We start from the raw sequence: 55,747 nt of genomic DNA, 5'->3' as shown, positions 1-55,747 counted from the left end.
GCCGATCGCGAACGGCACGGCCGTCACCGCGAGCACCGCGTACCACTCACGCGACGGCACCCGCCGGGCGTACGTGACCGCGATCGCGACGGCTCCGGCGGCGCATGTCGTGAGGCAGACGACCACCAGCGGATCCGCGCCGGCACGCGAGAGCGCCGTCGCGAGCACCGTCAGTGCGTAGGCGAACGCCACCCCCACGTGCACGAAGCGCGCCGCGCGCGGCACCGTGAGCGCGAGCACACCGAGGGTCGCGACGACGGCAGCCCCCGCCCACACCGTGAGGTCGGCGTCGCGCCACGACAGCACCGCCGCGAGAGCGACGGCCGCGTGCGCGCCGACCACGACCGGCATGCGGACGGCGGTCGAGGCATCCCGCATCCGCGTCGACACGACCGCGCCCGCGACGACCGCGGCGACGAGAGCGATCGCGATGCGCGCCCACACCTCGAGGCTCGGCAGCGTGAGCACCACGAGGAACGCCAGCACCCCGTACCACGCGCCCAGGAACCCGAGCCAGCGCGTGCCGACCGCGACAGGCCGGGGCGGCGCGACCGACTCGCCGGCGGCGTCGGCCTCCGGCGTTTGGGGCGCGTCGGATGCGTTCGGGGCGCGCGGCGTGCGCCCCGAACGGTCGGCGTGCGCCCCGACCGCGGAAACTGCGGCGATGGATGCGGCGGCCCCGGCTCCGTCCGCAGCGGCGAGGCCGCGAGGGGCCGTGAGGGCGGCGAACGACGCGAGCGACAGGGCCAGCGCGGCCAGCCCCACGGTGAGCCCGAGCGCGGTCGAGGCCGGAAGGACGGTGCCGCCCGTCGGGCCGGCGACGGTGCCCAGCAGCATCAGGAACGCGGCCACCGTCGGGATCACGGCGACGGCCGCGACGACCATGACCGCTCCGGTGAACAGGGCGCCGCGTGCGACCAGGCGGTGCAACGGCGAGAGGGCGCCCACGACGACGAGGCCGAGCCCGGCGGCGAGGGGGAACGCCGCAAGCCAGTCGCCGCCGCTCGCCCCGCCGAGTGGCAGCACCGCCACGGCGGCGACGATCGCCGCACCGGCGACGCCGCTCCACAGCGTCCCGGCGAGGTGGCGGGCCGATGCCGCGGCCAGAACGGCGATCGCCACCAGGGTCCCGCCGGCGAAGAACGCGGGGGAGACGCCGGCGGCAGCATCCGTTCCCCATACCGTCACCAGCGCCGCGGCCGCGAAGCCGAACTGCAGCACGCTCAGCGTCACGGCTTCCGCGGTGAGCGGACGGCTGCGCTCGGAGCGCGCGGCGAACGCGACGAGAGCGCCGGCGGCGGCGGCCGAGGCGAGGCAGCCGGCGGTCGTCGCGAGTGCCGACGACGAGGCGAGGGCGAGCATGAGGGGCACGAAGGCGAGGGCGACGAGGCCGCTCCCGACCCACGCGCGGATGCCGGCGCGCGGGCCGAGCACCGCGAGCGCGCCGCCCGCGACGAGTGTGGTGAGGGCGGTGAACACCCATCCGTCCACGCCCGGGGGCAGCAGTGCGAGCACCGTCGTCGCGGTGAGGGCGAGGAAGACGACGCCGAGGGCGCCGATCGCCTCCGCCGAGAAGCGCAGGCCGCGGCGCGCGAGCAACGCGGCCCCGCCGAGGAACGCCGCGGCGATGCCGCCCACGATGGCGGCGCGCGGCAGCGGGTCGGCGAGGTCGGGGTTGAAGAACGTGAAGACGACCGCCGCGACCGCGACCAGGCCCGCGCCGGCGACCGCGAGCACGGACTGCACGGTCGCGGACGGCCCGGCCTCGGGGGCGACCTCGCCGCCGGTGGGTGCGGCGGTCGCAGGCCCGGGGGCGACCTCGACGCCGGACGCCGGTGCGGTCGCCCCGGCCGCGCCCGCCGCTCCCGCCGAGGGGCCGGCCGTGCCGGGCGCCGCAGCTGCACCCTGCGGCGGCGCGATCGGCACCCGTTCGAGGAGCGCCTGGCGTACGCGGAGCGCGTCCACCGCGTCCTGCGACGCCGCCCACAGGTCGCGGCCGATCGCGCCGCGGAAGTCCGCGCCGCACGCCGGGCAGCGCCGCTCGGCGACGATGCCCGAGCCGCACACCGGACAGCGCACGACGTCGAGCAGCTCGGCGATCGCGGTGGAACTCCAGGCGGGTGGCGCCGGCGCACCCGCGGCCGTGCTCATGCCTCGCCCTCGGCCGCCGCGATGGCGGCCGGATGGTCGTCGGGCACCCACTCCAGGATGTCGCCGGGCTGGCATTCCAGCACGCGGCAGATCGCGTCGAGGGTCGTGAACCGCACGGCCTTCGCGCGGCCGTTCTTCAGCACCGAGACGTTCGCCGGCGTGATGTCGATCGCGGCGGCGAAGTCGGTGACCGACATCTTCTTCCTCGCCAGCTGCACGTCGAGGTTGATGATGATCGGCATCACACCACCTCCGAGAGGTCGTGCTCGAGCTGCGAGGCCTTGCGCAGGAGCCCGCGCAGCACCACGATCAGCAGCGACAGGCCGGCGCCGACGACGACCCCGAGCAGCAGGAGCAGCGTGATCGACGGCGTCAGGAACCCCGTCAGGCTCAGCGCGACGAGGGCGACGAACACCAGGAACGTCGCGAACGCGACGGCGGCGAGGCTGACGTCGACGTCGGGGAACGCGGTGTCGCTGAAGATGCTGTCTTCGCCCACCAGCGACAGCAGTCTCCACACGCACACCAGCACCACCTGCACGCATACGAGGAACAGGATGCCGACGATCATGCCCGGGATCTCGAAGTACGCGATCTCGGAGTAGCGCACCGCCGACTGCGCGGCGACGGCCGGGACCACGAACACCTGGCAGCACAGCAGCAGCGCGAGCAGAGCCGCGAGAAGGACCTTCAGTACGACGATCGTGGTGCGTTGCATGTGACCCTGCCTATCGATAAACAGTATGTAGCTATCGAAAAACAATAGCCGCAGCATCCATCCCCCGCGCAAGCGGCTGTTGCTGGGGATCCGCTGGCAACTCCGCGACCCTCGCCGCCGTCACTACCGGGCATGACGGCGAGCACCTCGTTCGACGCCGATGAGGTGCGCAGGATGATGGATGCCTCGGCCACCCCGGTCGCGATCGGCGGCGGCCGGCTCGCCTTCGCGAACGGGTCCGTCCATCTCAGCGATCGCGCGCTGCGCTGAAAGGCCCTCGGACGCCGCAGCAATTGTCTGCGGCGTCCGAGGGTTTCTGCGTCTCGGGGGGTCGACACGCATCGGAAGTCGGTGTCCCCAGACCCCAGCTTCCCCAGCCGGACGTGGCGCGAGTCTCCCCAGATCCCCGCGCGCTGCGTCCACCGACAACACTAGCTCGTCCCCCAAACGGGCGACAAACGCAGGCTGTCCGCTCCGCTCCTACTCCGCGTCGCCGAGCGGAACGAAGGTCTCGCGACGCGGCGCGGGCTCGTCGCCGTTCGCGGCGAGGGAGTCCCCGCTCGGGATGTCGTCGGCCGACACCAAACGCGGGACGCGAGCCGGCCGGTAGATCCAGGAGCGCTTCCGCTGGTCGAACTTCTGCGTGTCGAGGATCAGCTCGTCCTCGGCGACGCACCGGGCGCACTCGTGATTGGCCACCGTGCGCCGGTACTGAGGCGACCACCCGCACGTGTGGTCGGGCAGCTGAGCGCGGCGCATGCTCCTGAGGCTAGCGCCGCGCCCGCGCCTCGGCGGGCAGGAAACCCGGAGGCGGCTTCAGAAAGTGGCGAAGGGCCGGTCATCTGCGACGAGGTCTTCGGCAACCTGTGACGACGCGCCGTGCGCTTTGGTCTACCGGTTGATTTGCGAATAGGGTGGGGTCCGGACCGAGCCCGTTCTGGATGTTCGTCGTCGCGAGGCATCCCCAGTGCCGAAGCCTGTCCCCAGCAGGCGTGCGATGACTCCCAATGCACGGGTGAATCCGAAAAGCCCCCGGCCGCCGCAGCTTATATCTGCAGCGCCCGGGGGCACCTGCGTTCTCGGGGGGCTCGAACGCATCGGAAGTCAGTGGCCCCAGACCCCAGCTTCCCCAGCTGGACGCAACGGTGGCTCTCCCCAGATCGCCGCGCATCGCGTCCACGGACACCTTAGCTTGTCCCCCAAACGGTGGACAACCGCGCGACGCCATATTTCGGCGATATATCGCAGAGGTCTCACGCAGCGGGAGCTCACCGGAACGCCGGATGGCACAAAAAAGAACCCCGTCGACTTCGATCAGAATCTGTCTGGAGTCGTCCGGATACGTACCAGGGCGAAACATGGGTCACGCGTGCTCCTGCAGCACGCCGAAGACGTGGATGGCGAGGGTCGAGTCGAATGGCAGCACCTTGACCGCGAAGGACGGAAACGACGGGATCGGCCGCGCCGCTTCCAGCAGGATGAGATCGTCTCCGATGGCCGAGGAGGCTGGGTGCAGCCCTGGTTCACCCTCCATGGATTTCGTTATGTGCACATCAGTGGGCTGGCGATTGGTGAACTGATCGACATAGAGGCGGTCGTGCTTTCGTCGGTGGAGGCGGACCCAGCCGCGTTCCGCAGCTCGGATCCGCGACTGGACGCTTTGTACCGCAACGCGACCTGGAGTATGACGGGCAACTTCCTCGATACGCCGACCGACTGCCCGACGCGGGAACGCGGCGGGTTCACCGGCGACGCCCAGGTGTTCGCGCCAACGGCCACTGCATTGGCGGACGTGACCGGATTCTTCACACGCTATCTGCGATCGTTGCGCATCGATCAGTTCGACGACGGCCGCGTTCCGATGATCATCCCGAAAGAGTTCTCCCCGTTCTCCGGACCACCGAAGGGTATGACCGCGAAGGCTGCTGGTTCTGTCGGTTGGGGTGATGCCGCCGTCCTCCTGCCTTGGGAGCTCTACGAGGCGACCGGTAATGGCGCGATCCTCGATGAACAATTCGATTCGATGATCGCGTGGGTGGACTATCTGCGACGCGGCGGCGCCCGTAAGGGCTTCATCTGGGGGGAGTGGATCCGCGCTGGCGAGAGCTCGATCGCGGGCGCGGTGAGAGACAACTCCGTCAATCGGAAGAACATCGGCCTCGCCTATCTCGCTCACTCCGCTGCAGTTCTTGCGCGTAGCGCCGAAGTTCTCGGGCGCGTGGGGGAAGCCGAGCAGTACACGCGTGTTGCGCAAGACGCCGTTTCGCTGTGGCGACGCGTGGCGGTGCGGCGAGGCGGCAGTCGCATCGGGTCCGACCGTCAGGACGATTACGTCCGAGCGCTTTCGTTCGACCTGCTCGCTCCCGGCGAGCGTGCGCGGGCCGCTGATCGGCTCGCCCAACTTATCGAACACTCCGGCCACATCGGAACCGGCTTTCTCAGTACTAGCCTCATCTTGCCGGTACTGACGGCTATCGGCCGGCGCGATCTCGCCTACCAGCTGCTCCTCAACGAAAGCCCGCCCGGCTGGCTGGCTCAGGTGGGGAAGGGTGCGACGACCATCTGGGAGAACTGGGAAGAGCCCGACCGCAAGGGGCGCCGGGTCGGCTCGTCCAACCACTACGCCTTTGGCTCGGTCGCCTCTTGGCTGATTTCGAGCGTCGTTGGCCTCACCAGCAGCTCACCCGGTCGTCGTGAACTACAGTTCCGTCCGATCCTGGGGGGCGGACTGACGCAGGCAACCGGCAGCCTGATGACTGACTTTGGTGCCGTCACCGCCTCCTGGCGGCTCGACGGCAATCGGCTCGTCGCCTCTCTCAAGATTCCCGTCGGCGTGTGTGTGGTGGTGCCCATCGCGGACGAAGTTCGGCGGCTCCAGCACGGGGCCCATGAGATCCAGCTTCCGTTGCAACCCGCGTCACCCCTCATCGCCGGACAAGCGCCTGAGCTCGCAGTCGCGGAGTTATAACGACGGGATCAAACAGGACAATAGTCGGCGAAGACGGGGCCTGAGATGACGTCGTGACCTCGAGATGATGGCGATCATGCTGGCGCGCCGACCACGGTGCCCCGCGCGTCGGCGGCAGCGTCGCCTGTGCAGGATTGATCGAGGGGAAGAACCCCTCAGGAGGGAAGGCTTTGTGCGGCGGCGCGGCGCGGCCAGGCCGACGTCCACAGCGGGACGGTCGCGGGGTCCATACCGTTTCGTTTCGGATGCCGCATCCGAACTGACCGCGTGCGCCAATCGTCTAGGCTGTCCCGTCTGCCGGGGCGAACACCTCCAGCGTTCCGGCGTACGCACGATTGGACTTGATTCTCTCCGTGAGCTGCCATGAGCCGTCCGTGCCCCGCCGCCAGGAGTCTCGATACTCGCCGAGCGTGTAGAACCGCGTCTCGGGGTCCCCAACGGCGTTCAAATGCACATCGCGAACGTAGGCCCGGCTCTGTGCATAATCACCCTCGATGTCTACAACGACGTTGCCGAGGAGGTGCTGGGTGGCGCCGCAGTTGTCCAGATATACGCGGATGGTTTCGACGATCGCATCACTCCCACGCACGCGCCCGGTGCCGAACTCGGCCTCGGCGTCGGTCGCCAGTGAGGCTGACAATGTTGCCCAGTCTCGCTCATCCATCGCGCGTGCGATCTCGCAAAGTGCGCGATAGATCGAGCGTTCGTCCCACAGTGATTTGAGCAGTTGGGTTTCCTCCATTGGAACTCCATTCCTTGATTGGGGCACAGCTTTCCTGGCTGAGTGGTCAAGAGACACACCGCGTTCCGCTGAGCGGGAGGGAGGCGTGGGTGGTGCAGGGGAGCGCGCCGCCTCGCGGGCCGAGTCCGAGCGCGCGGTGAGCGCAAGTCCCCGCGGCGTCGTCATGATTTTCGGCGGTTCCGCGGGCGGACCGCCTAGGCTGCTGTTCAGTGAGCCGTCGATCGGGGACAGCATTGGGGAGCGGAGTGCGATGAGTATCAACGGTGATCGAGTCCTCACCGCCGACCAATCCGTCAGAGATTGGCTGCTCGATCCCCGAGCAAAAGCGACCCTTGCCACGGCTCTTGCTGAGGTGCGCCTATCGCTCGACGCGCTGAGACCGCTGTCCGGCTTTACGATCCGTTCGGTGGCGGCATTCGTTGGCGGTCCGCTGGTTCCTGTCGAACGGCTTGTTGAACGGGCTGGCGCGTGGATCGTCTCAGACGATTGGGGCGCAAGCGATCACTGGGCTATGGCTGCGGGCCGGGTGTATCACGAACCCGCCAGTCTCGGGTAGCGCCCGGGCGGCAACGCCGACGCCCTGGGCCTATTCCACGCTCAGCGCGGGCTGTTGGTGGGCCTCGCCAAACGCATCTAGAGCAGCCGAGTAGCAAGCGCGGCCCAGGTCGTTTCTGGCCCGCGTTCGTCCGGGGCGAGCGCTTGAATGCAGACGTGGTCTGCTCCCGCGTCCAAATGCTCCTGCACGCGTGCTTCGATCCGTTCGACGGAGCCCCACGCGACCAGGCCGTCCACCAGGCGGTCGCTGCCACCATCCTCCAAGTCTGTCGTGGCGAAGCCGGACAGTCGCCAGCTGTTTGTATAGTTCGGCATGCTGAGGTATGGCCTGAGGTGGCTTCGCGCGATTGCCCTGGCGATGTCCGGATCCTCGTCGAGAACTACGGGAAGCTCGACGGCGAGCAGCGACTCATCTCCAAGGATCTGGCGCATCCTTCGAGCGTGTCCGGCGGTGACGTGGTAGGGGTGGGCGCCAGCGCTGCGCTCCCCGGACAGCCGGGTCATCTTCGGCCCAAGGGCGGCAAGTACGAGCGCCTCACGCGGGGTGGCTTGCGGGGCGGCTTCGAGCTCATCCAGGTAGGCCCGCATCGCATCGAGGGGCTTCCCATAAGTCTGCCCAGTCCGCTCTATCACTGACCCGTGGCTAACTCCGAGGCCCAGAAGCACGCGACCGGGGTGCGATCGCTCGGCGGTGGCGAACCAGCCGGCCGTCTCGCTTGCGCTGTGCATCCAGATGTTCAGCACTCCGGTCGCCACCGTCACGCGCGTCGTGGAAGCCAGTACGGCGTCGAGGTCGGCGAAGAGGGGTCCGCCCGCGCCACCGGGCAGCCAGAGCGCAGGGTAGCCGAGCTCTTCGAGCAAGGTCGCGGTGTTCCGCACCGCAGCCTGCCCGCCATCTGCATCAGGTGGCCCCCACAGCGCACTACGCAGCTGTGGCGCCCAGACGCCCACCCGCCCAAGCTGCCGAGCGACAGTGTTCATAAACGCCCCCTAAGAATGCGGGTGATTTTTGATCATATAGACTACTTTGTAATCCGAGCCTCTCACGCCATGCGCCGATCGGTGTTGAAGTTCCTCGCATGCTCTAACAGCCACATCTCAGGAGGATTCATGCCGTTGACGGGGATCTACGAGCCTTCCAAGTACGAGTTCTCGCGCGAGCAGGCGGAAGCGTATGAGTCATCCGGGGGCGCTCAGGCGAACACGTTGCTTGATAAGCCCATCGTCGTGCTGACGTCGGTGGGTGCCCGCACGGGGCGCCTTCGCAAGACGCCCCTTATGCGCGTGGAGAGCGATGGACGCTATGCCGTGGTCGCATCGGCGGGCGGGGCCCCGAGTGAGCCGGCCTGGGGCAACAACCTGCGAAATCACCCTCACGTCGAGTTGCAAGATGGCGCAGTCAAACGCGACTATCTCGCCCGTGAGCTCGCGGGCGACGAACGTGAAACATGGTGGCGAATCGCCGTTGATGCGTGGCCCGACTATGAAAGCTACCGCACGAACACCGATCGACTCATCGCCGTATTCCTTCTCGAGCCGACGAACCCATGATCGGTGTCCCGGGGAGCAGTGCGCAGCCGAACCAGCCGCGTGATGAGTTTCTCGATGAGGGCATGCGTCTCACGCGTGCCGTACGGAATCTATTGGACCACGTCGTCTGTGCAGCACCGAGCACTCGCACGGCTGAACTTGCGGACCGAGTCGAGGACATCACCAGAGAACTGGGTGCATTGCACGCCGGCTCCTTCTTTTCGTGGACCAGCAAGCTGGCTCCCGAGCGCCTGGAGCAGATCAAGGCGTATGTAGCGGGCTCAACCGGCCGAGCGATTGGTTCGCTGTGGCCAGCCTTCAACCCGCTCGCACCGTATATCCTGCTCGAGGTCGAAGGCAACGTCGCCTCCGGCCGGGTGCGCCTGGGGCCGGCGTTCGCCGGGAACCCGGGACGAGTTCACGGTGGCACAATCGCGACGATCCTTGACCATGCGATGAGCGGACTGCTGTCCCACCTGGGGCGCCCATCGGTGACGGCGTCCCTAGCGGTGGATTACGCTTCGGGAGCGCCCACCGGTCAGGAATTATCAGTGCTTGCGAACGTGGAGCGAATCGAAGGTCGCAAGACGTATCTCCGCGCTGCCCTCACCTCAGGCGATCGCGTCCACGCTCGTGGGCAGGGCCTGTACGTCATGCGTGCGCGATGACCGGGTCCGAGCGCAGACTGCTGAGGGCATGGCGGGGGTGAGGGCGGATCTATGATGCGCATTGAGGCAATCCGCACACTTGTAGCGGTCTACGACAACATGAGCGTCGTCGGAGCGGCGAGAGAGCGGGGCTACAGCGCCTCGGCAGTCTCGCGCCAGATGGCCGAGCTGCAACGCCAGCTAGGTGTCGTGCTCTTCAAAGCGGACGGCCGCGGGATAAGCCCGACGCGGCACGCTAGTGGGCTCGTCGCCCAGGCTCGCGAGGTGCTCGCTCCTCTCGATCGGCTCGAACAGTACGCGAAGCGATTGCGAGATGTTACTCAGCTTGCCGACGATGCCGAGAGGGTGGGTGACCCTTAGCCAACGCCTATTGGGATGATGGCATCCGAGCCTCGGGAGGCTTCATGTCGGCAAGGTTGCCCGTCCAATGGCGATCGTTCTCTGCCCACCTGCTGCCCACGGTCGGCGCGGATCGGGTGCGATCGACAGCAATGCTGACGGATCGCTTTCGCGCTTGAAACCGCGGAATTCTGCGGCTGGCGATCGGCGAGGAGTGAGAAGGAGGTTGCTCGGCAAGTTTCAAATCCCTCCCCCTCTGCAAAGCGGTCGCCTACGCGTTCTCAGGCGGGAGCGCGCTTAATTGTCTAACTCCTAGAAGCTTCGACATAACCGGCCTACGCTAGTCCGATGGGAAGCGTCGAGGCATATGAATCGAAGTCGGGCCGCAGGTATCGGGTGCGATACCGGCGGCCCGACAACAAGCAGACTGACAAGCGGGGGTTTCGCACCAAACGCGAGGCGGAGAACTTCCTCGCCTCGGTCGAGACGTCGAAGCTCCGTGGCGAGTGGGTAGACCCGAGTCGCTCGCGCGTGCGCTTCTCGGAGATTGCGGAGGCGTGGTACGCGAGCAAGATCCGCGTCAAGCCGACCACTCGATCGGGCTATCGAAACTCGCTGGACAAGCATGTGTTGCCTGAATGGGGCGATGTGAGAATCGTCGATATCGATCACGCGCACGTGCAATCGTGGGTGGCTCGACTGTCGACGACGCTGTCGGCGTCCTCGACGCGGCAGATCTACCTCGTTGTGTCGGGTGCTCTCGCATACGCGGTTCGCGACGGGCGACTCGCCCGCAACGTCGCTGCGGACATCGAACTTCCAAGACTCTCGAAGGCGGAGCGTCACTATTTGAGCCATCTGCAGGTGCATGAGCTCGCGGATGGCGTAGGGGAGTGGGGCACGCTGGTCAGGTTCCTTGCCTATAGCGGGCTGCGCTGGGGTGAGGCTTCAGCGCTGAGGCCGGCGGACGTGGATCTGGCAAACCGAGTTGTGCATGTTCGTCGCGCGGTCGCTGACGTGCGTGGCTCCCTAGTCTTCGGTACCCCGAAGACCCATGAGCAGCGCATCGTTCCTTATCCGTCTCTGCTCGACGAGGGAATCGCCGCTCATCTCGCGAGCGGACGCCGACATGATCTCGTCTTCTCCACCCGCGAGGGCGCGGTGCTTCGCGGAGGGAACTTCCGTCGTCGCGTGTTCGCGCCCGCCGTCGCCAGGCTTCAGCTCGCATCGCCTGAGGGCTTCCCTCAGATCACTCCACACGACCTTCGCCACACTGCCGCGAGCCTCGCGATCTCTGCCGGCGCGAACGTGAAGATCCTGCAACGGATGCTGGGTCACGCGTCCGCCGCGATGACACTCGACGTGTACGCAGACCTGTTTCCGGAGGATCTGACGTCCGTCTCAATCGCCCTCGACCGAGCGGCGCGTGATTCGTTCGTGGGCAAATCGTGGGCACAAGCTCCGGACGGCGGTCCGAACCAGCCGCAGTGACGACGAGATCTCGTCGACACTGCGTCGCAATTCTGAGCCTGCAAGGGCCCTAGATCCGCGTAACTCCGCGGGAAAGACGAAACCCCCGCGATGTAGAAGCTACGCGGGGGTTTCAGTGGCTCCGACCGGCATCGATCCGGTGACCTTTCGATTTTCAGTCGAACGCTCTACCAACTGAGCTACAGAGCCTCACGGCATCTCTCATACAAGACCTGCCGCGTCCTAGACGAAAGGCCCTCTTCGAAAAAAGGGCCCGTCGCTCGGAGCGACCCTGACGGGACTTGAACCCGCGACCTCCGCCGTGACAGGGCGGCACGCTAACCAACTGCGCTACAGGGCCATGCTTATTGAATTGTGGAGTGACCCCAACGGGATTCGAACCCGTGCTACCGCCGTGAAAGGGCGGCGTCCTAGGCCGCTAAACGATGGGGCCGGGTGAACCTTTGGGGCTCACTGCCGAGGACCAAGCATACGTAACTCATCGCGAAAACGCGAATCGAGGGCGCGTCGTCCTTGTGCAACGCCATGACGAGGCGCACACTGACCGGGTGACCGCTACCCGGAGCGGCCGTGACTGTGCGCCACTGGGGGTTGCACATGTTACTGATGTTGCTAATGTGAAACGAGTTGACGCCGCGAGGGAGGGAATCCGGTGCAGCCCGAAAACCTCACTGATCAGGTGTCCGACGACGCCTCCGCTGAGTGCGGCTGCGGCCCGTCACCTCGCGAGCAGCGGCGCCTCTGGCCTTCGATGAACCGGCGCACCGCCCTCGGCCTCGGCATCCTCGGCGTCGCCGCGCTCGGCGCAGCGGGTGGCACGCTCGGCCCTCTGGTCGCTCCCGCGTTCGCCGCGGACTACCCTTCGTGGGACGACGTCGTCGCCGCGAAGAACAGCGAGGCCGCCAAAGGCGCCGAGATCACCAAGATCCAGAATCTCATCGCCGGGCTCGAGGCCGACGTCGCTGCGAAGCAGCAGGTCGCACAGCAGCTGGCCGACGAGTTCTACGTCGCGCAGCAGGCGTACTTCGACGCCGCCCTCCGCGCCGACCAGCTGCAGCAGCAGGCCGACGAGCAGGCGTCCGCCGCGACAGACGCTGCGAACAAGGCCGGCCGTGTCGCCGCGCAGCTCTACCGCAACGGCGGCGACGACACCTCGATGGAGCTGTTCTTCGCGGGTTCCGCCGCGGGCGCCGACGACCTGCTGGCGCGCCTGGGCACGATGGACAAGCTCGTCCAGCGCAACCAGGACGTCTATGCGCAGGCCGTCACGGCGCGCGACTCCGCGCAGAGCCTGAGCGACCAGGCCGCCGTCCAGCGCGCCGAGCGCGACCGGCTGCAGAAGGTCGCCGAAGACAAGATGATCGCCGCGCAGAAGGCCGCCGAAGAGGCGCAGGCCGCCCTCGACGCGCAGAACGCCAAGCGCGGCGAGCTCGAAGCGCAGCTCGCCGCACTGCAGGACGCCACGGCGAAGACGGTCGCCGACTACCAGGAGGGCGAGCGCGTCCGCGCTGAGCAGGAGCGTCTGCGCCGCGAGGAGGAAGCGCGCCGCGCGAAGGAAGAGGCCGACCGCCTCGCCCAGCAGAACCAGGGCGGCGGCGGCGGTGGTGGCGGTGGCGGCGGCGGTGGCGGCGGCGGCGGTTCCGTCGTCGGTTCCGGCTGGGCGCGTCCCTCATCGGGCTGGCGCAGTTCCGGGTACGGCCCCCGTACCGTGCAGTGCGGCAACAGCTACTGCTCCAGCGGCTTCCACTACGGCGTCGACCTCGCGGCCGGCTGCAGCGCGGGCATCTACGCGGCCTCGGCGGGGCGTGTCGTCTACGCCGGCTGGAACGGCGGTTACGGCAACTACATCAAGATCGACCACGGCGGCGGCATCGGCACCGGCTATGGTCACATCCGCTCGGGCGGCATCTTCGTCGGCGTGGGCCAGTGGGTCAGCGCCGGGCAGCTGATCGCGAGCGAGGGCAACACCGGCAACTCGTTCGGCTGCCACGTCCACTTCGAGACCTACGTCAACGGCGGCACGACGAACCCGATCCCCTTCATGGCGGCGCGAGGCATCTCCGTCTGACGCCGGGAACACCCCCTGAAACGACGAGAACCGGATGCCGAAGCATCCGGTTCTCGTGTGAAAAGCTCAGGTCAGAGCGTGTTCGGCGCGACGCCCTCGCCCTGGGTCGCGGTCTGGCCTTCGTGCTGGGCGAAGCGCGCGAACGCCTCGTCGACCAGGCGCTCGGCCTCCGCCGCGTCGGCCCACTCGTCGACCTTGACCCACTTGTTGGGCTCGAGGTCCTTGTAGTGCTCGAAGAAGTGCGCGATCTCCTTCTGGAGGAACTCGGGGATGTCGGCGACGTCCTGGATGTGCGCCCAGCGCGGGTCCTTGGCGAGCACCGCGACGACCTTGTCGTCGCCGCCGGCCTCGTCGCTCATCTTGAGCACGCCGACGGGGCGGACGCTCGCGAGGATGCCGGGCGCGAGGTCGACGTCGAGGATCACGAGCACGTCGAGCGGGTCGCCGTCCTCGCCGAGGGTGTTCTCGAAGAACCCGTAGTTGGTCGGGTAGCCCATCGGCGTGTAGAGGATGCGGTCGAGGAACACGCGGCCGGTGCCGTGGTCGACCTCGTACTTCACGCGGCTGCCGCGCGGGATCTCGATGACGGCGTCGTACGCGCCCATAGTGGTGCTCCTTCGAAGACTGTGGATTGCCGCGACCAGCCTAGTTCTCGCGTCACCGCCGTCCACAACTCAGTCTGCCCGGGGGTGACGCTCCAGCAGACGCCCCGAATTCCGCGGGTGGCCGGCGCGGACGCCGGTGCCCGGACTGAATCCTCAACGGGCCGTGCCGGATACCTTGTAGGGGTGAACGACCGCAGACCCGGACTCGACCCCGCCGTCGCCGAGGTGCGGCTGGCCGTGCGCCGGGCGCTGACCGGTCTCGAACCCGGCGCGACCGTGCTCGTCGCGCTGTCGGGCGGTGCCGATTCCCTCGCGCTGGCCGCGGCGACGGCCTTCGAGGCGCCGAAGCTCGGCCTGCGCGCCGCCGCGCTCACCGTCGACCACGGGCTGCAGGCGGGGTCGGCGGATGCCGCGGCCGCAGCCGCTGCTGCCGCCGAGGCGCTCGGGCTCGAGGCGAGCGTCGTGCGCGTGGAGGTCGGCGCGGCGGGCGGTCCCGAGGCAGCCGCGCGCGAGGCGCGCTACCGCGCCCTCGCCGACGGGGCCCGGGCGACGGGCGCCGCCGCGATCCTCACCGGGCACACGCTCGACGACCAGGCCGAGACCGTCCTGCTCGGCCTCGCCCGCGGCGCAGGTGCGACCAGCCTGCAGGGCATGGCCGAGGCATCCGATGTCCACGGGGTCGCTCTGCTGCGTCCGCTGCTCGCGGTGCAGCGCGCCACGACCCGCGGCGCCTGTGCGGCCGAGGGTCTCGCACCCTGGGACGACCCGCACAACGCCGATCCGCGCTTCGCGCGCGTCCGCGTGCGCGAGACGGTGCTGCCGGTGCTCGAGGCCGAGCTCGGGCCGGGCATCGCCGAGGCGCTCGCGCGCACCGCCGCGCAGCTGCGCGAAGACGCCGAGGCATTCGACGAGATGATCGACGAGACGATCGAAGACATCGTCGAGCACGCCGAGGCCGGCATCTCGGTGTCGGCGGCCGCGCTCGCGGCCAACCCGGCGGCGTTGCGCCACCGCATCATCCGGCACGTGGTGGCGAGCGAGTTCCACGAGAGCCTCACGCGCACGCAGACCCTCGAGGTGGCTCGCCTGGTCACGGACTGGTCGGGCCAGGGGCCGATCGATCTTCCGGGATGCCGCGCCTCCCGCGTCGGCGGACGGATCGAGTTCTCAGCCCGGGTCTGAATAGACTCGTCGCATGCGCGCGGCCGACGTTTCCAGCGACATCACCGAAGTCCTCGTCACCGAGGAGGAGATCCGAGCCAAGCTCGACGAGATCGCGGCGCGGGTCGCCGACGACTACGCCGACCAGGACCTCCTGCTCGTGGGGGTGCTCAAGGGCGCGGTCATGGTCATGGCCGACTTCTCGCGGGCACTCAAGAAGCACGTGACGATGGACTGGATGGCCGTCTCGTCGTACGGCGCCGGCACGAAGTCCAGCGGTGTCGTGCAGATCCGCAAGGACCTCGACACCGACATCCTCGGCAAGCACGTGCTCATCGTCGAGGACATCATCGACTCGGGCCTGACCCTCAGCTGGCTGCTCGAGAACTTCGCGGCCCGCGGCGCGGCATCCGTCGAGGTCTTCGCGCTGCTGCGCAAGCCCGAGGCCGCGAAGGTCGAGGTGCACTGCAAGTACGTCGGCTTCGACATCCCGACCGAGTTCGTCGTCGGCTACGGCCTCGACTACGCCGAGAAGTACCGCAACCTCCGCGACGTCGCGGTGCTCGCGCCCCACGTCTACTCCTGAGCGCGGTCAGCCGGCGAGCATCTCCACGAGCGCCGGCGGCGCCGCGTACGTCGACACGAAGTCGACGATGAGCCGGCGGCATCCGTCCAGCTCCACGGTGATCGGCGCCGTGCCCTCCTGGCCCGCGTCGAGCACGACGAGCGAGCCGGGGAGGTCGTCGCAAGGCTCCGCCGGCGGCTGAGCGGATGCTGCGGCCTCAAGCACGGCGAGGGTCTCGGCCGCGTCGAGCTCGCGGCCGCCGGTGAACCAGGCCGCGCCCTCGACCTCGACGGTCGCCCACGTCGTCGCACCGGGCGCCGGGGTCGTCGTCGGGTCGGCCGTCGCGTCGGTGGAGTACGCGCACAGCCGGAGCGTGTCGACCTCGCCGGGCGCGGGCGTGCGCGGGGGAGCCCACGGGATGGTCGCGATCCCCGTCGACGCGGGCGCGGGCGCGGGGTGCTCGATCGTCCCCTCCCACACCTCGAGATCCCCCGGCGAGGCGATCTGCAGCGGCCGGGCCGCCCACGTCGGCGCGCAGCCGGCATCCAGCGCAGCCCTCGGCTGGCTGAGCGTGCGCTGCTCCTCCTCGGTCTGCGCGACGGCGAGCGGGGCCAGCGCGTCGCGGATGAGGTCGAGCTTCGGCTGGCTGCAGCCGTCGACCGGATAGCGGACACGGATGCCTCGGCCTGCAGCATCCGTCAACCAGATCTGCGGGGCGATCATCGCGATCGCCGCGCACGGCCCCAGGGAGCGCGCGTCGTCGGGTTCGGCCTGGGCACGCAGGAGCGACGTGAGATCGCCTTCGAGCCGCTCGCGGAGCACGACGGACCAGATGCCGTCGTCGTCCTCGACGCTCTGGAAGGGCACGCAGCGGACGGCGGCGACGGGCTCGAAACCGTCGGGCATCACGCCGGCTCCGCCGGGGTCGCCGCCGAGGGGATCCATGCCCGCGCACGAGATCTCGGCGACGATCTCGGCGGGCGCCGGCGCCTGCGGAGCGGACGCGCAGCCGGTCAGGGCGACGGCCGCTGCGGCGAGGACGATGAGCGAGGGGCGGATGCGGGGCACGGGGTCCTCCTCGTCGTGGGCTCGTGCGGCGCTTCGCCCCCAAGCTATCGGGCTCGCTGTGATTACGCCCGGGGCGAATGCACAGACGGCGCCTAGGAATCGCGCGATACCCTGATTCAACCGTCGACGGGGGTTTTCCCGTCCGCGGCGGCACGTCGACGAAAGGGGTCGGGCTCGCGCCCGCGCCATGGACTTCAAGAAGATCACCCGCAACCCGCTCTTCTACGTCCTGCTGATCGGGGTCTTCCTCATCGTGGGGTTCTCGCTCATCTCGAGCCTGGGCGGCGCGAAGCAGATCTCCACGCAGGAGGGTCTCGAGCTGCTCTCGGGCGACACCGTCACCGAGGTCGTCAACACCGACGGCGACCAGCGGGTCGACATGAAGCTCTCGAAGGAGTACGAGGGCGCCAGCGACGTGCAGTTCTACTACGTGTCGGCGCGCGCTGACGAGGTCGTCACCGCGATCAACGACGCGAACCCGAAGGACGGCTTCAACGACGCCGTCCCGCGTGCCACCTGGTTCGACGGCTTCATCTCGCTGCTGCTCCCCATCCTGCTGCTCGGTCTCCTCTTCTGGTTCCTGCTCTCGAGCGCGCAAGGCGGCGGCAGCAAGGTCATGCAGTTCGGCAAGTCGCGCGCGAAGCTCGTGACGAAGGAGATGCCGCAGGTCACCTTCCAGGACGTCGCGGGCTCCGACGAGGCGATCGAAGAGCTCGAAGAGATCAAGGACTTCCTGAAGGACCCGTCGAAGTTCCAGGCGGTCGGCGCCCGCATTCCCAAGGGCGTGCTGCTGTACGGCCCTCCCGGAACGGGCAAGACGCTCCTCGCCCGCGCCGTCGCCGGTGAGGCGGGCGTGCCGTTCTACTCGATCTCGGGTTCGGACTTCGTCGAGATGTTCGTCGGCGTCGGCGCGAGCCGCGTGCGCGACCTCTTCAACAACGCCAAGGACAACGCCCCGGCGATCATCTTCATCGATGAGATCGACGCCGTCGGCCGCCACCGCGGCGCCGGCATGGGCGGCGGCCACGACGAGCGCGAGCAGACGCTCAACCAGATGCTCGTCGAGATGGACGGCTTCGACCCCAAGGCGAACGTCATCGTGATCGCGGCGACCAACCGCCCCGACATCCTCGACCCCGCGCTGCTGCGTCCGGGCCGCTTCGACCGCCAGATCGGCGTGGACGCGCCCGACCTCAAGGGCCGCCAGAAGATCCTCGAGGTGCACGGCCGCGGCAAGCCGCTCGCCGACGGCGTCGACCTCGAGGTCGTCGCCCGCAAGACGCCCGGCTTCACCGGCGCCGACCTCGCCAACGTGCTGAACGAGGCCGCACTCCTCACCGCCCGCTCGAACGCGCAGCTGATCGACAACCGTGCGCTCGACGAGGCCATCGACCGCGTGATCGCCGGCCCGCAGCGCCGCACGCGCGTGATGAAGGACAAGGAGAAGCTCATCACGGCGTACCACGAGGGCGGCCACGCCCTCGCAGCCGCGGCGATGAACCACACCGACCCCGTCACGAAGGTCACGATCCTCCCGCGCGGCAAGGCCCTCGGCTACACGATGGTGCTGCCGCTCGACGACAAGTACTCCGTCACGCGCAACGAGCTGCAGGACCAGCTCACGTACGCCATGGGCGGCCGCGTCGCGGAAGAGATCGTGTTCCACGACCCGACCACCGGTGCCTCGAACGACATCGAGAAGGCGACCAACATCGCCCGCAAGATGGTCACCGAGTACGGCATGACCGGCGACATCGGCCCGGTCAAGCTCGGCCAGTCGTCGGGCGAGGTCTTCATGGGCCGCGACATGGGCCACGGCCGCGAGTTCTCGGAGCGCGTCGCCGAGCGGGTCGACGTCCAGGTGCGCGACCTCATCGAGCAGGCGCACAACGAGGCGTACCAGGTCATCAACGACAACCGCGACGTGCTCGACAAGCTCGCGCTGGCGCTCCTCGAGAAGGAGACGCTCGACCACAACGAACTCGCCGAGATCTTCACCGACGTGAAGCGTCTGCCCCCGCGCCCGCAGTGGCTGTCGAGCGAGCAGCGTCCCGTCTCGGAGCTGCCGCCCGTCGAGGTACCGCAGCGCCGCGACGATGCCGGTCTCGCCGCGAGCGTCGAGGCCGACGAGCTGCCGGCCGCCGAGAAGGCGGCGAAGCGCCGTCCCACCGGACAGGCGCGCCCGGCGACCGCGTAGGCTCGGCCTATGGCCGTCGATCGTGAGCGCGTCGCCGCGCTCGTGCGCGAACTGCTCGAGGCGATCGGCGAAGACCCCGAGCGCCCCGGGCTGAAGCAGACGCCGGGTCGAGTCGCGGACGCGTATGCCGAGTTCTTCGCGGGAGTGGGGATGGATGCTGCGGCCCCGCTCGCGCACACCATCTCGGTCTCGCGGGGCCCGGCACCCGACACACTGCCGTCGGGCGCGGTGATCCTGCGCGACATCATCTTCCGTTCGGTGTGCGAGCACCACCTGCTGCCGTTCCGGGGACACGCGCACCTCGCCTATCTCCCCGGCGAGCAGGTCGTGGGGCTCGGCGCGCTGCCCAAGGTCGTCGACATCCTGTCGTCGCGCCCTCAGGTGCAGGAGCGTCTGGGGGAGCAGATCGCGGACGTGATCGCCGGCTCCCTCGACGCCCGCGGAGTGCTCGTGGTGCTCGACGCGTCTCACGAGTGCGTGACGATGCGCGGCGGTCGTCAACCGGACGCGTCCACCGTGACCATCGCGGCACGGGGTGAGCTGGCCGAGCCCGCCGCGCGCGCCGAGCTGGTCGCCCTGATCGGAGCCGGCCGCTCATGACCCTCATCATGGGCGTCGTCAACGTGACGCCCGATTCCTTCAGCGACGGCGGACGATACGTGGATGCCGACGCAGCCGTGGCCCACGGACTGCTGCTGCGCGCGCAGGGCGCCGACATCCTCGACGTCGGCGGCGAGTCGACCCGGCCGGGTGCCGAGCGGGTCAGTCCCGAGATCGAGCAGGCGCGGGTGCTGCCGGTGGTGCAGGCCCTGGCGGACGCCGGCGTCGTGGTCAGCATCGACACGATGAACGCCACGACCGCGGCCCTGGCCGTGGCTGCCGGAGCGCGGATCGTGAACGACGTGTCGGGCGGCATGGCCGATCCCGAGATGCTGGCGGCCGTCGGATCGACCGACGCGGACGTGGTGCTGCAGCACTGGCGCGGACACTCCGCCGACATGTACGCCGGGGCGGTGTACGACGACGTCGTCGCCGAGGTGGCCGGCGAACTCGCCGCGCGGGTCGAGGCGGCCGCCGCCGCCGGCATCGACCCCGCGCGCGTGATCGTCGACCCGGGCATCGGCTTCGGCAAGCGCGGCGCGCAGAACTGGCAGACGCTGCGCGGGCTCGACCGCTTCGTCGCGGCGGGGCGGCGCGTGCTGGTCGGCACGAGCCGCAAGCGGTTCCTCACCGACGCGCTCCCGGGCGACGCCGTCGATGTCTCCGAGGCGCGGCGCGACCTCGCCACCGCGGTCACCAGCGTGCTCGCGGCGCAGGCCGGGGTGTGGGCGGTGCGCGTGCACGATGTCGTCGCCACGCGGGATGCTCTGGTGGTGGCCGAGCGCTGGGCAGGGCCGCGCGACCGAACCGGCCAGGAGGACTGATGGACTTCACCGACGAGATCACGCTCACCGGCGTGCGCGCCTACGGGTACCACGGCGTCTTCGAGGACGAACGCCGCGAGGGCCAGGAGTTCGTGGTCGACGCGACCCTGTACGTCAGCACCGCCGAGGCGGCCGAGACCGACGACGTCGCCGACACCGTGCACTACGGCGAGGTCGCCGAGCGGATCGTCGCTCTCGTCGGCGGCGAGCCGCTCAACCTCATCGAAGGCGTCGCGGCGCGCATCGCCGACGACCTCCTCTCGTACGACCTCGTGCGCATGGTCGCGGTCACGGTGCACAAGCCGCAGGCGCCGATCACGGTGCCGTTCTCGGACGTGTCGGTGACGATCCGGCGCGCCCGTCCGGCCGAGCCCGCGGGGACGGTGGGCCCATGAACCGGCGTCTCGCACAGGGCTTCGACGGGGACGCGGAGCGCCACCCGGGGCCGGCGGTCGAGGCCGTCGTCGCGCTCGGCGCCAACCTCGGCGATCGCGCCGAGACGATGGCGGCGGCGATCACCGACCTCGCACGGGTGCCGCTCGTCGACGCGGTGCGCGTCTCGGAGCCGATCGAGTCGATCGCGCTGAAGCCGGAGGGACCGGATGCCTCGGCTCCGGCATACCTGAACGCCGTGGCGATCCTCACCACGCGCCTGGCGCCGTCGGTGCTGCTGGGCTACCTCCATGCGATCGAGCAGCGGCACGGCCGGGTGCGGTCGGCCGAGCGCTCCGCTCGGGAGGGCGGCTGGGAGGACCGCACGCTCGACCTCGACCTGATCGCCTACGGCGACGTCGTCAGCGACGACCCGCGGCTGCTGCTCCCGCACCCGCGGGCGGCAGAGCGCGACTTCGTGCTGGGGCCGTGGCTCGCCGTCGACCCCGATGCCGTGCTCCCCGGCGTCGGCCGGGTCGACGAAGCGCTCGGCCGGCTGCGGACGGAGGACCGATGAAGCGCACCGGCGCCGGCGTGCTGATCATCGCCGCGGTCCTCGGGGTCGCGGCGGGCTTCCTCGTGGATCAGGTGCTGACCTCGTCGGGCAGTCCCACGTTCACCCCCGCGGTGACGCTGCCGATCCTCCTGGTGCTGCTCGGAGCGGTCGTCGTCGGCCTCGCGGTCCCCATCCGCCGGGCCACGCACGGCACGTCGAAGGCCAAGGTCGACCCGTTCCGCGCGGTGCGCGTCGCGATGCTCGCGAAAGCGTCGAGCATCGTGGGCGCGGCCATCGGCGGACTGGGCGCGGGGCTCTGGATCTTCCTCGCGACCCGACCGGTCACGCCCTCGCTAGGCTCGTTGGGAACGGTCATCGCGACGACCGTGTGCGGCGCCCTCCTGGTCGCCGCGGGTCTGGTCGCGGAGCACCTGTGCACGATCCGGAAGGACGACGATGACGAACAGCCCGGAGGCGACGACCCCGGACTCGAACCCCGCCTCCGCGGTCACTGACGCGGGCGCTGCGGGCGCCCCGGCGGCGCCGGAGTTCGAGCGGCTGGTCGAGCCGCGGTCCGAGAACCGGCTCGCCCTCGAGGGCGGGGTGTGGCACCAGATCTCGCCGAAGTACGTGACGGTGCAGTTGATCTCCACCGGTTCGTTCCTCGTCGCGGTGGTCGCCGCCACGCTCGTGCTCACGCTGCTGATGCACCAGCTGTGGGCGTGGATCCCTGGCGGGATCATGACGGTGATCCTCGCGTGGACGCTGGCCATCCTGCCGCGCCAGGCGCGCGCGATCGGGTACCAGCTGCGCGACGACGATCTCGTCTTCCGCCGCGGCATCCTGTGGCAGCGCTTCGTCGCCGTGCCGTACGGCCGCATGCAGCTCATCGACATCACGCACGGGCCGCTCGACCGTGGCTTCGGCATCGCGCAGCTGAAGTTCGTGACCGCCGCCGCGGCGACCGGCGTCGTGATCCCGGGGCTCGCCCAGTCCACGGCCGAGACGCTCCGCGACCACCTCGTCGAGGTGGCCGAGAGCCGGCGCACGGGGCTATGAGCTCGATCCCTCCGTCCGAGCCGGCACCCACGGGGCCCGAGGTGCCGCCGCCGGCGGTTCCGGCAGGGCCCGGTGCGCCCCCGCCCCAGTTGGTGCGCTCGCCGCTCAGCGACGGCGAATGGCATCGCCTGCACCCGCTCACACCGCTGCTGCGCGGCGGCCTGTTCCTGATCGTGGTCATCGGCATCGTGTTCGCGAACCTGCGCGACCGCCTGCTGTACATCTTCCTGCCGTGGCTCGCCCCGGGCGTCGGCGACGAGGTCGTCGAGTGGGAGCAGGTCGGCGGCGACCCGGTCGACTTCGTCATCGCGAACAACCTCTATCTGCTCGCGGCAGGAGCCGTGCTCGCGGCACTGATCGTGATCGTCGCGGTGTTCTACACGTCGTGGCGCTTCCACACGTTCCGCATCACCGATGACGACGTCGAGGTGCGCAGCGGCATCCTGTTCCGCACGCAGCGCCGGGCGCCCCTCGACCGCGTGCAGGGCGTCAACCTCACCCGGCCGATGATCGCGCGCCTGCTGGGCATGGCCAAGCTCGAGGTCGTCGGCGCGGGCACCGACGCCAACGTCAAGCTGGAGTACCTCTCGACCGCGAACGCCGAGGCCGTCCGCGCCGACATCCTCCGCCTCGCCTCCGGGCGCCGGCTCGCGATGGCGTCCGGTCCCGCGGGGGCCGCGGCCGGTGGAGCCGCGGCCGTGCCGCGGCAGCCCGGCAGGGTGGCGGCGCTCAGCCAGACCGTGGGCCGCGAGATCACCGGACTCATCGAGGGACCCGAGGCGCCCGTCGCCGAGCTCGAATCGGTCGTGCACATCCCGCTCGGCCGGCTCGTAGCATCCCATGTCCTCAGCACCTCGACGCTGGGTCTGCTGTTCGCGATCGTCGCGATCGTGATCGGCGTGAGCCAGGGCGTGACGTGGCTGCTGTTCGGCTTCGTGCCCGCGATCATCGGTTTCGGCGCGTACTGGGTGCGCTCGATCGTCCGTTCGCTGCGCTACTCGATCGCGCCGACCCCCGACGGCGTGCGCATCACGTTCGGGCTGTTCACGACGATCACCGAGATCGTCCCGCCGGGCCGCGTGCACGCCGTCGAGGTGACGCAGGGGATCTTCTGGCGCCCCGCCGGCTGGTGGACGATCCGCATCAACCGCCTCACCGGTCGCAGCGCCACCGACACCACGACCGACCAGTTCACGACGGTGCTGCCGGTCGGCACCGCTGCCGACGTCGAGCGGGTGCTGCGGCTGCTGCAGCCGTCGCTGCCCGACGACGAGCGGGCGCTCATCGTGCAGCAGGGCATGCTCGGGCCGAGCGAGGGCGACACCTTCACGAACACGCCGAAGCGTGCGCGGTGGATCCGGCCGTTCTCGTACCGCCGCAACGGCTTCCGCCTCACCGACGACGCGCTGCTGATGCGACGCGGCGTCGTGTGGCGCAAGCTCGTGATCCTGCCGCTCGCGCGTCTGCAGAGCTTCGCGCTCCACCAGGGCCCGCTCGACCGTGCCTCGCGCGTCACCAACGTGCGCGCGCACGTCGTCACCGGTCCGGTCTCACCGTTCCTCGCGGCCGTCGATCGCGACACCGCGCTCGCCCTGTTCGACGACGTCGCCCGCGGCTCGGTGCGCGCGGCGCTGGCCGACCGCACGCACCGCTGGGCGGAGGAGGAGACGGATGCTGCGGCCCCCGTCGCCGCCGCGCCCGAAGGGTACGGGCCCGCTGCGGCGCCGCCCGCGGCGCCCGAGCCGCACGCGACCGCTGCGGCGACACCGGCGCAGCCCGTGGCCGGCGCAGAGCCTCACGCGACAGCCGGGCCGACGCGCCCGGAGGCTCCGGGCGACGCGCCGGCGGCGCCTGGGGGAGGCGTGGGGACGGTTCCCCCTCCGCCGGCAGGCTACACCGTCGTCCGTCACCCGGGGGAGGGCCGCGGATGAGCCGCGACGGCCGTCTCGGCGTCGGGATCATCGGCGCCGGACGCGTGGGACCGGTGTTGGGCGCGGCTCTGGGCGGAGCAGGGCACGCGCTCGTGGGCGTCACGCAGGGTTCGGACCCCGAGCGGGTCGAGGCGATCCTGCCGGGCGTCCCGGTCCTCGACGCGACCGAGGTGGTGCGGCGCAGCGAGCTCGTGATCGTCGCGGTGCCGCACGACCAGCTCGAGGGACTCGTGGCGGGCCTGGCAGAGGTGGGGGCGTGGCAGCCGGGGCAGCTCGTGCTGCACACGGATCCGGCGTGGGGCACCGGCATCCTGTCGGCAGCCGTCGCGAAGGGCGCGATCCCCCTCGCCGTGCACCCTGCGATCGAGTTCAGCGGCACCTCGATGGATCTGCGGGCACTCTCGAGCGCGTACGCCGCGGTCACCGCGCCCGGGCCGGTGCTGCCGATCGCGCAGGCGCTCGCCGTCGAGCTCGGCTGCGAGCCCGTGGTCGTCGACGAGTCGGCGCGGCCCGCGTACGCCGAGGCGATCGCGACCGCCCGCGACTTCTCGCGGTCGATCGTGCGGCAGGCGACCGCCCTGCTGGCGCAGGCGGGCGTGCCGCACCCGGGTTCGTTCCTGTCGGCCCTCGCGCACACGACGATCGACCACGCGCTGGCGGAGGCGGGCTCCGGTCCCGCGGCCGAGCCCCCCGCTACGATCCAAGGATGATCAGCACCGTCGACGAGCTGCGGGCTCGGCTCGCCGAGGTCCGCACCGCCGCGCCGGGCGCGCGTATCGCGCTCATCTCCACCATCGGCGCGCTCCACGACGGGCACATCGACCTCGTCCACCGCGCCCGCGAGGTCGCTGACATCGTCGTCGTGTCGGTGTTCGTCAACCCGCTCCGGTTCGCCTCGCCCGCCGAGTTCGCGGCGTACCCTCGCACGCCCGACGACGACGAGCGCCTGCTCGAGTCGCTCGGCGTGGAGGTCGTGTTCGCTCCCGCGGCGAGCGAGCTCCTCCCCGACGGCTCCGCGACGACGAAGGTCACCGCGGGCGATCTCGGCCTCCGCTACGAGGGTCGCGCGCGCCCGTTCTACTTCGACGGGCTCCTCACGGTCGAGGCGAAGCTCTTCCACCTGGTCGGGCCCGACGTCGCGGTCTACGGCGATCGCGACCGGCAGCGGGTGTTCCTCGTGCGCCGCATGATCCGCGACCTGTTCTTCGACATCGAGGTCGCGACCGTCGAGACCGTGCGCGGCGACGACGGTCTGCCCGTGTCGACGCGGGTCGGCCTGCTCGAGGACCGCGACCTCGCGGCCGCAGCCCTTCTCCCGGCGGCGCTCGATGCCGCCGCGGCGAACGCGGACCGCGGCGTCGACGCCTGCATCGCCGCCGCGCAGTCGGCGCTCATGGGCGAGCCGCGCATCCGGCTCGAATACTTGAGCATCGTCGACCCGGCGACGTTCCTGCCCGTCGACGAGGGCAGCAGCGGTCCCGCCCTGGCACTCATCGCCGCCTCGGTGGCGGGCCATCGTTTCATCGACAACGCCGAGATCTACCTAGGCTGACCCCGGGAGCCGTCGCGTCTCCTCGTGGGCGACTCGATTCAGGGCGAGCGATCGTCGGAACGCGGCCTCGCCTCGAGCGAGTGTCTGCGCATCGCGACACCCGCGCCGACCGTCGCCACCAGGACGACGGCCGAGAAGACGAGCAGCACCGTCGTCTCGCTCACGAACGGGAGACTGAGCCCCACGACGAGCACCGGCGCGACGAGGCCGCCGTACGCGATGAGGAAGAGCAGCGCGAGCGTCTCGCCCCGGCGTTCGGGTGCCGCGAGCGCACTCGCCGCGGCGATCGCCGAGCGGAACATGATGCCGGCGCCGGACCCGGCGATGATCCCGCCTGCGATGAAGAGCGCGAGGGCGGGGATCAGCCCGCCCGCGGCGATCGACACGAGTCCCACCGCGAAACATGCGATCGCCACGAGGAGCTGCGCCTGCTGCGGGACGTGCACCAGGAGCACCTGCGCGAGCGCCGCGGCTCCGAACACGGCGAAGACGGTCGCGCCGTCGACGAGGTGGTCGGAGACGTGGAACGTGTCGTGCAGGAACGTCGGGGCGAGCGACGTGAACAAGGCGAACAGTGCGAACGACGCCGCCGCGCCGGTGCCCGCTGCCGCGAAGGCCGCGCCCGACCCGACCGGGAAGGCGAGCCGCTGCGGTCGGTACGCCGGGTGCGGCGCCGCTGTGTCGACCGTCTCGGGCACATGGCGCAGCGCCAGCCCCGCCGCGACGAAGAGCACCAGGAACACGATGTGCGGCAGCTCCAGGGGGTCGGGTGCGAACTCGGCGAAGAGTCCGCCCACGAGCGGCCCGAGTGCCAACCCGCCGAGGTTGGCGGCCCCGGCCACCGACGCCGCCACGACCGCTGTCTCCGCAGGCCGCGCCTTCGCGCGCAGTTCCGCGAGGTGGGCCGTCGCCGCGGCGCTGAGGATGCCCACACTGACCCCGTCGACGAATCTCGCGACGATGAGGCCCGGCACCGCGTTCCAGAAGATGAAGATCACCGCGGCGAGCGCCGACACCAGGATCGCGATCACGGCCATTCGCCGTCGCCCTGCCCAGTCGCTGATGTGACCGATCAGGAAGAGGCTGAAGACGACCCCGACCGCGAACGCGGTGAAGATGAACGTCACGACCGGGACCGGGAAGTCGTCCGCCGCCTGGTAGAGCGGATACAACGGCGTCGGAACCGTGGCGTACGCGGTGACGGTCGTGAACGCGGCCGCGACGACCCAGAACCCTGCGAGATCCGACATCGTGAGACGAGATTGCGACATCGCGTCGTCCGATCGTGTCGAGGTGCGCGTTCCCAGGGCCGTCTCCGACCATACTCGCGCCCTTGAGCACGTCGGTAGACTTGGGGGTCCGCGTTCTGCGGAGAACCCCCACCGAGGAGCCCACCCCGTGACCGACGCGACTGCGCCCGACGAGCCGACCGAAGAAGAAGTCTTCGAGCAGAAGGCCGTGCGGCTGGCCAAGCGCGAGCGTCTGATCGCGGAGCGGACGGATGCTGCGGGCGGGGCGTACCCCGTCAGCCTGCCGATCACCGACACGATCCCGGCGCTCCGCGAGCGTTTCGCAGACCTCGAGGCGGGTGCCGAGACCGGCATCACGGCAGCGGTCGCGGGCCGCGTCGTCTTCAGCCGCAACACCGGAAAGCTCTGCTTCGCGTCGCTGCAGGCGGGCGACGGCAGCCGCATCCAGGCGATGGTCTCGCTCGCGGCAGTCGGCGACGAGTCGCTGCAGGCCTGGAAGGAGCTCGTCGACCTCGGGGACCACGTCTTCGTCTCCGGCGAGGTCATCTCGAGCCGTCGCGGCGAGCTGTCGATCATGGTCTCCGACTGGCGCATCGCGTCGAAGGCCGTGCTGCCGCTGCCGAACCTGCACTCCGAGCTCAGCGAAGAGAGCCGCGTCCGCAGCCGCTTCCTCGACCTCATCGTGCGCGACCGCGCGCGCGAGACAGTCCTCGCCCGTGCCAAGGTCAACGCGAGCCTGCGCCAGACCTTCGCGTCGCACGCCTTCGTCGAGGTCGAGACCCCGATGCTGCAGGTGCAGCACGGCGGCGCGTCCGCGCGCCCCTTCATCACGCACTCCAACGCTTTCGACACCGACCTGTACCTGCGCATCGCGCCGGAGCTGTTCCTCAAGCGGGCCGTCGTCGGCGGCATCGACCGCGTCTTCGAGATCAACCGCAACTTCCGCAACGAGGGCGCCGACTCGACGCACAGCCCCGAGTTCGCGATGCTCGAGGCCTACCAGGCGTACAGCGACTACAACGGGATCGCCGACCTCACGCAGGAGCTGATCCAGAACGCGGCCATCGCGATCTCGGGCTCGACCACGGTGACCTGGGCGGATGGCACCGACTACGACCTCGGCGGCCAGTGGGACCGCCTGTCGATGTACGACTCGCTGTCGGAGGCCGCCGGCCGCACGATCACGCCCGAGACGCCGTTCGAAGACCTGGTGGCGCTCGCCGAGGCCGAGGGTGTCGAGCTGCCGCCGCACGCGATCCACGGCAAGCTCGTCGAAGAGCTGTGGGAGCACTTCGTGAAGCCCGGGCTGACCCGCCCGACCTTCGTGATGGACTTCCCGGTCGACACCAGCCCGCTGGTGCGCGAGCACCGCTCGATCGCCGGCGTCGTGGAGAAGTGGGACCTGTACGTCCGCGGCTTCGAGCTCGCGACGGGCTACTCCGAGCTCGTCGACCCGGTCATCCAGCGCGAGCGCTTCGTCGAGCAGGCGAAGCTCGCCGCGCGCGGCGACCTCGAGGCGATGCGCATCGACGAGGAGTTCCTGCGTGCGCTCGAGCACGGCATGCCGCCGACCGGTGGCATGGGAATGGGCATCGATCGTCTGCTCATGGCCGTGACCGGGCTCGGCATCCGCGAGACGATCCTCTTCCCGCTCGTCAAGTAGCCCGTCGGCGGCATCGCCGCGCACCCCGGATCACCCCGCGCTCGTGCGCTGGAACGCCCAATCGGGCAGATGTCCCGCGTTCACGAACGACAGCACGATCTGCGACAGGCCGTGCTCGGGCTCGATCTCGCACGCGCGCTCCGCATAGGCCGCCGCGTGTGTGGAGCGACCGAGCGCCCACGACAGCCACGCGCACATCGCGAGCGGACCCGGCTGCACGTCGCGCGGCGCTGCCGCGGCCGCGTGCCGCGCGAGCTCGAGGGCGGTCTCGAGGCGTGACACCTCCGGCCGGTCGCCCTCGCCCCACATGCGCATCGCGAGATGCGCCGGGTACTCCTCGCCCGACTCCCATCGCAGCTGCGCGTCGAACGCCTCGTCGCCCTGGGCGAGGTTGCCGCTCCACTGCACGAGCGCGACATCCCTGAGGGACGGGCGCGTAAGGCACCACGCGAGGGCGGCGACGTCGTAGGTGTCCGTGGCGTCGAGCGGTCGTGCCAGCGCGTCTTCGAAGAACCCCGGCAGGTCGTCGAACCGGCACACGGCGGCGAGGGCCTGCGGGTCGACCCGCGCCGCCTCGTCGGCGACGGATGCCTCGTCCTCCGCCACGCCCGACACCGGCGCGGGAACGGGGCCGAGGTCGCTCACCGGTCCGCCCCGCCCCGCTCCGCCGGCCGGCACGACCACGCGCTCGCGAGCGGCGCCCGTGACCGGCTCGTCGCACGCGGCGCGCGCCGATCGCGCGGTGCGCGCGGCGGTGCCGCTGTCGGCCGGCGGCCCGCACAGCACCGCGACCGCCGTGTCGAGCGCGCTCATCGCCTTCGCGACCCGCTCCCGCTGCTCGGCCGAGCACTCCGGCAGGCCGGAGCCGGTCGCCTGATCACCGTCAGGCTCCGGGACGTCTGCGGGTCCCATCCATTCCAGGTCGCCGAGCGGGCGCCCGCCGGCCGGACACTCGGCGTCGAGGAACGACCCCCACGCGTCGGCGGCGACGCACAGCAGGTCGGTGACCCGCAGGCCACACGCGTCGGCGCGGCGCTCGAGCGCGGCGAGGAGGTCGCGATGCGGCATCCGTGCGTGTTCTGAGAAGCTGGCGTCGGTGTACGCGATCGCGGCGACGGCGTCGGCCTCGGGGAGCCGGCACACCATGCCGGTGACCGTCGCGGCGACACTGTCGACGGCGTCGCCAGCATCATCGGGGAGATCGAACCGCATCGCGCCGAGGCTGCGGGCACCGTGGAACGGGATGACGACGAGGCTCTGCTTCGGGTGGTAGCCGAGCATGCGGGGGACGAAGGACAGGAACTGCGCGGCATCCGCGGCTTTCACGACGGTGGGGGTCATGGAGGCGACTCTGGCGAAAGCATGGCGCATCCCGGGCGGGCGGGTCCCGCCGCCGTGGAGTTCTCCCGAAAACCTGGATCCGGCGGGGGCTGTGGAGGAGGCCGTGAGGTCACTGTGGACAACTCACCGATTAGCGGCGCGTTCAAGCGCTGGGGAGGAGGCGATACCCGCACCGCGTATCCTTGAACGCATGGATTACTGGGTCGCGGCGCTCTGGACGCTCCTGCCGACCGTCCTCGTGTCGCTGATCTTCTTCTTCGTGCTGCGCAGCATCATCCGGGCGGACCGCACCGAACGTCGCGTGTACGCGAAGATGGAGGCCGAAGAGCGCGCCAAGCGCGGGCTGCCTCCGGTGGCGCCCGGCACCGCCTCCACCGACGCCTGATCGCCCGCGACTGCGCGCGCTGACGGTGCGCGGGACCTCCCGCGCCACCCGCCGGCGTCGCCCCGATGCGGGCGGCGTCCGCCGCCCCCGATACAGTGGGCAGACCGCTCGATCGGCGTGCGATCAGGCGGATGGACCCCACGCTGGGAGAGGCTCCGCTCGATGATCACCATCACGTTCGACGCGACGTGGTGGGTGGTGCTCGTCTTCATCGTCGACATCGTGATCCGTATCACGGCGATCATCGTGGTGCCGCGCAACCGCCGCCCGACTGCCGCGATGGCGTGGCTGCTGGCGATCTACTTCATCCCGATCATCGGCGTGTTCCTGTTCCTGCTGATCGGGAACCCGCGGCTTCCGCGCAAGCGCCGTCGCAAGCAGGAGCGCATCAACGACTACATCCATGACACGAGCGCGTCGCTCGACTTCGGCACGCTTCGCCCGCACGCGCCCCACTGGTTCACGTCGCTCGTGACGCTCAACCGCAACCTCGGCGCGATGCCGCTGGCCGGCGATAACGCCGCGCACCTGATCCCCGACTACCAGGAGAGCCTCGACGCGATGGCGGACGCCATCCGCGAAGCGGAGCGCTTCGTGCACGTCGAGTTCTACATCCTGCAATCGGATGCCGCGACCGACAACTTCTTCCGTGCGCTCGAAGAAGCGGCGGCGCGAGGCGTGACTGTGCGGGTGCTGCTCGACCACTGGGCGAACCGGGGCAAGCCGTTCTACAAGCGCACCCTCAAGCGCCTCACCGCGATGGGCGCCCAGTGGCATCTGATGCTCCCGGTGCAGCCACTGCGCGGCAAGTACCAGCGCCCCGATCTGCGCAACCACCGCAAGCTCCTCGTGGTCGACGGGCGCGTCGCGTTCACCGGCTCGCAGAACGTCACCGCCCCGACGTACAACTTGCGCAAGAACATCAAGCGCGGCCTCAACTGGGTCGACCTCATGGCCCGCATCGAAGGCCCGGTCGTGGCATCCGTCAATGCCGTCTTCTTGAGCGATTGGTACAGCGAGACCGACGAGGTGCTCACCGAGCAGATCGACCTCTTCGACGTGCGCAGCGGGCCGGGCGATCTCGACTGCCAGATCGTGCCGTCGGGGCCGGGGTTCGAGTTCCAGAACAATCTCAAGCTGTTCGCGGGGCTGCTGTACGCGGCTCAGCGCAAGATCATCGTGGTGAGTCCGTACTTCGTGCCCGACGAGGCGATGCTGCTCGCGATCACGACGGCGTGCCAGCGCGGCATCCACGTCGAGCTCTTCGTGTCTGAGGAGGGCGACCAGGCGATGGTCTACCATGCGCAGCGCAGCTACTACGAGGCGCTGCTGCGCGCCGGCGTGAAGATCTGGATGTACAAGAAGCCCTACATCCTGCATACGAAGAGCCTCACCATCGACGACGAGGTCGCGATCGTGGGTTCCAGCAACATGGACATGCGCAGCTTCGGTCTGAACATGGAGATATCGATGCTCGTGCGCGGCGAGGAGTTCGTACGCCAGATGCGCGACGTCGAAGACATGTACCGGTCGCTTTCGCGCGAGCTCACGCTCGAGGAGTGGGAGAAGCAGCCGCTCAGATCGACGGTGCTCGACAACCTCGCGCGTCTCACGTCGGCCCTGCAGTAGGGCGTTCTCCCGGCGGATCGTGACCTTCATGTGATCGGACTGCTGAGATTCCGGGGCGTTTTGCGACACCATATGGGTGACGGATGCCGCGGGGGATGGCGTCCGCGCAACTCCAGGAGGCCTCGCATGCCCGTTCGCTCCCGTTCACTGTTCGCCGGACTCGGCCTGGCGCTCCTCACCGCCGGTCTGCTGACCGCGTGCGCCACGCCCGCCGGCTCGACCGGCACCACTCCGACGCCTGCCTCGACCGGCACGGACGACAGCAGCAAGGAGCAGGACGTCGACGCGGCCTGGCTCGACGGCGGCCGCATGATCGGCGTCGTCACGCAGGGCAGCTCCACCTGCGTCCCCGTCGCCGACGAGGCGACCTACGTCGACGGCGTGATGAAGGTCACGCTCGTCGAGCCCGAGGGCGACAAGGCTTGCACTCGAGACTTCGTTCCGCGGGTCACCCTCGTGGGTGTGCCCGAGGGCGTCGACCCGGCGAAGGGCGTCGAGATCGAGGTGACCGGCGACGGCTGGCACGGCGACACCGACCTCGACGGCGTCGAGGGCCTGACGGCCGGCGGCGAGACCGACTACCTGCCGAGCGCCGGCTGGACCGACGTCGACGGCCAGTTCGTGATCCTCTCGTGGGGTTCGTCCTCGTGCGCGCCCGCGGTCGAGAACACCGAGGCGACGAGCGCGACCGAGGTCACCGTGACCTTCGTCACCCCGCCCGCCGACCAGGTCTGCACGATGGACATGGCCCCGCGCGGCGTCGTGACCGCGGTGAACGGCCTCGAGGACGAGGACGCCGGCACCTTCGCGATCCTGACGGGCGCCGAGTTCGACAACGTCCGCATCCCCGTCTACCCCAACTGACCCTGTAGGTGACGGATGCTGCGGCCCGCAGCATCCGTCACCCTTTGTCTTGTCCGTTCACCTGTCACAAAGTGCCGCCTCAGGGTGCACTTCGTGACAGGTGAACTTCTGTCACAGACGCCCCTCACTGTTCACCTGTCTCAAAGTGCCGCTCGATTCGGCAACTTGCGACAGGTGAGCAGGAGTGCAGATCCGCGCGGCCCGCACCGGCGCCGGCGCCGGCACGATCCCTTGACCGCACCTACGCGATTGCTCACCTGCCGCATAGTGTCGACCGGCGCCGACACTATGCGGCAGGTGAGCGGTGACTGTGGCCGCAGCAACCACGACGGACGCAGCTTCCTCCACGGCTGCGGGGAATGCGGGATTCTCCACAGACCAAGCAAGAACCGCGAGACGCGCACGGCGGACGGGCCACGCTCATCGTGTGATGCGACCGCTCCCCGAAGAACTCGGACCCCGCTTCTCCGTCCGACAGGCGAAGGACGTCGGAGTGCCGTATGGGCGACTGCGTCGCACCGACCTGGCCAAGACGTTCCATGGGGTACGGGTGGCGAACGATGCGACCCTTCCGAGGGAACTCGAGACGGATCGCTGCGGCCTGGCGCTCGGGCCTGCCGAGCGGGCCCACCTCGCGCTGGCACTCGCTTATGCGCCGCGCATGTCCGACGGCGAGTTCTTCAGCCACATCACCGCGGCGGTCATTCTCGGAATCCCCCTTCCATATCTGCTGGTCGCGAGATCGCTGCTGCATCTGTCGGTGTTCAGACCGCGACGGCTTCCCCGCAGTGTCGGGATTCGCGGTCATGAGGCCAAGCCGTCGCTCGTGAGTCCCATTCGCGATGAGCGCACGGGTCTGCTCATCGCCAATCCCGCGGCCGTCTGGGCAAGTCTGGGGCGACAGCTGACAGACCCCTATGATCTCGTCGCGGCCGGAGATGCGGTCGTGCGCACGTGGCGCGTTGATTCACCGCTCGCGACGCTAGCGGATCTCGAGGCGGCCGTCGCGGCGGGTCGCAGGGTCGGAGTGGCGGCGGCCCGGCTTGCGCTGCCGCGCGTGCGCAGCGACTCCGCGTCGCGCACCGAGTCCTGGCTGCGCCTCACGCTGATCGATCACGGTCTGCCTGAGCCTGAGCGGAACCATGATGTTCACGAGAACGGGGTCTACCTCGGGTGCGTCGATCTCGCCTACCCCGACCTCAAGATCGCGATCGAGTACGAGGGCGAGCATCACCTCCGCGATTCAGAACAGTGGGCGCGCGACATCGCTCGCTACGAGGCGCTCCGAGCTGCCGGGTGGATCGTCGTCCAGATCACCAAGACGGATCTATTCGACGAACCCGCGACCGCTGTGCGGCGGGTACAGGCTGCGATCCGCAGTCGCGGGTGAGCCGGCGAGCGCTTCGTCGGTGGCGACGATGACGACAGCGTTTGGATTCCGGATGCCGCGGCCCGCAGCATCCGGGATCATCGCTGCTCGCCTGTCGCAGAGTGCGGGTTACCGCGACACTTTGTGACAGATGAGCAGAGGGGCGTCGGCGGTAGCGGAGCGGCGGGGACAGAGCCCGACGGGGTGGCTGCTGCGGCCCGCAGCATCCGTCATCCTTTCAGTCGGCCCGCACGAGGAGGTCGCCGATCTCGCAGTCGAGCGCCCGGCAGATCGCGGAGAGCGTCGAATAGCGGATCGCCCGCGCGCGGTCGTTCTTGAGGATCGACAGGTTCACCACCGACACCCCCACCAGCTCCGACAGCCGAGTGAGTGTCATGCCGCGCTCGACCAGCAGCTCGTCGAGCCGGCAGTGGACCCCCGAGGGGCCCTCGTCGTCGGCGGGGGTCATACGAGCAGTTCCGTCTCCCGCTGGAGCCGTTGCATACGACGGAACAGATGGGCGAGCACGATCAGGCCGAGACCGACGATCGGGATCGTCACTCCCCAGGACGACACGCCGAAACCGGGCACCAGGATGCCTCCCATCGCCGCATTCAGCTCGAACGCTGCTTGCATGGCGCCGAAGCCGGACGAGGCGGTCGCGAGCAGGGGGCCGAGCACGAGTGCGAAAGCCGCGGCCAACGTGACTCGATGGAGCGCTGGGCGGAATGGACGCCCGGTCGACGCGGCCCACATGAGCCAGGTCAGCGCAAGCCCGACGAGGACCGCAGTCGCGGCGAGCACGACGCCGCCGCTCGCGTACGCGATGCGCGCGCCGGCGCTCAGCGCAGCGGTCGTTATCGCGGTGGTCTCCACCCCGGCAGCAGTCACCCCGTGCCCGGGATCGAAGGTCAGATCGGTATCGGCGAGGAGAGAGAGCGTCAGCGTCGGCGCCCAGAGGTAGGCCGCGGCCGCCGTGAGCTGGCCTGCGGCCAACACCAGTGCCATCGCCGCGGTGAGCACGCCGATGCTCCGCATGGTCACCGCGTCCGCGCGGGCGGGGGCTGAGGAATCCATCGTCATCAGACCAGGCCCGCCGTCTCTCGCTGAAGGCGCTCACCGTGCCGGAAGATCGCGCCGAGTGCCGCCAGAGCGAACGCGGCGCCGATCGGCCAGAACGACACGCCCACGCGGTATATGCCGGTCGACACGACATCTGCGCCGTGGTCGGGGAAGAGCTCGTGCGAGATTACGGTTCGACCCAGACTGCTGAGCAGTTCGCTCCCGAGGCCGGCTACGAGCACCACCAGGGCGCCGATCAGCAGCCACCGGCCGACGACACGCGAGAACGGGGCGCCCTTCAGTGTCTGGCTGCAGGCGATCGCGAGAAGCAGACCCGGAGTGGCCACCACGACGATCGCGAGAAGGTCGCCGACGGCGAGCAGCATCCTCATACCGATGTCGAGCCCGGCGACGGTCAGATCGACGCTTGAGACGCTGCCGCACACCAGGGTGGGCGCGGTTGCGGTCACGGGTGCCTCGGCGCCTTCGCATGAGAGGCCAGGCACGTCGACGACGACCGGGACGTCCGCAACCCACACGTCGCCGCTGAACTGACGCCATACGGCCAGGATCGCGCCTACACCGGCGAAAGCCACCCATAGGCGGGCGATCGCGCTGGCGACGTCGAGGACGACCGCCGGACTGCGTCGGCGCCGGGCGTCCCAGACGGCGAGTCCGATGAGTCCGGCGACGATCAGCAGCCCTGCCGCGATCAGCCATAGGGCTCCCGCGAGATCAGGCCAGCCCATGTTCATGGCGCCTCCATATCGATAAACGTTGTTATCGAAAAACGATAAACCAGACGGATGCCTCGGCGCAAGGCATCCGTTCCGTTTCCTGCCCGCTATGCCCACGGCGAACACGGCCGTGCGCTCCCGAGCCGCTGGCTACCCTCGTTGTAAGGCGCAGTGGGTCAACCGACCCGAGGCGCCCCGGAGGAGTGAACGATGTTCGAGAGATTCACCGACCGTGCCCGTCGTGTGGTCGTCCTCGCCCAGGAAGAGGCGAAGATGCTGAACCACAACTACATCGGCACCGAGCACATCCTGCTCGGTCTCATCCACGAGGGCGAAGGGGTCGCCGCCAAGGCGCTCGAGAGCCTGGGCATCTCGCTCGACGCCGTGCGCGAGCAGGTGCAGGACATCATCGGCCAGGGCCAGCAGCAGCCGACCGGTCACATCCCCTTCACGCCGCGCGCCAAGAAGGTGCTCGAGCTCAGCCTCCGCGAGGCGCTGCAGCTGGGCCACAACTACATCGGCACCGAGCACATCCTGCTCGGCCTCATCCGCGAGGGCGAGGGCGTCGCCGCCCAGGTGCTCGTCAAGCTCGGCGCAGACCTCAACAAGGTGCGCCAGCAGGTCATCCAGCTGCTGTCGGGCTACCAGGGCAAGGAGCCCGCGGGTGTCGCCTCCGGCGCCGGCGAGCAGACCCAGGGCACGACGCAGGGCGGCTCGCAGGTGCTCGACCAGTTCGGTCGCAACCTCACGCAGGCCGCGCGCGACAACAAGCTCGACCCGGTCATCGGGCGCGAGAAGGAGATCGAGCGCGTGATGCAGATCCTGTCGCGCCGCTCCAAGAACAACCCCGTCCTCATCGGCGAGCCCGGTGTCGGAAAGACGGCGGTCGTCGAGGGCCTTGCGCAGGCCATCGTCAAGGGCGACGTGCCCGAGACGCTCAAGGACAAGCAGCTCTACTCGCTCGACCTCGGCTCGCTCATCGCCGGTTCCCGCTACCGCGGTGACTTCGAGGAGCGCCTGAAGAAGGTCACCAAGGAGATCCGCACGCGCGGCGACATCATCGTCTTCATCGACGAGATCCACACCCTCGTGGGTGCGGGTGCCGCCGAGGGCGCGATCGACGCCGCGTCGATCCTGAAGCCCCTCCTCGCGCGTGGCGAGCTCCAGACGATCGGTGCGACCACGCTCGACGAGTACCGCAAGCACTTCGAGAAGGATGCTGCGCTCGAGCGCCGCTTCCAGCCGATCCAGGTCGCCGAGCCGAGCCTGCCCCACGCGATCAACATCCTGAAGGGGCTGCGCGACCGCTACGAGGCGCACCACAAGGTGCAGATCACGGACGGTGCGATCGTCGCGGCGGCGAACCTCGCCGACCGCTACATCTCGGACCGGTTCCTCCCCGACAAGGCGATCGACCTGATCGACGAGGCCGGCGCCCGCCTGCGCCTGTCGATCCTGTCGAGCCCGCCCGAGCTGCGGGAGTTCGACGAGAAGATCGCCAAGGTCCGCGAAGACAAGGAGCGCGCCTCCGAGGACCAGGACTTCGAGAAGGCCGCGTCGCTGCGCGACGAGGAGAAGTCCCTGCTCGCCGAGCGTCTGCGCCTCGAGAAGCAGTGGCGCTCGGGTGACGTCGCCAGCCACGCCGTCGTCGACGAGGGCCTGATCGCCGAGGTGCTCGCCCAGGCGACCGGCATCCCGGTGTTCAAGCTCACCGAGGAGGAGTCGAGCCGGCTCGTCTTCATGGAGAAGGCGCTCCACCAGCGCGTCATCGGCCAGGAAGAGGCGATCGCCGCCCTCTCGAAGACGATCCGCCGTCAGCGTGCCGGCCTCAAGGACCCGAAGCGTCCGTCGGGCTCGTTCATCTTCGCCGGCCCCACGGGCGTCGGAAAGACCGAGCTCGCCAAGGCGCTCGCCGAGTTCCTCTTCGACGACGAGCACGCGCTCATCTCGCTCGACATGTCGGAGTTCGGTGAGAAGCACACCGTCTCGCGCCTGTTCGGTGCCCCTCCCGGATTCGTCGGGTTCGAAGAGGGCGGCCAGCTCACCGAGAAGGTGCGCCGCAAGCCGTTCTCGGTCGTGCTCTTCGACGAGATCGAGAAGGCCCACCCCGACATCTTCAACTCGCTCCTGCAGATCCTCGAAGAGGGTCGCCTGACCGACGGTCAGGGTCGCGTCATCGACTTCAAGAACACGGTGATCATCATGACGACGAACCTCGGTTCGTCGGCGATCGCCGGTGGCCCCGTGGGCTTCCAGGTCGAGGGCAACAGCGGCACGACCTACGAGCGCATGAAGGGCAAGGTCAACGAGGAGCTGAAGCGCAACTTCAAGCCCGAGTTCCTGAACCGCGTGGACGACATCATCGTCTTCCCGCAGCTCGACAAGGAGGAGCTTCGCCAGATCGTGGGTCTGTTCACCAAGCGCCTCGGCGAGCGTCTGCTCGACCGCGACATGACGATCGAGCTGACCGATGCCGCGAAGGACAAGCTGATCGAGATCGGCTTCGACCCCGCGCTCGGCGCCCGGCCCCTGCGTCGTGCCATGCAGCGCGAGGTCGAGGACCGCCTCTCGGAGAAGATCCTCCACGGTGAGCTCGAGTCCGGCGATCACGTGAAGGTCGACGCGCAGAACGGCGAGTTCGTCTTCGAGCACGGCCCGCGCGGCGACAAGGTCGCCGTCGGCGTCGTCCACAACGGCGAGATCACCGCCACGCCGGACCTCGCGGCGAACGCGTAACCGCAACCCCGGTATCGAACGGAGAGCGGATGCTGCGGCCCTGGGCCGCGGCATCCGCTCTCCGCGTTCCGGGGTTCTACTCTTGACGGGTGGCAGAGTTCACGGTCAGGCCGGCGCGCACGAGCGACGTCCGCCGCATCCAGGCGCTCCTCGAGCCGTTCGTGCAGCGACGGATCCTGCTCGGCAAGGACCTCGTCGTGCTCTACGAGGCGACGCAGCAGTTCCTCGTCGCCGAGGACGCGAACGGCGACATCATCGGCTGCGGTGCGCTGCACGTCATGTGGGAGGACCTCGGTGAGGTCCGCACCCTGATCGTCGCCGACGGCTGGCTGCACCACGGCGTCGGCCGGGCGATCGTCGAGGGCCTCGAGACGAACGCCCGCACGCTGGGCCTCTCCCGCCTCTTCTGCCTCACCTTCGAGGTCGACTTCTTCACGCGCCGCGGGTTCGAGCAGATCGGCGAGCAGGTCGTCGACCCCGACGTGTACTCGCAGCTCATCCGCTCACCTGACGAGGGCGTCGCCGAGTTCCTCGATCTCGCGCACGTGAAGCCGAACACCCTCGGCAACACCCGCATGATGAAGCGCCTCTGACCCGAGCCCGGGTCGCGAGCCGTCGCGTGTGGCCGGTCGCGGCCTCGCGGGGCGACCACTCGCGACGGTTCGCGGCCTGCGAGGGCCCGCGCGGCCGCCGGGTCGTGGAATCCGGGGCGCGCCGACGAGCGAAGGCGGCGCCCGCGGTTAGCCTGTTGAGCATGACCGGCACCACGCCCCGACGTCGCCCCTCGAAGGCGGTCTACCGTCGCCGGCGGCTGGTGCTGATCGTCGTCCTGCTGGTCACCGTGGCGGTCGTGTGGCTGCTCATCGCGCAGCCGTGGGCGGGTGCGGCGACGACGTCGACCGACGACGAGCCGCAGCCCAAGAACACCGCCGAATCGCTGCCGGTGCCGTCGTCGCAAGCGACGACCGGGGGAACCGAGACCGGCGCGGTCGAGGGCGCGGTGGTCGAGGGGCAGGTGCCGACCTCCGAGTCCACGCCCACGGCGCAGCCCTGCGTCGCGAGCGAGATCACGGTCGAGCCGGTCACGAGTGCCGACACCTACGCGGGCGAACAGCAGCCCCAGTTCACCATCAAGCTCACCAACAACGGCCCCGACTGCACGATGAACGTGGGCACCAGTGCCCAGTCGTTCACGGTGACCAGCGGGGACGACATCTGGTGGCGCTCCACCGACTGCCAGAACGAGCCGAGCGACATGACCGTGCTGATCGCCGCCGGTCAGACCGTGTCGAGCGCGACCGCCCTCTCGTGGGATCGCACCCGCTCGGCGGTCGGCACGTGCGCCGACGGCAACCGCCCGACGGCTCCCGGCGGCGGCGCCTCGTACCATCTGTCGGTCGAGATCGGCGGCATCCCATCGACCGAGCCGAAGCAATTCCTGCTCTACTGAGCCACTGCGATCCGCCCGCGCCGGTGACCTTCCGGCGCGCACGGGCGATTCGTCGCGGCGGCGGCTCGAGACGCCACGGGCGAGGTAGGATCGGCCAGAACGCGGAGCAGCCCGAACTCCTCCGCGGAGCTGGGGAGCTCGATGGACTGGGGAATCTTCGTCTGGCGGCGTCGTTGTCGCACGGACCGTCACTGCTACTGCTGGTCGCCGGGCTTGGGCGTGTGCTCGTCACGCCGGCACGGAGCGTTCGGTCGGCGCAGGACGTAGCGCGACGACGAGAAGTCTCGACGCGGAGGCTCAGAGGAGCGCCTTCGGGCGGAAGCGCCGATCGGCGAGGCGGCACAGTGCTGCAGGACGAGCCACTAGAGTGAAGGCGATTCCGTCGCAGAATCGCCGCTCAGGTGTCCCCAGCACCGAATATCCGACCTCCCCAGTGTCGGTCGACCGTCCCAGCGGTCATGCGGAGGCGGGATCACGGTCCCTCGGACGCCCTGCAATGGCATCCGAGGGACCGCTCCGCTGCGGAAGTTCGGTGGCCCCAGATTCCCCAGAAGATCCCAGCTCCCCAGTGCGCCGACTCGGGTCTCCCAGCCGTTGACGGCGGATCCACGATAACCATCGCGCAGGCGTTTGTCCACCTTTCGGGGGACAAGCTTCTCGTGCGTGTCGAGGGCGACGGTGGAGGGCTCGAGCAGCCTCGTGAACTGCCGCGGGGCGGGGTTGCCCCAGGCAGCCCCGCCCCGCTTCTTTTCCCTTATAGGTGTCTTGGCCGAACACCTAGGACTTGTTGTCGAAGACCTCTTTCTCCATCGCGTCATAGCCCTCCGCCTGCGGATCGCGGTGCTGGCCGCCCGACAGTGCGTACTCCTCCTCGGGCGAGAGCACGAGGCGGTGACGCCCGACGAGCGCGAAGATGATCAGGCCGATCACGTAGAGCACGCCGATCGCGATGATCGCGGCCGTGTACCCGGGGTTGATGAACTGGCCGATGAACGTCGCGAGGGCGATGACGCCGGCGATGGCGGCGCCGGTGATGCCGACGGGGCTGCGGTAGGGGCGCGCGACGTTCGGCAGCTTCACCTTGAGCACGATGTACGACACCATCTGCAGGAGGTAGGAGATGACCGCGCCCCACACGGCGATGTTGAGCACGATCGCGTTCGAGACGGCACCGATGTCCTCGTTGGCCTTCGTGATGAGGTCGACGCCGACCAGCACGACGAAGCCGATGATCGCACCCGTGAGCAGTGCCACCCAGGGCGTCTGCCGCTTGCCGGTCAGCGACAGGAACTTGGGGTAGTAGCCCGCCCGCGACAGCGAGTACATGTTGCGGCCGTACGCGAACATGATGCCCTGCAGCGAGGCGAGCAAGCCGATCAGGGCGAAGAGCGCGAGCACCGCGGCGAGCTGCGGCGGCAGGAACGCGCGGAAGCCGTCGAGCAGCGGCTCGCCGCTGGCCGCGATCGCAGCCGAGCCGGTCACCGCCGGGTTCAGGAACAGCACGATGGCGCCGGTGAAGATGAGGGTCACGAGGCCCCAGATGCCCGCGCGCGGGATGTCCTTCTGGGGGTTGTGCGCCTCTTCGGCCGCGAGGGGCAGCTCTTCGATCCCCAGGAAGAACCACATCGCGAAGGGCAGGGCGAACAGGATGCCCATGCCGCCGAACGGCAGGAACTCGGAGGACCCCGCGACGCTCTCGTCGGGCGCGATGTCCCACATGCGGGAGAAGTCGACGGCGCCGTTCGCGAAGGCGAGCACGCCGAAGAGCACGAGGATGCCGATCGTGAGGATCGACACGACGACGGCGAAGCGGAACGAGATCGCCGCCCCCGCCGTGTTGAGGCCGATGAACACGGCGTAGAGGACGATCCACCAGACCCACTGCAGTCCTGCTGCCTTCAGGTCGAACGCGCCGCCGGTGAGGATCGAGAAGATGCCGTTGAGGTAGTCGGCGGAGAAGAGAACGATGACGCCGGTGGTGAAGACGTACTCGATCGTCTCGGCGAACCCGGTGATGAAGCCGCCCCAGGGGCCCATCGCCGATCGGGCGAACGAGTAGGCGCCGCCCGTGTGGGGCAACGCCGCCGACATCTCCCCGATCGAGAAGAGCATGCCGAAGTACATGACGATGATGATCAGCGTCGCGATGAGCAGCCCGCCCCAGCCGGCGGCTCCGAGGCCGAAGTTCCAGCCCGAGAAGTCGCCCGAGACGACTGCGGCGACACCGAGACCCCACAGGCCCCAGAATCCGGCTGCACGGGTGAGCTGGCGTTTCTGGAAGTACTCGCTGCCGGCCTGCGTGTAGGTGACGCCGCCGACGGATCGGGAATCTGACATGACGGTCTCCTCGCTCTCGGGAAAAGCGCGCGATGGTACGGATGTATCTCCTCTGGGCAAGAGAATGGCGCGAAAGGTACTTCGTGTCTACCTTTAGAGGTGATTTGATCCCGAACGACACCGGAAACAGCGGCGACGTCGGGGCAGAATGGACGCGCGGCCCACCAATGGAGGACTCATGATGGCCCAGGCCCCCCTCAGCGTTCCCGAGCTCGACGCCGGGATCGCCGCCGGCGACATCGACACCGTGGTCGTCGCCTTCGCAGACGCGCAGGGACGCCTGGTCGGCAAGCGGGTGTCGGCGCGGCTCTTCCAGGAGGAGGTGCTGCCGCACGGCGCAGAGGCGTGCAACTACCTGCTGTCGGTCGACGTCGACATGAACACCGTGGCCGGTTACGCCATGTCGAGCTGGGAGACCGGCTACGGCGACATGATGCTGCGACCGGACGTCTCGACGCTCCGGCGCGTCCCGTGGCTTCCCGGGTCCGCGCTCGTCATGGCCGATCTCACGTGGGAGAACGGCGACCCGGTCGTGCAGTCGCCCCGCGACATCCTGAACCGCCAGCGCACGCGTCTCGCCGACCGTGGGCTCGTCGCCTTCTCGGGCACCGAGCTCGAGTTCATCGTCTTCGACGACACATATCGGGATGCCTGGGCCAAGGGTTACCGCGATCTCACCCCGTCGACGGACTACAACGTCGACTACGACCTGCTCGCCTCGGGCCGTCTCGAGCCGCTGCTGCGTGACATCCGTCTGTCGATGGACGGCGCAGGCCTCTACACCGAGGGCGTCAAGGGGGAGTGCAACCTGGGCCAGCAGGAGATCGCGTTCCGGTACGCCGAGGTGCTCACGACCGCCGACCAGCACGCGATCTACAAGAACGGTGCCAAGACGATCGCGGGGCAGCACGGCAAGGCGCTGACGTTCATGGCCAAGTTCAACGAGCGCGAGGGCAACAGCTGCCACATCCACCTGTCGGTGCGCTCGGCGGCCGGCGACGCGGTCATGGCCGGCGACGGCGCGCACGGCTTCAGCCCGCTCATGGAGCACTGGATCGCCGGCATCCTGGCGACGCTGCGCGAGTTCACACTCCTCTACGCGCCGAACATCAACTCGTACAAGCGGTTCGCGAAGGGCTCATTCGCGCCCACGGGCATCGCGTGGGGCGTCGACAACCGTACGTGCGCGCTGCGGGTGGTCGGGCACGGCTCGTCGCTGCGCGTCGAGAACCGCGTGCCGGGCGGCGACGTCAACCCGTACCTCGGCCTCGCCGCGATCATCGCGGGCGGCCTCCACGGCATCGAGCACGAGCTTCCGCTGCCCGAGCGGCTCGCGGGCAACGCGTACACTGCCGATGTCGACCACCTCCCGACGACGCTGCGCGAGGCCGCGCAGCTGTTCGACCACTCGGCCGTTGCGCGCTCCGCCTTCGGCGACGAGATGGTCGAGCACTATCTGAACCAGGCGCGCATCGAGGTCGAGGCCTACGACGCCGCCGTGACCGATTGGGAGAGGGTGCGTGGTTTCGAGCGCCTCTAAGAAGCCGGTGATCGGCCTGACGACCTACCTCGAGCAGGCGAAGCAGGGGGTGTGGGACGTTCGCGCGGCGTTCCTGCCGCAGGTGTACTTCGACTCGGTGACCGCGTCGGGCGGCGTCGCAGTCCTGCTGCCGCCGCAGCCGGATCCTCAGGTCGCCGCCGAGGCGGTGCTCGACGGGCTCGACGGCCTGATCCTCACCGGCGGACTCGACGTGCAGCCCGAGCTGTACGGCGCCGAGCGTCACCCGCGCACCGACGAGGCCCGCCCGGATCGCGACGCCTGGGAGCTGGCGCTCTTCCGCGGGGCCGAGCAGCGACGCCTGCCGGTGCTCGCGATCTGCCGCGGCCTGCAGCTCGTGAACGTCGCACGCGGCGGCACGCTGCACCAGCACCTGCCCGAAGCACTCGGCACCGAGAGGTTCCGCGTCGGGGGCGGCGTCTTCGCGACGAACCCCGTCGAGATCGACGAGGGCTCGCGTCTGGCGGACCTCGTCGGGCCCGGTGAGCTCGAAGTGCACAGCTACCACCACCAGGGCATCGACCGGCTCGGCGCGGGGCTCGTCGCCACCGCGCACACCGACGGCCTCGTGCAGGCGTTCGAGTCCGACGGCGAGGGATACGTGCTCGGCGTGCAGTGGCACCCCGAACAGAACCAGGAGGACCGTCGGCTGTTCGCGGGACTCGTGGCCGAGGCATCCATCTATGCATCCCGCGAGGTGCCGATCGCATGAGCGACGTGTTCACCCTCATCAACCCGGCGACCGCGCGGCCGATCCGCGAGATCGCGCGGGCGAGTGTGGACGAGACGGATGCCGCGATCTCGCGTGCTGTCGTCGCACAGCGTGCGTGGGCCTCGCTGCCGCCGGTCGCGCGCGCCGATGCCCTGCGGTCGTTCGCGCGGGTGGTCGAGGCGCATGTCGAGGAGCTGGCACAGCTCGAGGTGGTGAACTCGGGGCACCCGATAGGCTCGGCCCGGTGGGAGGCGTCCCACGTCGCGCAGGTGCTGAACTTCTCCGCCGGTGCGCCCGAGCGCCTCTCGGGGCAGCAGATCCCGGTGGCCGGTGGCCTCGACGTGACCTTCCATGAGCCGTACGGTGTCGTCGGCATCATCGTGCCGTGGAACTTCCCCATGACGATCGCGTCGTGGGGCTTCGCCCCGGCGCTCGCCGCGGGCAACGCCGTCGTGCTGAAGCCCGCCGAGCTCACCCCCCTGACCGCCATGCGTCTCGGTGAGCTGGCGGTTCTCGCCGGGCTTCCGGAGGGGCTGTTCTCGGTCGTGACGGGGTCGGGCTCGGTGGTCGGGCAGCGGTTCGTGTCGCACCCGGACGTCCGCAAGGTCGTCTTCACCGGCTCGACGTCGGTGGGGACGGATGTCGCGGCAGGCTGCGCGCGCGAACTCAAGCCGGTGACCCTCGAGCTCGGCGGCAAGAGCGCCAACATCGTCTTCGCCGACGCCGACCTCGAGAAGGCGGCGGCGTCGGCGCCGGGCGCCGTGTTCGACAACGCCGGGCAGGACTGCTGCGCCCGCAGCCGCATCCTCGTCGAGCGGTCGGTGTACGACCGATTCCTCGAGCTGCTCGAGCCCGCGGTGCGGGCCTGGCGCGTCGGCGACCCCGCAGACGAGGGGACCGAGATGGGACCGTTGATCTCGGCATCCCATCGCTCCACCGTCGAAGGGTTCCTCGACGGGGCGGACGTCGCGTTCCGTGGGTCGGCGCCGTCCGGCGACGGGTTCTGGTTCGCGCCGACGGTGGTGCTGGCGGGCCCGGCCGACCGCATCGCGCGCGAGGAGGTCTTCGGACCGGTGGTCGCGGTGCTCCCGTTCGACGACGAGGCCGACGCGATCCGGCTGGCGAACGACACGATCTACGGGCTCGCCGGCTCGATCTGGACGGAGAACCTCGGCCGGGCGGTGCGGGCGTCGCGGGGTGTGAAGAGCGGCGTGCTGTCGGTCAACTCGCACTCCTCGGTGCGGTACTGGACCCCGTTCGGCGGCATGAAGGCGTCGGGGCTCGGCCGCGAGCTCGGCCCCGACGCCGCCGAGCACTTCACCGAGACCAAGAACGTCTTCTTCGCGACGGACGCCTCGTGATCGGCCTCCACACCGGTCGCGATGTCCGGACTTCGCGGCTCTCACGGCGCGGAACCCTGCGAAGTCCGGACTTCGCAGGGAAGAAAGGGTAGGCAAGAACATGGATCTGACCCAGCGGCTCAAGGACCGGGTGGCCGTCATCACAGGCGGGGCATCGGGCATCGGCCTCGCGACCGCGCGGCGGTTCGCCGCCGAAGGCGCGCGCGTCGTGATCGCCGACCTCGATCCGGCGGCCGGCGAACGGGCGGCTGCGGAGGTCGACGGGCTGTTCCGTCCGGTGGACGTCGCGGACGAGGCATCCGTCAACATGCTCTTCGACTCGGTCGCCGGAGACCTGGGCCGCCTCGACATCGCGTTCAACAACGCCGGGATCTCGCCCGCCGATGACGACTCGATCGAGACGACCGAGCTGCCGGCGTGGGACCGCGTGCAGGACGTCAACCTCAAGAGCGTGTACCTGTGCTCGCGCGCGGCGCTGCGGCACATGGTGCCGGCGGGCAAGGGCTCGATCATCAACACGGCGTCGTTCGTGGCGCTGCTCGGCTCAGCGACGTCGCAGATCTCCTACACGGCATCCAAGGGCGGCGTGCTCGCCATGACCCGTGAGCTCGGGGTCCAGTTCGCGCGCCAAGGCGTGCGCGTCAACGCGCTGTGCCCCGGCCCGGTCAACACGCCGCTGCTGCAGGAGCTGTTCGCCAAGGACCCCGAGCGCGCGCAGCGCCGGCTCGTGCACGTGCCGATGGGCCGCTTCGCCGAACCCGAGGAGCTCGCCGCCGCCGTCGCCTTCCTCGCCTCGGACGACGCGTCGTTCATCACCGCGTCGACGTTCGTCGTCGACGGCGGCATCAGCAACGCCTATGTCACGCCGCTTTAGGGTCCCGCCATGTTCAGGATTCAGTCTGTGAGTGGCGGGAACGCCCGGTTTTCGGGCGCCGCGACCGGTTCAGGCGGCGCGCGGACTGAATCCCGTACGGACGCCGGAGGTCGAACGTGACAGATGCCCCGCTGAACGAGGTGCGCAAGGCCGTCTACCGGCCGGTGCGCGAGGGCAACGCGCTCGAAGACACCGTCGCGCGGCTGGTGCAGACGATCCGGCTGGGCGTCGTGGCGCCGGGGGAGTCGCTGCCGTCGGAGCGCGAGCTCGCCGTGCTCTACGCCGTGAGTCGCGACACCGTACGCGAGGCGATCCGCGAGCTCGCCGACACCGGCTACCTCGTGCGGCGCCGGGGGCGCTACGGCGGCACGTTCGTCGCCGACCCGCTGCCGCAGCCGCCGCATCCGCGCGATGTCACAGCCGCGGAGCTCGAGGACGTCCTCGGCCTGCGCCGCGTGCTCGAAGCCGGCGCGGCCCGCGCCGCCGCCGGACGCACCCTCGACGCCGCCGCGCGCGACGAGCTCTGGGCCCGGTACGAGGTCGTGGCCGAGGCATCCGAATCCGAGTACCGCCGGCTCGACACCCTGCTGCACCTCACGATCGCCGAGCTCGCCGGCATCCCGTCGCTCGTCGCGCTCGCCGCCGAGAACCGCGCCCGCGTCAACGAGTGGCTCGACACCTTCCCGCTGCTGCCGCGCAACATCGAGCACTCCAACGTGCAGCACGAGCGCATCGTGACCGCGATCCTCGCGGGGCGGCCGGATGCTGCGGAAGCGGCGATCCTCGAACACCTGGCCGGTTCGGAGGCCCTGCTGCGCGGCTTCCTCGCCTGAGGCCCTGGCCGCGTGCGGCGCCGGGCCGTGCGGCGAGGCGTCGCGGGTGGCCGTCTGCGGGGGTGCGGCGCGGCCGTATGCGACGGCTCGCGGGAGCGGGACCGCGGTGGTGCGGGCGATTACGCTGGACGGGTGGCAGGCAAGAAGCGCATGAAGAAGGCCGGAGCGGCGGACTTCCGCAACACGCAGCTCGGCGACGCGCTCCAGACGCAGGACATGGCCGCCGTCGCCTTCGCGCTGCGGCACGGTCCGACGGTGGTGCCGCTGATGCGACCCGGCCAGCGGGACAACCCGCTCGACGTCGGCGAGGTGTGGACCTACCGCGACGCCAAGACCGGCGACATCGCGCTGCTGCTCTTCAGCGACGCCGCCCACAAGCCCGCGACGCTGCCGCCCGGCGTCGCCCTGCAGCCCCCGGGCTGGCTGCGCGCCTTCCTCGGCGCGCACGAGGACGAGATCACCACCGTCTTCTTCGACATCGCCGGACCCCACCCGCTGCAGGCCTCACCCACCGACCTCATCGCCGCGCTCGACGCCTGAGCGTGCGCGGGTCACCGCTCCTGCCTTCCTCGGCTCGCTGATACGGCGTGGGGTGGACGACGACGGATGCCTCGACCCGCCGACACTCCGGGAGAAGGGTTTGCGTCATTCGGGGTGACGCGGCAGACTCGCCGGGTGGAATTCGTGCTCGTGGGCATCGTGTGCGCTGCCGGACTCGTGATCCCGATCGCGCTGGGATTCGCCGACCCGGACCGTCGCCGGCGCACCCGCGGACGCTGAGCGCACCAGGCATCGGCGCTCCCAGGCCGCCGGCTCGGCTCAGAACTCGGGGACGTCCTCGCCCGGACGGCCCTTGGAACGGACCTTCACGTCGCTCACCGCGCCGCCGAGCGATCCCGAGCGGTGGTCGATGACGTCCCGGTAGCCGAGACGCGCTCCCTCGCTGCGCCGTTGCGTCGCCTGCGTCACGGGCCGCACCTCGCCGGCCAGACTCAGTTCGCCGACCACGGCGATGTGCCGGGGGATCGTCCAGCCCTCGACCGCGCTGGCGACCGCGAGCGCGATGGCCAGGTCGGCCGCCGGCTCGGCGAAGCGCACCCCGCCGACCGTCGAGACATAGACGTCCTGGTCGGAGGTCTTGATCTTCATCCGCTTCTCGAGCACCGCCAGCACCGTCGCGACCCGCGCCGCGTCGACGCCGTTCACGATGCGCCGCGGGTTGCCCGACTTGCTGTCGATCGTGAGCGCCTGCACCTCGACGGGGAGCGCCCGCCGGCCCTCGAGCGCGATCGACACGCACGTGCCCGGCTCGGTGCTGCCGTGCCCGAGGAACAGGGCGCTGGGATCGGGCACCTCGGCGATGCCGGCGCCGGTCATGTCGAAGCATCCGACCTCGTCCGTCGGGCCGAAGCGGTTCTTGAGGGCCCGCACGAACCGCAGCGACGTCTGCCGGTCGCCCTCGAACTGGCACACCACGTCGACGAGGTGCTCGAGGATGCGGGGCCCGGCGATCGAGCCGTCCTTCGTGACGTGGCCGACGATGATCGTCGGCAGCCCGCGCTCCTTCGCGACCCGGATGAGGGTCGCCGCGACCTCGCGCACCTGCGACGGGTGCCCGGCCATGCCCTCGGACAGCGCCGACGACACCGTCTGCACCGAGTCGACGATCAGCAGGTCGGGCTTCACGTCGTCGACGTGCCCGAGGATCGTCGCGAGGTCCGTCTCGCTCGCGAGGTAGAGCTCGTCGTGCAGCGCGCCGGTGCGCTCGGCTCGCAGCCGCACCTGGGCCGTGGACTCCTCGGCCGAGGCGTAGAGCACGCGGCGCCGGGCCTTCGCCGACTGCGCGGCGACCTCGAGAAGCAGCGTGGACTTGCCGACGCCCGGCTCACCCGACAGCAGGATCGCGGCACCGGGCACGAGCCCGCCGCCGAGCACGCGGTCGAACTCGCCGACGCCGGTGGTGCGCCGCGGGGCGTCGGACGTGTCGATGCGGGTGATCGGCTGCGCCGCGCGCCCCGCACCCGGTGAGACGGGCGTCACCGACCGGAGGATGCCGGTCTGCTCGGCGGCCTCGACGACGGTGCCCCACTGCTGGCACTCGCCGCAGCGCCCGACCCACTTGAGCGTGGTCCAGCCGCACTCGGTGCACCGGTAGGGGGCGGTCTGCGTCGGGCGTCGAGCGGCGGGCATGCGATGAGCCTACGTCCGGCCCGCGACATCGCCGCCGAGCCCCGCGGGTGCGGTCGAGGCGTAGGTTGAGGGGATGCGTGTGGACTCGGCATCCCGTCGCATCGCGGCCGCTCCCCAGAGCGTGTTCGCCGCCTTCACGGATGCGGAGATGCTCCTCGCCTGGCTGCCGCCTGCCGGGATGACCGGCCGCTTCGAGCGGTTCGACCCGCGCACCGGCTACCGGATGGTGCTGACCTACGACGTGGCCCCCGAGGGCGGGGGAAAGTCGACCGCCGACGCCGATGTCGCCGAGGTGCGCCGCCTCGAGCTCGCGCCGCCGCTTCGGATCGTCGAGGCGATCGCCTTCCCCTCCGACGTCCCCGCCTTCGCCGGCACGATGACGATGACCTGGCGCTTCGAGCCGCGTGACGGCGGGACCCTCGTCACCGTGGAGGCGACCGACGTACCCCCCGGCATCTCTTCGGAAGACCACGCCGAGGGTCTCGCGTCGTCGCTGGAGAACCTCGCCCGACTCTTCGCGTGAGGATGATGGATGCCTCGGGCCGAGGCATCCACCATCTTCAGAGAAGCAGGGGCTCAGCCCCGCAGCGAGTCGGCCACCTGCTTCAGCGCGTCGGCGGAGGCGTGGAACAGCTCGAGCTCCTGGTGGTCGAACTGCGTCTCGCGGATCGGCACGGCGCCGGCCGCGCTCACGACCGACGGCACCGACAGCGCCACGCCGTCGACGCCGTGGAAGTCCCGCAGCACCGGCGAGACGGGCATGACCGCGCGCTCGTCCTTGAGGATCGCCTCGATGATGCGCGCGCTCGACAGGCCGATCGCGTAGTTGGTCGCGCCCTTGCCCTGGATCACCTTGTACGCGGCGTCGCGGACGTCGACGGCGATCTGGTCGAGCTCTTCGACGCTCATGCGGTCGCCGCGGGGCGTGACCCATTCGAGGATCGGGACGGTGCCGATCGTCGCCTTCGACCACAGCGGGAACTCGGTGTCGCCGTGCTCGCCGACGATGTACGCGTGCACGCTCGAGGTCGAGACGCCGGCGCGCTCGGCGAGCTTCCAACGCAGACGTGACGTGTCGAGCACCGTGCCCGACGCGAAGATGCGCTCGGGCGGCAGGCCGGTCTCCTCCTGCGCGAGGACCGTGAGCACGTCGCAGGGGTTGGTGACGATGACATAGACCGCGTCGGGCGCGACGCTGAGCAGCTGCGGCATCATCTTCTTCATGATCCCGGCGTTCACGCCGGCGAGTTCGATGCGCGTCTGGCCCGGGTTCTGCTTCGCGCCCGCCGTGATCACGACGACGTGCGAGCCCTCGACCACCGACAGGTCGCTGCCGCCGATGATGTCGCTCGTCCCCGTGAACTGCGTGCCGTGCGCGAGGTCGAGCACCTCCGCCTCGACCTTCTGGGTGGCGATGTCGTAGAGGGCGACGTGGCGTGCGGAACCGCGGATCAGCGCTGCATACGCGGCGCTCGAGCCGACGCTGCCGGCTCCGACGATGGTGACTTTCGAATTCTCGATGACGGCCATGCGGCCAGTCTTGCAGTCGATGGATGCTGCGAGCCAGCGTCGATGGCCGGGTCTATGTGCGGTCGGGCGTGGCGTCGGGTGCGTGCCGGGGATTGCGGATGCCGAAGAACGACGTGACGCCGCCCGCGATCATCAGCACCGCAGTGACGATGGCGGACCGGTGGAAGCCCTCGAGGTCGAGCGCACCGCCGACGATCGTGGCGAGCAGGGCGATGGCGATGAGTCCCGCGACGCGCGCCACCGCGTTGTTCACCGCTGAGGCGATGCCCGACCGTTCGGGCTCGATCGCGCCGAGGATCGCGGACGTGAGCGGCGCGACCGTGAGCGCGAGACCCGCGCCCATCACGATCATGCTCGGCAGCACCTGCCACCAGTAGGAGAACGCGGTGCCGACCGTGAGGAGCAGCAGCGCGCCGACGCCCATCGTGATCGGGCCCACGGTCATGAAGAACCGCGGACCCCAGGCGCCGCTGAGCGCGCCGACGCGGGAGCTGAAGAGGATCATGACGATCGTCATCGGCAGGCTGGCGAGTCCGGCGAGGGTCGCGGACAGGCCCGCGCCCTCTTGCAGGTACACCACCACGACCAGTCCGTTGAGGGCGAGCGCACCGTAGATGAAGGTGGTAGCGACGTTGCCGGTCCAGAAGTTGCGCACCCGGAAGAGGTCGAGCGGCAGGATCGGGTGGCTCACCGTGCGCTGGCGCAGCACGAACGCGAGGAACAGGATGGCGCCGAGCGCGAGCGGCAGCCAGATCGCGGGGGAGCCCCACCCTTGCGTGGGCTGTTCGATCAGCGCGTAGACCATGCCGCCGAGGCCGAGGGTGCACAGCGCTGCGCCGAGCCAGTCGATCGACGCGTCGGGATGCCGCGTGTCGCGGAAGCGGCCGCGCGCGAGCAGGACGAGCGTGACGCCGATCGGCACGACGTTGATGAGGAACGCCCAGCGCCAGGACGCGAGATCGACGAGGATGCCGCCGAGCAGAGGGCCGACGATCATCGCGGATGTGGTCATCGCCGTCCAGATGCCGATGGCCCGGCTCTGCGCGCCGCCGCTGAAGTTGGAGGTGATGAGCGCCAGTGAGCTCGGCACGAGGAACGCGCCGGCCGCACCCTGCACGCCGCGCGCGACGATGAGGAACTCCGCGGTCGGGGCGGCGGCGATGGCGAGGGAGGCGATGCCGAAGCCGATGAGCCCGATGCGCAGCACCAGCACGCGACCGTAGGCGTCGCTGACGGACCCCGCGACGAGGATCAGCGCACCGAGGGTGATGAGGTAGGCGTCGACGACCCACTGCTGTGTCGTGATGCCCCCGCCGAGCTCGTCGCTGATGGCCGGCAGCGCGACGTTCACGATCGTGCCGTCGAGGAACGCCACGAACGACGCGAGCACCGCGATCCACAACACGTACCGCTGTGTGGTGGGCATGCGGCCCGCGACGGATGCCGGCGCCTCTGCCGCGTGCTCGTCGGTCACCCACCCCACGCTAGACCCGCCCGGCGACACCGGGGCCGCGACCGCCCGGGCGGTACTAGCCTGACGGTGCAGCCGATCCGGTCGTTCGGAACAGGAGATGCCGATGGACTTCGGAATCCACATCGCGGACTTCACGTGGCGCAGCGGCGCTGCGCAGCTCGGGCCCGCACTCGCCCGGCACGTGCGCAATGCCGAGGACGCCGGCATCCGTCGCATCACGGTCATGGACCACTTCTGGCAGCTGCCGGGTCTCGGTCCGGTCGAGCACGAGATGCTCGAGGCGTACGCGACGCTCGGGTTCATCGCGGCGCACACCGAGAAGGCCCTGCTCCACGCGTTGGTGACGGGAGTGATCTACCGGCATCCGGCACTGCTCGCGAAACAGGTGACGACGCTCGACGTGCTGTCGGGCGGGCGCGTCGGGCTCGGCATCGGCGCCGCATGGAACGAAGAGGAGTGCCGCGGACTCGGCCTCCCGTTCCCGCCGGTCGCGCAGAGGTTCCGCGAGCTCGAGGAGACGCTGCAGATCTGCCTCCAGATGTGGTCGGAGTCGGAGGAGCCGTACGAGGGCGCGATCTGGCAGCTCGAGCGGACGCTGAACTCGCCGCAGAGCATCACGCGTCCGCATCCGTACCTGATGATCGGAGGTGGCGGCGAGAAGAAGACGCTGCGGCTGGTCGCCCAGTACGCGGACGCCTGCAACCTCGGGGTCCGGGGCGAGCTGCCCACTCACAAGCTCGACGTGCTCCGCGGCCACTGCGACGCCGTCGGCCGTGACTACGACGACATCGAGAAGACCGCGATGGTCGCCGTCACGCCCGCGTCGACCGCGGCGGAGCTGGCCGGGCTCGCCGAGTCGCTCGCCGGCATCGGCTTCACGGCGACCTACGTGTTCGCCGTCGGGATCGACGAGCCGGCGCGTGTGGTGGACGTGATCCGCGGCGCGATCGAGCTCGGCTGAGGCCCCGGCCGACGGCCGATTCGCAGCATCCTGTTTCGTGTCGTAAGCTTGTCGGCGGTGACGTGTCCGAGCGGCCGAAGGTGCAACTCTCGAAAAGTTGTGTAGGGTAACCCCCTACCGTGGGTTCAAATCCCACCGTCACCGCCATGAAAACCCCCGTAAACTCGGGGGTTTTCTCGTTGGTGGACGTCTCGTGCTGCGTTCGTCGTGCACATTGAGCGCAGTTGGCGCGGAATCCGCATCCACTCTCGGCTTACAAGGTCGCGGCGTCACGCGCACTCCGCGCAGCGTGCTCGGCTCACGCGGAGATCTGCGATCAGGAGAAGAACGCCCACCCGGGGATGAACGCCACGGCGAGGTAGGTGACGATGGGCGCGGCGACGAGGACCCCGGTCCCGATCTTGGCAGCACGGAGCCAGCGGCCCCCGGCGACAGCGGCGATCACGGTGCCGGCGTAGATGAGCACGACGGCGATCGTGGCGATCATCGCGACGCCGGTGCGGTTCTCGGGGACGCAGTAGCTCGGTATCGGGTAGATCGCGGGGCACACCACAGGCCCCCACGGCACGGCGGCGAGCCAGATGAGCGCGATGGTCGCTCCAGTAAGCAGCGTGGCCGCGACGATGAGACCCCACGGGGTACGTGCGGTCTGGGGGCGTGGACCGGCGAGCTGATCGTTCATCGTCATATGCGTGCCCCTCCGCCAGCGTTCCTCGGATGATGGCACATCCTGCTCCTGGTCTGCGACAGCCTTCGCTGCTCATGATCTGCCTCGGGGACGAGCCCCAGTTCGCAGGGTGCATTGTCCCGCGGCCGCAGTGGGCGTAACACGCCATTGCTTCGGGAACCCGTCGCTGATGGCGACCAGGAGCGATCGGCAGCCGCACGCGCCGTGAATCGAGCGCGCTGGCCGAAGCTGCCCCCAGCAGGTCGGCCGCGACCGAGAGCGGTTGGGCGCGGTCGCTGTCGCTGGGGCGTGAACAGAACCGCAAGTTTGCCGCAAGATATCCCAGATTTCCTGTCCCCCGTTTGGGGGACACGGTAACTTGAGTGTGGCGACGTCGTGAGGCACTGGGGAGACTGTGGGGGTCTCGCCTCACGACACGCCACTGGGGAACTGGGGAACGGCCGAGCATGCGCGGGCGCTTTTCTGAGCAGCCCCCCTCGAGCCAGAAGCCTGCCAGCGACCAAGCTCGAGGGGGACCGAGCTTCCGACGGCGTGGGCGCCTCTGCTGGGGACAGGGAGCGCACCGCCCTTCTGCGACCCTCTGGGGATGGGCCAGGCGTGCCAGTAGAAGCCAAAATCACCATCGCACACCCGAGGACGGATCCGCACGCCTTCCATGCAATGGACGCAACCGGTCGCGTGGGGTTCACACCTTGGACATATCGCGCTGCCAGGGTCGGCTCGGGTCGCTGCGGGGAGGCGGCCGATACGTTGAGGCGCTTGGCTGATCGACCGGGGCAGCGAGTGATGTTGGGGCCGATTGGACGAGTGCCGCGATCGCGTGTACAGTAATCATGTTCGCCCCAAAGGGTAGAGCGGAAGACCGGAAGGTCTGGCTCCCCTCAAGCAGCGGACCACCTCATCACTCGAATACCGCTCATGCGAATTCGATGTGTAAGATAGTGAAGTTGCCCCGCGGTGATGGTTGTGAAACCGGATGGTGGGTGCGTCCGATCTTTGAGAACTCAACAGCGTGCACTTGTC

Annotated in this window: 53 protein-coding genes and 4 tRNA genes (1 of these 57 cut by a window edge); 36 read left to right on the top strand and 21 right to left on the bottom strand. The window is 69.6% G+C overall.

The annotated features are described in order from the left end of the window. The 3 genes in view from ACFC1I_RS05380 to ACFC1I_RS05370 are tightly spaced (each overlapping or abutting the next) and all read right to left on the bottom strand, a layout consistent with a single transcriptional unit that may run on beyond the window. Positions 1-2,151 carry the 5' portion of an SCO7613 C-terminal domain-containing membrane protein gene (locus ACFC1I_RS05380; RefSeq protein WP_376006835.1) on the bottom strand. 1,749 nt of this gene lie to the left of the window's left edge, so 2,151 of the gene's 3,900 nt are visible here — the first part of the coding sequence; its start codon is at positions 2,149-2,151; its stop codon lies off the left edge, out of view. Further along, entirely contained in the window at positions 2,148-2,393 is a 246-nt protein-coding gene (locus ACFC1I_RS05375) for a helix-turn-helix domain-containing protein (RefSeq protein WP_376006834.1), read from the bottom strand. Before ACFC1I_RS05375 ends, ACFC1I_RS05380 begins: the two co-directional genes overlap by 4 nt. Further along, a complete protein-coding gene (locus tag ACFC1I_RS05370; protein ID WP_376006833.1) occupies positions 2,393-2,869 on the bottom strand; it encodes a DUF2975 domain-containing protein in 477 nt (158 codons plus the stop codon). Before ACFC1I_RS05370 ends, ACFC1I_RS05375 begins: the two co-directional genes overlap by 1 nt. Before the next feature lie 132 nt (positions 2,870-3,001). Here ACFC1I_RS05370 and ACFC1I_RS05365 point away from each other — a divergent pair, with 132 nt between their 5' ends. Then, on the top strand, positions 3,002-3,139 hold the full coding sequence (locus ACFC1I_RS05365) for a hypothetical protein (RefSeq protein ID WP_376006832.1): 138 nt from the start codon (positions 3,002-3,004) through the stop codon (positions 3,137-3,139). Positions 3,140-3,349: 210 nt separating this feature from the next. Here ACFC1I_RS05365 and ACFC1I_RS05360 read toward each other — a convergent pair whose 3' ends face one another. After that, positions 3,350-3,628 carry a hypothetical protein gene (locus ACFC1I_RS05360; protein WP_376006831.1) on the bottom strand — a complete coding sequence of 93 codons (279 nt, stop codon included), beginning with the start codon at positions 3,626-3,628 and terminating at the stop codon, positions 3,350-3,352. Positions 3,629-3,866: 238 nt separating this feature from the next. On the opposite strand from ACFC1I_RS05360, the gene ACFC1I_RS05355 reads away from it, so the two are divergent. Further along, positions 3,867-5,837 (top strand): family 78 glycoside hydrolase catalytic domain, encoded by a 1,971-nt coding sequence (locus tag ACFC1I_RS05355; protein ID WP_376006830.1) that lies wholly within the window; start codon positions 3,867-3,869, stop codon positions 5,835-5,837. 280 nt (positions 5,838-6,117) lie between these two features. Here the strand turns inward: ACFC1I_RS05355 and ACFC1I_RS05350 are convergent, their stop codons facing one another. Together ACFC1I_RS05350 and ACFC1I_RS05345 are read right to left on the bottom strand one after the other, a co-directional pair. Next, positions 6,118-6,579 (bottom strand): nuclear transport factor 2 family protein, encoded by a 462-nt coding sequence (locus ACFC1I_RS05350; protein ID WP_376006829.1) that lies wholly within the window; start codon positions 6,577-6,579, stop codon positions 6,118-6,120. A 633-nt stretch (positions 6,580-7,212) separates the two neighbouring features. Continuing rightward, positions 7,213-8,115: a TIGR03620 family F420-dependent LLM class oxidoreductase gene (locus ACFC1I_RS05345; RefSeq protein WP_376006828.1), complete on the bottom strand. Its 903-nt coding sequence runs from the start codon at positions 8,113-8,115 to the stop codon at positions 7,213-7,215. Positions 8,116-8,244: 129 nt separating this feature from the next. Between ACFC1I_RS05345 and ACFC1I_RS05340 the strand changes: the two genes are divergently transcribed. The 4 genes from ACFC1I_RS05340 to ACFC1I_RS05325 all read left to right on the top strand — a co-directional run bounded on the left by ACFC1I_RS05340 (position 8,245) and on the right by ACFC1I_RS05325 (position 11,162). Next, the gene (locus tag ACFC1I_RS05340) at positions 8,245-8,685 is read left to right on the top strand and encodes a nitroreductase family deazaflavin-dependent oxidoreductase (protein ID WP_376006827.1); all 441 of its coding nucleotides are present in this window, start codon (positions 8,245-8,247) and stop codon (positions 8,683-8,685) included. Further along, positions 8,682-9,332 carry a PaaI family thioesterase gene (locus ACFC1I_RS05335; protein WP_376006826.1) on the top strand — a complete coding sequence of 217 codons (651 nt, stop codon included), beginning with the start codon at positions 8,682-8,684 and terminating at the stop codon, positions 9,330-9,332. Before ACFC1I_RS05340 ends, ACFC1I_RS05335 begins: the two co-directional genes overlap by 4 nt. 51 nt (positions 9,333-9,383) lie before the next feature. Continuing rightward, positions 9,384-9,692 (top strand): LysR family transcriptional regulator, encoded by a 309-nt coding sequence (locus tag ACFC1I_RS05330; RefSeq protein ID WP_376006825.1) that lies wholly within the window; start codon positions 9,384-9,386, stop codon positions 9,690-9,692. Between the two features lie 327 nt (positions 9,693-10,019). After that, complete coding sequence (locus ACFC1I_RS05325; protein ID WP_376006824.1) at positions 10,020-11,162, top strand: tyrosine-type recombinase/integrase; 1,143 nt, start codon at positions 10,020-10,022, stop codon at positions 11,160-11,162. Positions 11,163-11,278: 116 nt separating this feature from the next. Here ACFC1I_RS05325 and ACFC1I_RS05320 read toward each other — a convergent pair. From ACFC1I_RS05320 to ACFC1I_RS05310, 3 genes are all read right to left on the bottom strand, one after another. Continuing rightward, positions 11,279-11,351, bottom strand: a tRNA-Phe gene (locus tag ACFC1I_RS05320). A 77-nt stretch (positions 11,352-11,428) separates the two neighbouring features. Next, positions 11,429-11,502, bottom strand: a tRNA-Asp gene (locus ACFC1I_RS05315). A gap of 20 nt (positions 11,503-11,522) precedes the next feature. Continuing rightward, a tRNA-Glu gene (locus ACFC1I_RS05310) sits at positions 11,523-11,595 on the bottom strand. A 318-nt stretch (positions 11,596-11,913) separates the two neighbouring features. Here ACFC1I_RS05310 and ACFC1I_RS05305 point away from each other — a divergent pair. Then, on the top strand, positions 11,914-13,230 hold the full coding sequence (locus ACFC1I_RS05305) for a peptidoglycan DD-metalloendopeptidase family protein (protein ID WP_376006823.1): 1,317 nt from the start codon (positions 11,914-11,916) through the stop codon (positions 13,228-13,230). A 71-nt stretch (positions 13,231-13,301) separates the two neighbouring features. Here ACFC1I_RS05305 and ppa read toward each other — a convergent pair whose 3' ends face one another. Next, positions 13,302-13,835, bottom strand: a complete 534-nt coding sequence (gene ppa / locus ACFC1I_RS05300; protein WP_045296419.1) for an inorganic diphosphatase — start codon at positions 13,833-13,835, stop codon at positions 13,302-13,304. A gap of 183 nt (positions 13,836-14,018) precedes the next feature. On the opposite strand from ppa, the gene tilS reads away from it, so the two are divergent. Together tilS and hpt are read left to right on the top strand one after the other, a co-directional pair. After that, entirely contained in the window at positions 14,019-15,017 is a 999-nt protein-coding gene (tilS, locus tag ACFC1I_RS05295; RefSeq protein WP_376006822.1) for a tRNA lysidine(34) synthetase TilS, read from the top strand. A gap of 13 nt (positions 15,018-15,030) precedes the next feature. Continuing rightward, a complete protein-coding gene (gene hpt, locus ACFC1I_RS05290) occupies positions 15,031-15,582 on the top strand; it encodes a hypoxanthine phosphoribosyltransferase (protein WP_376006821.1) in 552 nt (183 codons plus the stop codon). A gap of 6 nt (positions 15,583-15,588) precedes the next feature. Here hpt and ACFC1I_RS05285 read toward each other — a convergent pair whose 3' ends face one another. Next, the gene (locus tag ACFC1I_RS05285) at positions 15,589-16,629 is read right to left on the bottom strand and encodes a hypothetical protein (protein WP_376006820.1); all 1,041 of its coding nucleotides are present in this window, start codon (positions 16,627-16,629) and stop codon (positions 15,589-15,591) included. Positions 16,630-16,816: 187 nt separating this feature from the next. On the opposite strand from ACFC1I_RS05285, the gene ftsH reads away from it, so the two are divergent. From ftsH to panC, 10 genes are read left to right on the top strand one after another with little or no spacing between them, the layout of a single operon-like run. Continuing rightward, the gene (ftsH, locus tag ACFC1I_RS05280; protein ID WP_376006819.1) at positions 16,817-18,826 is read left to right on the top strand and encodes an ATP-dependent zinc metalloprotease FtsH; all 2,010 of its coding nucleotides are present in this window, start codon (positions 16,817-16,819) and stop codon (positions 18,824-18,826) included. Between the two features lie 9 nt (positions 18,827-18,835). Next, a complete protein-coding gene (folE, locus tag ACFC1I_RS05275; RefSeq protein WP_376006818.1) occupies positions 18,836-19,426 on the top strand; it encodes a GTP cyclohydrolase I in 591 nt (196 codons plus the stop codon). Beyond that, the gene (gene folP, locus ACFC1I_RS05270; RefSeq protein WP_376006817.1) at positions 19,423-20,250 is read left to right on the top strand and encodes a dihydropteroate synthase; all 828 of its coding nucleotides are present in this window, start codon (positions 19,423-19,425) and stop codon (positions 20,248-20,250) included. The genes folE and folP overlap by 4 nt, the downstream gene beginning before the upstream one ends. Next, positions 20,250-20,645 carry a dihydroneopterin aldolase gene (gene folB, locus ACFC1I_RS05265; RefSeq protein ID WP_376006816.1) on the top strand — a complete coding sequence of 132 codons (396 nt, stop codon included), beginning with the start codon at positions 20,250-20,252 and terminating at the stop codon, positions 20,643-20,645. The genes folP and folB overlap by 1 nt, the downstream gene beginning before the upstream one ends. After that, positions 20,642-21,199: a 2-amino-4-hydroxy-6-hydroxymethyldihydropteridine diphosphokinase gene (folK, locus tag ACFC1I_RS05260; protein WP_376006815.1), complete on the top strand. Its 558-nt coding sequence runs from the start codon at positions 20,642-20,644 to the stop codon at positions 21,197-21,199. The genes folB and folK overlap by 4 nt, the downstream gene beginning before the upstream one ends. Then, entirely contained in the window at positions 21,196-21,693 is a 498-nt protein-coding gene (locus tag ACFC1I_RS05255) for a DUF3180 domain-containing protein (protein WP_376006814.1), read from the top strand. Before folK ends, ACFC1I_RS05255 begins: the two co-directional genes overlap by 4 nt. After that, positions 21,635-22,237, top strand: a complete 603-nt coding sequence (locus ACFC1I_RS05250) for a PH domain-containing protein (protein WP_376006813.1) — start codon at positions 21,635-21,637, stop codon at positions 22,235-22,237. The genes ACFC1I_RS05255 and ACFC1I_RS05250 overlap by 59 nt, the downstream gene beginning before the upstream one ends. Then, positions 22,234-24,168: a PH domain-containing protein gene (locus ACFC1I_RS05245; protein ID WP_376006812.1), complete on the top strand. Its 1,935-nt coding sequence runs from the start codon at positions 22,234-22,236 to the stop codon at positions 24,166-24,168. The genes ACFC1I_RS05250 and ACFC1I_RS05245 overlap by 4 nt, the downstream gene beginning before the upstream one ends. Continuing rightward, entirely contained in the window at positions 24,165-24,878 is a 714-nt protein-coding gene (locus tag ACFC1I_RS05240) for a DUF2520 domain-containing protein (protein ID WP_376006811.1), read from the top strand. The genes ACFC1I_RS05245 and ACFC1I_RS05240 overlap by 4 nt, the downstream gene beginning before the upstream one ends. Then, positions 24,875-25,720: a pantoate--beta-alanine ligase gene (gene panC / locus ACFC1I_RS05235; RefSeq protein ID WP_376006810.1), complete on the top strand. Its 846-nt coding sequence runs from the start codon at positions 24,875-24,877 to the stop codon at positions 25,718-25,720. The genes ACFC1I_RS05240 and panC overlap by 4 nt, the downstream gene beginning before the upstream one ends. A gap of 38 nt (positions 25,721-25,758) precedes the next feature. Here the strand turns inward: panC and ACFC1I_RS05230 are convergent, their stop codons facing one another. Continuing rightward, positions 25,759-26,970 carry an MFS transporter gene (locus tag ACFC1I_RS05230; RefSeq protein WP_376006809.1) on the bottom strand — a complete coding sequence of 404 codons (1,212 nt, stop codon included), beginning with the start codon at positions 26,968-26,970 and terminating at the stop codon, positions 25,759-25,761. A gap of 148 nt (positions 26,971-27,118) precedes the next feature. Here ACFC1I_RS05230 and lysS point away from each other — a divergent pair, with 148 nt between their 5' ends. Beyond that, entirely contained in the window at positions 27,119-28,633 is a 1,515-nt protein-coding gene (gene lysS / locus ACFC1I_RS05225) for a lysine--tRNA ligase (RefSeq protein ID WP_376006808.1), read from the top strand. 30 nt (positions 28,634-28,663) lie between these two features. On the opposite strand, the gene ACFC1I_RS05220 is transcribed toward lysS, so the two are convergent. Continuing rightward, positions 28,664-29,974 (bottom strand): DUF4192 family protein, encoded by a 1,311-nt coding sequence (locus tag ACFC1I_RS05220; protein ID WP_376006807.1) that lies wholly within the window; start codon positions 29,972-29,974, stop codon positions 28,664-28,666. Positions 29,975-30,164: 190 nt separating this feature from the next. Between ACFC1I_RS05220 and ACFC1I_RS05215 the strand changes: the two genes are divergently transcribed. The 4 genes from ACFC1I_RS05215 (at position 30,165) to ACFC1I_RS05200 (ending at position 34,242) form a co-directional block, all read left to right on the top strand. Next, positions 30,165-30,359 (top strand): hypothetical protein, encoded by a 195-nt coding sequence (locus ACFC1I_RS05215; protein WP_376006806.1) that lies wholly within the window; start codon positions 30,165-30,167, stop codon positions 30,357-30,359. A gap of 162 nt (positions 30,360-30,521) precedes the next feature. Next, complete coding sequence (gene cls / locus ACFC1I_RS05210) at positions 30,522-31,988, top strand: cardiolipin synthase (protein WP_376006805.1); 1,467 nt, start codon at positions 30,522-30,524, stop codon at positions 31,986-31,988. Positions 31,989-32,114: 126 nt separating this feature from the next. Continuing rightward, positions 32,115-32,852 carry a hypothetical protein gene (locus ACFC1I_RS05205; protein WP_376006804.1) on the top strand — a complete coding sequence of 246 codons (738 nt, stop codon included), beginning with the start codon at positions 32,115-32,117 and terminating at the stop codon, positions 32,850-32,852. Positions 32,853-33,402: 550 nt separating this feature from the next. After that, the gene (locus tag ACFC1I_RS05200) at positions 33,403-34,242 is read left to right on the top strand and encodes an endonuclease domain-containing protein (protein ID WP_376006803.1); all 840 of its coding nucleotides are present in this window, start codon (positions 33,403-33,405) and stop codon (positions 34,240-34,242) included. Positions 34,243-34,459: 217 nt separating this feature from the next. Here the strand turns inward: ACFC1I_RS05200 and ACFC1I_RS05195 are convergent, their stop codons facing one another. The 3 genes from ACFC1I_RS05195 to ACFC1I_RS05185 are packed head-to-tail and all read right to left on the bottom strand — an operon-like array spanning position 34,460 to position 36,032. Next, entirely contained in the window at positions 34,460-34,690 is a 231-nt protein-coding gene (locus ACFC1I_RS05195) for a helix-turn-helix domain-containing protein (RefSeq protein ID WP_376006802.1), read from the bottom strand. Further along, a complete protein-coding gene (locus ACFC1I_RS05190; RefSeq protein ID WP_376006801.1) occupies positions 34,687-35,244 on the bottom strand; it encodes a hypothetical protein in 558 nt (185 codons plus the stop codon). The genes ACFC1I_RS05195 and ACFC1I_RS05190 overlap by 4 nt, the downstream gene beginning before the upstream one ends. Positions 35,245-35,303: 59 nt before the next feature. Further along, entirely contained in the window at positions 35,304-36,032 is a 729-nt protein-coding gene (locus ACFC1I_RS05185) for a hypothetical protein (RefSeq protein ID WP_376006800.1), read from the bottom strand. A gap of 198 nt (positions 36,033-36,230) precedes the next feature. Between ACFC1I_RS05185 and ACFC1I_RS05180 the strand changes: the two genes are divergently transcribed. The 3 genes from ACFC1I_RS05180 (at position 36,231) to ACFC1I_RS05170 (ending at position 40,206) form a co-directional block, all read left to right on the top strand. Then, the gene (locus tag ACFC1I_RS05180; protein ID WP_376006799.1) at positions 36,231-38,756 is read left to right on the top strand and encodes an ATP-dependent Clp protease ATP-binding subunit; all 2,526 of its coding nucleotides are present in this window, start codon (positions 36,231-36,233) and stop codon (positions 38,754-38,756) included. Between the two features lie 89 nt (positions 38,757-38,845). Then, on the top strand, positions 38,846-39,349 hold the full coding sequence (locus ACFC1I_RS05175) for an amino-acid N-acetyltransferase (protein WP_376006798.1): 504 nt from the start codon (positions 38,846-38,848) through the stop codon (positions 39,347-39,349). Between the two features lie 161 nt (positions 39,350-39,510). After that, on the top strand, positions 39,511-40,206 hold the full coding sequence (locus ACFC1I_RS05170) for a hypothetical protein (RefSeq protein WP_376006797.1): 696 nt from the start codon (positions 39,511-39,513) through the stop codon (positions 40,204-40,206). Positions 40,207-40,983: 777 nt separating this feature from the next. Here the strand turns inward: ACFC1I_RS05170 and ACFC1I_RS05165 are convergent. Next, positions 40,984-42,543: an amino acid permease gene (locus ACFC1I_RS05165; protein WP_376006796.1), complete on the bottom strand. Its 1,560-nt coding sequence runs from the start codon at positions 42,541-42,543 to the stop codon at positions 40,984-40,986. Between the two features lie 181 nt (positions 42,544-42,724). Between ACFC1I_RS05165 and ACFC1I_RS05160 the strand changes: the two genes are divergently transcribed. The 6 genes from ACFC1I_RS05160 to ACFC1I_RS05135 all read left to right on the top strand — a co-directional run bounded on the left by ACFC1I_RS05160 (position 42,725) and on the right by ACFC1I_RS05135 (position 48,421). Then, positions 42,725-44,083: a glutamine synthetase family protein gene (locus tag ACFC1I_RS05160; RefSeq protein ID WP_376006795.1), complete on the top strand. Its 1,359-nt coding sequence runs from the start codon at positions 42,725-42,727 to the stop codon at positions 44,081-44,083. Beyond that, positions 44,064-44,813 carry a gamma-glutamyl-gamma-aminobutyrate hydrolase family protein gene (locus tag ACFC1I_RS05155; RefSeq protein ID WP_376006794.1) on the top strand — a complete coding sequence of 250 codons (750 nt, stop codon included), beginning with the start codon at positions 44,064-44,066 and terminating at the stop codon, positions 44,811-44,813. Before ACFC1I_RS05160 ends, ACFC1I_RS05155 begins: the two co-directional genes overlap by 20 nt. Continuing rightward, complete coding sequence (locus ACFC1I_RS05150; protein WP_376006793.1) at positions 44,810-46,174, top strand: aldehyde dehydrogenase family protein; 1,365 nt, start codon at positions 44,810-44,812, stop codon at positions 46,172-46,174. Before ACFC1I_RS05155 ends, ACFC1I_RS05150 begins: the two co-directional genes overlap by 4 nt. 100 nt (positions 46,175-46,274) lie before the next feature. Further along, complete coding sequence (locus ACFC1I_RS05145) at positions 46,275-47,048, top strand: 3-oxoacyl-ACP reductase (RefSeq protein ID WP_376006792.1); 774 nt, start codon at positions 46,275-46,277, stop codon at positions 47,046-47,048. A 116-nt stretch (positions 47,049-47,164) separates the two neighbouring features. Continuing rightward, positions 47,165-47,881, top strand: coding sequence for a FadR/GntR family transcriptional regulator (locus ACFC1I_RS05140; RefSeq protein ID WP_376006791.1), 717 nt, complete (start codon positions 47,165-47,167; stop codon positions 47,879-47,881). Positions 47,882-48,013: 132 nt separating this feature from the next. Further along, positions 48,014-48,421, top strand: a complete 408-nt coding sequence (locus ACFC1I_RS05135; protein WP_376006790.1) for a dehydrogenase — start codon at positions 48,014-48,016, stop codon at positions 48,419-48,421. A gap of 279 nt (positions 48,422-48,700) precedes the next feature. Here the strand turns inward: ACFC1I_RS05135 and radA are convergent, their stop codons facing one another. After that, positions 48,701-50,071: a DNA repair protein RadA gene (radA, locus tag ACFC1I_RS05130; protein WP_376006789.1), complete on the bottom strand. Its 1,371-nt coding sequence runs from the start codon at positions 50,069-50,071 to the stop codon at positions 48,701-48,703. Positions 50,072-50,144: 73 nt separating this feature from the next. On the opposite strand from radA, the gene ACFC1I_RS05125 reads away from it, so the two are divergent. Next, a complete protein-coding gene (locus ACFC1I_RS05125; protein WP_376006788.1) occupies positions 50,145-50,594 on the top strand; it encodes an SRPBCC domain-containing protein in 450 nt (149 codons plus the stop codon). A 53-nt stretch (positions 50,595-50,647) separates the two neighbouring features. On the opposite strand, the gene ACFC1I_RS05120 is transcribed toward ACFC1I_RS05125, so the two are convergent. Then, positions 50,648-51,601 (bottom strand): L-lactate dehydrogenase, encoded by a 954-nt coding sequence (locus ACFC1I_RS05120; RefSeq protein WP_376006787.1) that lies wholly within the window; start codon positions 51,599-51,601, stop codon positions 50,648-50,650. 52 nt (positions 51,602-51,653) lie between these two features. Next, entirely contained in the window at positions 51,654-53,027 is a 1,374-nt protein-coding gene (locus ACFC1I_RS05115) for an MFS transporter (protein WP_376007999.1), read from the bottom strand. A gap of 151 nt (positions 53,028-53,178) precedes the next feature. Here ACFC1I_RS05115 and ACFC1I_RS05110 point away from each other — a divergent pair, with 151 nt between their 5' ends. Further along, positions 53,179-54,036 (top strand): LLM class F420-dependent oxidoreductase, encoded by an 858-nt coding sequence (locus tag ACFC1I_RS05110; protein ID WP_376006786.1) that lies wholly within the window; start codon positions 53,179-53,181, stop codon positions 54,034-54,036. A 56-nt stretch (positions 54,037-54,092) separates the two neighbouring features. After that, a tRNA-Ser gene (locus ACFC1I_RS05105) sits at positions 54,093-54,183 on the top strand. Between the two features lie 169 nt (positions 54,184-54,352). Here the strand turns inward: ACFC1I_RS05105 and ACFC1I_RS05100 are convergent. Further along, complete coding sequence (locus ACFC1I_RS05100) at positions 54,353-54,724, bottom strand: hypothetical protein (RefSeq protein WP_376006785.1); 372 nt, start codon at positions 54,722-54,724, stop codon at positions 54,353-54,355. Positions 54,725-55,747: the final 1,023 nt, after the last annotated feature.

It is taken from the genome of Microbacterium sp. NPDC056044 (genome assembly GCF_042267145.1).
Classification (GTDB): Bacteria; Actinomycetota; Actinomycetes; order Actinomycetales; family Microbacteriaceae; genus Microbacterium.
Note: the sequence above shows the minus strand (reverse complement) of the source record. Positions and strands in the feature narration are given on the sequence as shown.

Coding starts and splice junctions, on each gene's coding strand:
- ftsH (WP_376006819.1), top strand. CDS start 16,817: ATGGACTTCAAGAAGATCACCCGCAACCCGCTCTTCTACGTCCTGCTG.
- radA (WP_376006789.1), bottom strand. CDS start 50,071: ATGCCCGCCGCTCGACGCCCGACGCAGACCGCCCCCTACCGGTGCACC.
- ACFC1I_RS05340 (WP_376006827.1), top strand. CDS start 8,245: ATGCCGTTGACGGGGATCTACGAGCCTTCCAAGTACGAGTTCTCGCGC.
- ACFC1I_RS05220 (WP_376006807.1), bottom strand. CDS start 29,974: ATGACCCCCACCGTCGTGAAAGCCGCGGATGCCGCGCAGTTCCTGTCC.
- folB (WP_376006816.1), top strand. CDS start 20,250: ATGGACTTCACCGACGAGATCACGCTCACCGGCGTGCGCGCCTACGGG.
- ACFC1I_RS05255 (WP_376006814.1), top strand. CDS start 21,196: ATGAAGCGCACCGGCGCCGGCGTGCTGATCATCGCCGCGGTCCTCGGG.
- ACFC1I_RS05240 (WP_376006811.1), top strand. CDS start 24,165: ATGAGCCGCGACGGCCGTCTCGGCGTCGGGATCATCGGCGCCGGACGC.
- ACFC1I_RS05330 (WP_376006825.1), top strand. CDS start 9,384: ATGATGCGCATTGAGGCAATCCGCACACTTGTAGCGGTCTACGACAAC.
- folP (WP_376006817.1), top strand. CDS start 19,423: ATGACCCTCATCATGGGCGTCGTCAACGTGACGCCCGATTCCTTCAGC.
- ppa (WP_045296419.1), bottom strand. CDS start 13,835: ATGGGCGCGTACGACGCCGTCATCGAGATCCCGCGCGGCAGCCGCGTG.
- ACFC1I_RS05205 (WP_376006804.1), top strand. CDS start 32,115: ATGCCCGTTCGCTCCCGTTCACTGTTCGCCGGACTCGGCCTGGCGCTC.
- ACFC1I_RS05335 (WP_376006826.1), top strand. CDS start 8,682: ATGATCGGTGTCCCGGGGAGCAGTGCGCAGCCGAACCAGCCGCGTGAT.
- ACFC1I_RS05230 (WP_376006809.1), bottom strand. CDS start 26,970: ATGTCGGATCTCGCAGGGTTCTGGGTCGTCGCGGCCGCGTTCACGACC.
- ACFC1I_RS05360 (WP_376006831.1), bottom strand. CDS start 3,628: ATGCGCCGCGCTCAGCTGCCCGACCACACGTGCGGGTGGTCGCCTCAG.
- ACFC1I_RS05150 (WP_376006793.1), top strand. CDS start 44,810: ATGAGCGACGTGTTCACCCTCATCAACCCGGCGACCGCGCGGCCGATC.
- ACFC1I_RS05180 (WP_376006799.1), top strand. CDS start 36,231: ATGTTCGAGAGATTCACCGACCGTGCCCGTCGTGTGGTCGTCCTCGCC.
- folK (WP_376006815.1), top strand. CDS start 20,642: ATGAACCGGCGTCTCGCACAGGGCTTCGACGGGGACGCGGAGCGCCAC.
- ACFC1I_RS05145 (WP_376006792.1), top strand. CDS start 46,275: ATGGATCTGACCCAGCGGCTCAAGGACCGGGTGGCCGTCATCACAGGC.
- panC (WP_376006810.1), top strand. CDS start 24,875: ATGATCAGCACCGTCGACGAGCTGCGGGCTCGGCTCGCCGAGGTCCGC.
- cls (WP_376006805.1), top strand. CDS start 30,522: ATGATCACCATCACGTTCGACGCGACGTGGTGGGTGGTGCTCGTCTTC.
- ACFC1I_RS05185 (WP_376006800.1), bottom strand. CDS start 36,032: ATGGGCTGGCCTGATCTCGCGGGAGCCCTATGGCTGATCGCGGCAGGG.
- ACFC1I_RS05215 (WP_376006806.1), top strand. CDS start 30,165: ATGGATTACTGGGTCGCGGCGCTCTGGACGCTCCTGCCGACCGTCCTC.
- ACFC1I_RS05160 (WP_376006795.1), top strand. CDS start 42,725: ATGGCCCAGGCCCCCCTCAGCGTTCCCGAGCTCGACGCCGGGATCGCC.
- ACFC1I_RS05325 (WP_376006824.1), top strand. CDS start 10,020: ATGGGAAGCGTCGAGGCATATGAATCGAAGTCGGGCCGCAGGTATCGG.
- ACFC1I_RS05350 (WP_376006829.1), bottom strand. CDS start 6,579: ATGGAGGAAACCCAACTGCTCAAATCACTGTGGGACGAACGCTCGATC.
- ACFC1I_RS05120 (WP_376006787.1), bottom strand. CDS start 51,601: ATGGCCGTCATCGAGAATTCGAAAGTCACCATCGTCGGAGCCGGCAGC.
- ACFC1I_RS05305 (WP_376006823.1), top strand. CDS start 11,914: ATGAACCGGCGCACCGCCCTCGGCCTCGGCATCCTCGGCGTCGCCGCG.
- folE (WP_376006818.1), top strand. CDS start 18,836: ATGGCCGTCGATCGTGAGCGCGTCGCCGCGCTCGTGCGCGAACTGCTC.
- ACFC1I_RS05245 (WP_376006812.1), top strand. CDS start 22,234: ATGAGCTCGATCCCTCCGTCCGAGCCGGCACCCACGGGGCCCGAGGTG.
- ACFC1I_RS05170 (WP_376006797.1), top strand. CDS start 39,511: ATGACCGGCACCACGCCCCGACGTCGCCCCTCGAAGGCGGTCTACCGT.
- ACFC1I_RS05365 (WP_376006832.1), top strand. CDS start 3,002: ATGACGGCGAGCACCTCGTTCGACGCCGATGAGGTGCGCAGGATGATG.
- ACFC1I_RS05115 (WP_376007999.1), bottom strand. CDS start 53,027: ATGCCCACCACACAGCGGTACGTGTTGTGGATCGCGGTGCTCGCGTCG.
- ACFC1I_RS05370 (WP_376006833.1), bottom strand. CDS start 2,869: ATGCAACGCACCACGATCGTCGTACTGAAGGTCCTTCTCGCGGCTCTG.
- ACFC1I_RS05345 (WP_376006828.1), bottom strand. CDS start 8,115: ATGAACACTGTCGCTCGGCAGCTTGGGCGGGTGGGCGTCTGGGCGCCA.
- ACFC1I_RS05250 (WP_376006813.1), top strand. CDS start 21,635: ATGACGAACAGCCCGGAGGCGACGACCCCGGACTCGAACCCCGCCTCC.
- ACFC1I_RS05125 (WP_376006788.1), top strand. CDS start 50,145: ATGCGTGTGGACTCGGCATCCCGTCGCATCGCGGCCGCTCCCCAGAGC.
- ACFC1I_RS05355 (WP_376006830.1), top strand. CDS start 3,867: ATGACTCCCAATGCACGGGTGAATCCGAAAAGCCCCCGGCCGCCGCAG.
- ACFC1I_RS05100 (WP_376006785.1), bottom strand. CDS start 54,724: ATGACGATGAACGATCAGCTCGCCGGTCCACGCCCCCAGACCGCACGT.
- ACFC1I_RS05165 (WP_376006796.1), bottom strand. CDS start 42,543: ATGTCAGATTCCCGATCCGTCGGCGGCGTCACCTACACGCAGGCCGGC.
- ACFC1I_RS05110 (WP_376006786.1), top strand. CDS start 53,179: ATGGACTTCGGAATCCACATCGCGGACTTCACGTGGCGCAGCGGCGCT.
- ACFC1I_RS05195 (WP_376006802.1), bottom strand. CDS start 34,690: ATGACCCCCGCCGACGACGAGGGCCCCTCGGGGGTCCACTGCCGGCTC.
- ACFC1I_RS05375 (WP_376006834.1), bottom strand. CDS start 2,393: ATGCCGATCATCATCAACCTCGACGTGCAGCTGGCGAGGAAGAAGATG.
- hpt (WP_376006821.1), top strand. CDS start 15,031: ATGCGCGCGGCCGACGTTTCCAGCGACATCACCGAAGTCCTCGTCACC.